This window comes from Paenibacillus sp. 453mf (assembly GCF_900116105.1).
Taxonomy (GTDB): domain Bacteria; phylum Bacillota; class Bacilli; order Paenibacillales; family Paenibacillaceae; genus Paenibacillus; species Paenibacillus provencensis.
Genome location: NZ_FPAC01000010.1, coordinates 1 through 56,060 on the forward strand (window position 1 = coordinate 1; position 56,060 = coordinate 56,060).

The following is a 56,060-nucleotide window of genomic DNA, read 5'->3' on the forward strand; positions in this document are numbered from 1 at the left end:
GTTTGGTGGCGATAGCGGAGGGGTTCCACACGTACCCATCCCGAACACGACCGTTAAGCCCTCCAGCGCCGATGGTACTTGGACCGCAGGGTCCTGGGAGAGTAGGACGCCGCCAAGCACACATAAGACACTATCGATTTTCATCGATAGTGTCTTTTTTATTTGCATGACCTCTTATATAGAGCTCTTCAGATTGACAATTAGATTTAGATCTGACACACTTTTGCTAGACTGAATCCCTATATTCACTTTCATAAATACATAGAGACTACAAATGTGCTAACTTACAAAATAATAAAAATAGTGAGGTGGGACCATGGAAATTCGGCAATTGAAAATGGAAGAGTTTGATGTAAGTACACAGTTATCTGAATATGCTTTTAGGTATAAGCTGACAGCCGATGAGAAGGAAAAGCGTAGGCAGCACTTCGTTCCTGAGCAGTACTGGGGCTTGTTTGATGATGAAGAGCTGCAAGCGAAGCTGACGCTATTGCCTTTTAAAGTATATGTAAATGGTAAAATATTTGATATGGGGGGCATTGCGGGGGTCGCCACTTGGCCGGAAAATCGTAGAAAGGGTCATGTCTCCCAATTGCTCAAGCATGCGCTGCAGGAAATGAAAAATCAAGGACAGAGCCTATCGTTCTTACACCCTTTTTTGGTGCCATTTTATCGTAAATACGGCTGGGAGGTCTTTGCGGAATACAAAAGGTACTTCATTCAAGCTCACCAGCTCCCCCCAAGAGTAGAATACGAGGGGAAGATTGTCCGTGATGTAACAGATATCGCTATACTTGATGGGTTGTATCAATCTTTTGTCAGTCGCTATAATGGTACCTTAGTCCGTGATGAAGCATGGTGGAAGCGCTCCGTGCTGAACGAGGATGGACATACGGCAGTGTACTATTCTCCTGAAGGAGAGGCGCAAGGATATGTGCTTTACGAGAATAAAGACAAAGAGCTTATATGTGATGAGTTTGTTTATCTGAATGAGAATGCACGCCGTGCGCTGCTGACTTATTTTGCAAACCACCCTAATGAGCAGTTTAAGATAAGCATGGTACCCGTAGACGACGAGCTGCCCTTCTTGCTGCCTGAACCGAGAGTGAAGCAGGAGCTTGTTCCTTATTTTATGGCACGTATTGTTGATTTGAGAGCTTTTATCGATCAGTATCCGTTTGAAGCGAAGCATAGCTTGAACCTGATCCTCCAAGTGGAGGATCCTGTCGCATCCTGGAATACGGGATTCTGGCAGCTGACCGTAAGCGAGGATGGACACGGCAATATAGAACCTCTTCCTTCTGATGATAAGTTATCTGCGGATGTATCTGGGGACATTCAGTCATTTACAGCGATGTTTATGGGCTACAAGCGGCCACGAGAACTTTATTTAATGGAACGATTAGCAGGGAACCCGCTTAGAGCAACCCAGCTTGATCATGTGATTCCTGCGGGTCGAACATTTTTTATGGACTTCTTCTAATTTAACTTTGTGGCAGCTCAGGCTTAGGTAAGATACTTGAAGTTTTAAACTCTCCTGAACAATTCAGGGGAGTTTTTTTCGTAAGGCGCATATTTTATGTCAAAATGAGAAAAATGAAAAAGGAACGCCTCTTGAGAATTCTACATAATGTGATATAATGAATACAAAGTCAAAGAAAGTCAAAGTCAACAGAGATCAAACAGATAAATGTATCAGGGGAATTCTAATGTGAGTTTTATATGCGAAAAAGATTCGCACTCCATCCGAGATGGGTAATTTCAAGGATGGGTAGTGATCTCAGTAGGGAGATTTTCCTTAGATACAGATGATCCGTGTTAATTTAATGTAATGATTTCGAGCTATTAAGGGGCTAATATATTGGGGGATGTAGAATGCGCAATATTTCTGATATTATCGAGCAATATCTGAAAAATATTTTGCAGGATAGCTCAGAAGGCATGATTGAGATCCAAAGAAACGATCTCGCTGATAAGTTCTCTTGTGTACCGTCTCAGATTAATTACGTCATCAGTACAAGGTTTACCCTTGAAAAAGGCTATCTGGTGGAAAGTAAACGTGGCGGGGGCGGATATATTCGCATTCAGCGTGTGGAGCTTCCTGCACAGTTTGCTCTAAACGGGCATTTCCATCAGCATATTGGGGATGAGATTAATCAGACGGCAGCAGAAGGGCTTATCTATCAGCTGGAAGAGGCCGGATTCCTCAACCGCAGAGAGGCTGCTTTGGTCAAGGCGGCTATATCGCGAGAAGTACTGCTTATTAAACTTCCCTATCGGGATCAGATTCGCGCTCGAATGCTAAAAGCAATGCTGATCTCGGTCTTGGGCAAATGAATAGGATTGTTCATATGATCAAGAAAGTGAAGCAAAGGAGGTAAGCGGTTATGATGTGTCAACAATGTAATGAACGCGCAGCAACGCTCCATTTTACAAAGATAGTAAACGGAGAGAAGACGGAATTCCATATTTGCGAGAACTGTGCTAAGGAAAAAGGTGACCATATCTCAGGTATCTCTAATGGTTTTTCCATTCATGGGCTCTTGTCTGGTCTTATGGACTTTGAATCAGGCAAATATAAAACGGCTGGAGCACCGTCTCCGGAGACACTTCGCTGTGAGCAATGCGGAATGACGTTTAGTCAGTTCAGTAAGCTGAACCGATTTGGCTGCAGCTCCTGCTACAATCATTTCTCCAGTCGCTTGGATCCGCTTCTGAAACGCGTGCATGGCAACACCACACATATCGGGAAAGTACCCGTACGCGCAGGGGAGAAAATCCACCTGAAACGAAGAGTGGATGAATTCAAGCGTGAAATGCAGGAGAAGATCAATCTTCAGGAATTTGAAGAGGCCGCTAAATTGCGTGACCAGATTCGTGAGCTTGAAAAAGAGATAACACAGGAGTAAAGTTTGGTAATAGAGTAAGGAGGTGTGCACCATGTCGGATATCCGGTTTACCGAAAAACCACTAAGTGATTGGATGCGGAATACCGCTGCTGACTCAGAGATTGTAATCAGTAGCCGGGTAAGAGTCGCTCGTAATGTGCAGAGCTTTCCGTTTCCAATGCTGGCAACAGAAGAACAGTCGAGAGAAGTGCGTCGCAACATTATTGATGTTCTTGGATTTAAGGAGATTCATAAGTTTGGTGAATTCCATGTACTGAATTTGAATGAACTGGATCAATTCGATAAAGAAGTTCTGGTCGAAAAACATTTGATCAGCCCCGATCTTGCGAACGAATCGAGAAACGGAGCTGTAATCCTCAGTGAAGATGAATCCATTAGCATCATGGTGAATGAAGAGGATCACTTGCGTATCCAATGTTTATTCCCAGGTTTCCAGGTGCAGGAGGCATGGAAGAGAGCATCAGCGATTGATGATGTGTTCGAAGCCCATATCAATTATTCATTTGATGACAGAAGGGGCTATCTAACAAGCTGTCCTACCAATGTAGGCACAGGTCTCCGAGCTTCCGTAATGATGCATTTACCGGCTCTGGTCATGACGAAGCAAATCAGCCGAGTGCTTACTGCCGTATCACAAGTCGGTCTCGCTGTTCGCGGAATTTATGGGGAAGGCAGCGAAGCGACAGGGAATCTGTTTCAAATATCGAATCAAATTACATTAGGACAGTCCGAAGCCGAGATTATTGAGAACTTATATAGTGTCGTTCTTCAGATCATTGGTCATGAGCGTAATGCACGCGAGAGACTGATGCGAGATTCGAAGCAGCGCATTATGGACCGGGTTATGCGCTCTTACGGGATTCTGTCCCATGCGGTGATTATGGATTCTAAGGAAGCTGCACAGCGCTTGTCGGATGTTCGATTGGGCATTGACCTTGGGTTGATTGAAGAGCCCTCTATTGTGCAAATGAATGAACTGAATGTCATGACTCAGCCCGGTTTTCTACAGAAAAAATTCGGTGAAGAAGTCTTGGATCCCAATGCGAGAGACATCTACCGCGCACAAATGATTCGAGATGTTCTTAAACATTAGCCCTGAGAAAGTATTTGGATTTACCGTTAGAGCGAATGCTTTACTTTCTTGGGGATATAACAGTAATAACCCTGTTGAGTGCTGTTCTTGTCATAGGTAATAGGCAGGATAAGTAATCAGCTTGGGATGATACCGACTATTGTCGGCCAGAGCTGTCCGTGACAGGGCAACCTGGATAGAGATAAAAGCAATTAAACTTGTGGAGGTGCAAGAACTATGATGTTTGGAAGATTTACAGAACGAGCGCAAAAAGTGCTGGCTTTAGCTCAAGAAGAAGCGGTTCGTTTAGGTCATAATAACATCGGTACCGAACATATTTTGCTCGGCCTGATTCGAGAAGGCGAGGGCATTGCTGCCAAAGCTCTGATCGGTCTGGGTCTAGGACTTGAGAAAATTCAAGATGAAGTAGAAACGCTCATTGGCCGCGGTCAAGAGCAGCCTACGAACATTGCATATACACCACGTGCCAAGAAAGTCATTGAACTTTCGATGGATGAAGCACGTAAACTGGGCCATACCTACGTTGGAACCGAACATATTTTGCTCGGGCTTATCCGTGAAGGTGAAGGGGTGGCGGCACGAGTGCTGAACAACCTGGGCATCAGCCTGAACAAAGCTCGTCAGCAAGTGCTTCAATTGCTTGGAAGCAGCGAAGCGGTGTCCAGTCATAACGGAACACAAGCTAACGTTAGCACACCAACACTGGACAGCCTTGCACGCGACCTTACTTCCATTGCGAAGGAAGGCAACCTGGATCCGGTGATCGGCCGGAGCAAAGAGATTGAGCGTGTTATTCAGGTGCTGAGCCGCCGTACAAAGAACAACCCGGTGCTAATTGGTGAGCCAGGGGTAGGTAAAACAGCGATCGCTGAAGGTCTAGCTCAGAAAATTATTGCGAACGAAATTCCTGAAACGCTGCGTGACAAACGTGTTATGACCCTTGATATGGGCTCCGTCGTTGCAGGAACGAAATACCGTGGTGAATTCGAAGACAGACTTAAGAAGATTATGGATGAGATCCGCCAAGCAGGAAATATTATTCTCTTCATTGATGAGCTGCATACGCTGATTGGAGCAGGGGGAGCAGAAGGAGCTATTGATGCATCGAACATCCTTAAGCCGGCTCTGGCCCGTGGAGAACTGCAATGTATTGGTGCGACTACCCTGGATGAGTATCGTAAATATATTGAAAAAGATGCTGCGCTTGAGCGCCGTTTCCAACCGATTAATGTCGATCAGCCTTCCGTGGATGAAGCGATTCAAATCCTGCACGGCCTGAGAGATCGTTATGAAGCGCATCACCGTGTGAAAATTACAGATGAAGCGATTGAACAGGCAGTTAAATTGTCTGATCGTTACATTACTGACCGGTTCCTCCCGGATAAAGCAATTGACCTGATTGACGAAGCGGGCTCCAAAGTAAGGCTCAACTCTTATACGGTACCGCCTAATCTTAAGCAGCTCGAGAACAGACTCGATGATATTCGCAAAGAAAAGGATTCAGCTGTTCAGAGCCAGGAATTCGAGAAGGCGGCCGCCCTGCGAGATACAGAGCAGAAGATTCGCGAAGAGCTGGACGTAACGAAGAATCAGTGGAAGGAAAAACAAGGACGTACTGACTCCGAGGTAACGCCTGAAGATATCGCACAGGTCGTAGCCAGCTGGACGGGGATTCCTGTCAATAAGCTGAAGCAGGAAGAAACTGATCGACTGTTGAACATGGAAGGTATTCTGCACGAGCGTGTTATCGGGCAGGATGAAGCCGTTAAAGCAGTCAGCCGTGCAATCCGCCGGGCACGTGCAGGTCTAAAAGACCCGAAACGTCCGATGGGCTCCTTCATCTTCCTGGGACCAACTGGGGTAGGTAAGACAGAGCTCGCTCGTGCTCTTGCCGAATCGATGTTTGGCGATGAGAATGCCGTAATCCGGATTGATATGTCCGAATACATGGAGAAGCACTCCACATCCAGACTGGTTGGAGCGCCTCCGGGATATGTTGGCTATGAAGAAGGCGGTCAGCTGACTGAAAAAGTACGCCGCAAGCCATACTCTGTTGTTCTCCTGGATGAGATTGAAAAAGCCCATCCGGAAGTATTCAACATCCTGCTTCAAGTGCTGGAAGACGGTCGTCTGACAGATTCGAAGGGCCGTGTAGTCGATTTCCGCAACACACTCATCATCTTAACGTCGAACGTGGGTGCAGATGCCATTAAGCGTAATTCTACGCTGGGCTTTACGGCCGTTGTAGACGCAGGTGCGAATTATGACAACATGAAGGGTAAGGTGATGGATGAGCTGAAGAAGAGCTTCCGTCCTGAATTCCTTAACCGGATTGATGAGATCATCGTATTCCATTCCCTTGAGGAAAAACATATCGGTGAGATTGTTACCCTGATGGCGGAGGAGCTGCGTAAACGTCTGCGTGAGTATGATGTCGACTTTGAGCTGACAGATCAAGCGAAGTCGTTCCTTGCCAAAGAAGGCTTTGATCCTGCTTATGGGGCTAGACCGCTCCGCAGAGCAATTCAGAAGCATATTGAAGACCGGCTCTCTGAAGAGCTGCTCACGGGTAATGTGATAAAGGGTGATTCCCTGCTTATTGATGTGGACGAAGGAAATTTGGTGGTCACCAAAAAAGATAGTGTATCTACACCTACAAGTTCTTCTTAAATTTGTTTGCATCTGGATAGAATGAACTTAAGATTTCATTGTTCAATGCCACACGTATAACTAAAAATGTTGGAAAGGGTTCTTGTCGCGTGAGCGATAAGGACCCTTTTTTTCAGGCAAGTGCATGATAGGCAGAAGTCATTTAAAAAGAACTGACTTGGAGAAAATACATCCTGTGTAAAGTTTGGTAATTATGCTTTACGTCAAAATGCATTCAATGTTAAACTTTTATTAAATCCTTTTTTAGTAAATTCGGCATTTGCACTTAAAGACGATTTTAATCGAATAGTGTAAAAATAAGGAGAAGTGAAGTGGCTAAAGTTAAAACGAAGTTTTATTGTACCGAATGCGGCTATGAAGCCCCTAAATGGTACGGTAAATGTCCGGGGTGTCAGTCCTGGAACTCCATGGTGGAGGAAACCGAAAGTATTGTTAAGACACAAGGGAGAGGTTCTTCCCTTTTTGATAGTAAAGAAAAGCCTCAGCCCATCATAAACATAGAGAGTGACCAGGAGCCCCGCATCCTTACAGGTATTAAGGAACTGAATCGAGTGCTCGGCGGCGGAGTCGTTCCGGGCTCTCTTGTTCTGGTCGGCGGAGATCCGGGTATCGGTAAATCTACGTTGCTCCTGCAAACCTCTCATGCTATGACTACAGCGGGACTGCGAGTGCTGTATATTTCCGGTGAGGAATCGGTAAGGCAGACGAAGCTGCGTGCAGATCGGCTGGAAGCTTTGTCTCCTGAGCTGTACGTGCTCAGCGAAACAAATATGGAACGGATTGAGGAAGCAGTCAAACAGGTGGAGCCGCATTTTTTGGTGATCGACTCCATTCAAACGGTGTATTTACCCGAAATTACGAGTGCGCCGGGCAGTGTGGCTCAGGTAAGGGAATGCACTTCAAGATTTATGCGAATTGCCAAAGGGCAGGGCATTGCGACCGTGCTTGTAGGGCATGTTACTAAGGAAGGGGCGATCGCAGGACCGCGAATGCTTGAGCATATGGTGGATTGTGTGCTCTATTTCGAAGGCGAAAGACATCATACGTATCGGCTGCTTCGTGCGGTGAAGAACCGTTTTGGCTCAACCAATGAGATGGGGATTTTTGAGATGGGTGAAATCGGGTTAACCGAGGTTGCCAATCCATCCGAGATGTTCTTGTCCGAACGACCGCTTGGGGTAGCAGGCTCCACTGTTGCTGCCAGCATGGAAGGGACCCGTCCAATGCTTGTTGAGCTTCAGGCACTGGTATCCGCAACCCAATTCCCTTCTCCAAGACGTATGGCTACCGGTGTTGATTACAATCGTATGGCACTCATCATCGCCGTGTTAGAAAAGCGTCAGGGCATGTTTTTACAGAACCAGGATGCTTATATAAACGTTGCCGGAGGGGTGAAGCTGGATGAGCCCGCTATTGATCTGGCGGTTGCCGTCAGTGTCGCATCTAGCTTCCGGGATATGCCGACCAAACCTTATGATGTTGTGTTTGGCGAGGTAGGCCTTACGGGTGAGGTTCGGGCCGTATCTCGTGCGGAGCAGAGAGCAAAAGAAGCGCAAAAGCTTGGATTCAAACGGGTGATTATGCCAGAGAAGAGCCTAAAAGGCTGGAAGCACCCGAAGGGAATAGAACTTATCGGTGTAAACACCGTCGGAGATGCACTAGCGGTTGCTTTAGATTAGGGGGCATTGAAAGATGAAAGAATCGAGCCAATTGGATAAAATGAATAATCTCTTAAGATTGGTTTCGCCCGGAACACCATTTCGAGAGGGACTGGAGAACGTGTTGCGTGCAAAAACGGGTGCGCTTATCGTTGTTGGTTACAGTCCTGAAGTAATGGAGGTTGTGGATGGCGGTTTTTCGATCAATTGTGATTTCTCTCCAAACTATCTATATGAGCTGGCCAAGATGGACGGAGCCATTATCTTAAGTGAGGATTTAAAACGAATTTTGTATGCGAATACGCAGTTGATTCCTGATTCTTCCATTTCTTCTTCTGAAACAGGAATTCGGCACAGAACCGCGGAGAGGGTTGCCAAGCAGACAGGCAAGCTCGTCGTATCGATATCACAAAGACGTAATATTATTACGCTCTACCAAGGTACACTGCGGTATGCATTGAAGGAAATTGGCGTAATCCTGACCAAAGCGAATCAGGCGATACAAACGCTTGAGAAATACAGAGCTGTGCTCAATCAATCCTTGACCAATCTCAGCGCGTCCGAATTTGAAGAGCTGGTGACCATACCTGAGGTTGTTAATGTCATTCAGCGTGTGGAAATGGTTCTTCGAATTAAGATGGAGATCAAGCGCTACATCAATGAGCTCGGGAATGAAGGGCGGCTTATCTCCATGCAGATGGAGGAGCTTGTCAGCAATACGGAAGAAGAAGCGATGCTTCTGTATAAGGACTATGCCAAGGATGACAGCGATGAGAAGATCAAAGAGATTGTGAGTGGTCTCAAACGTTCAACAGATGATGAACTGCTGGATACCCACCATATTGTCCGTTTGCTCGGCTATCCTGCATCAGCTGCGACCTCCGAAGAATCAGTTGCCCCAAGAGGGTACCGTGTTCTAAGTAAGATTCCTCGACTGCCAAATGTAATTATTCATAATTTGGTGGAGGAGTTTGAACACTTGCCGCACGTCATTATGGCAACAATTGAAGAATTGGACGAAGTCGACGGCATCGGAGAAGTACGTGCGCGTACGATCAAGGATGGACTGAAGCGACTACAGGAGCAAATGTTCATTGACAGACAAATATAAATAATTGAGAATTGATTATAATTTGTGTTTTTTATTGCCGCACATATGGGGTGACGTGATGATAACAAAATCAATTCCGAATTTATTTACCTTGGGTAATTTATCACTCGGAATGATTGCCATTTTGCTGGCCTCAGAGGATCAGTATACGACTGCTGCTTTTATGGTGGTCATAGCAATGCTCCTTGATGGTTTGGATGGCCGGATTGCAAGGGCGCTGAATGCTCAAAGCGAATTCGGTAAAGAACTGGATTCACTTTCTGATATTGTATCCTTTGGTGCCGCTCCTGCTTATCTGATGTATACCGTTTCTTTTCAGGAAGCTCCGGTAGCCATTGCTTGGATCGTAACCAGCGTATTTCCGATATGCGGTGCTCTGAGGTTAGCCCGATTTAATGTTAAACCCGGGATTCCCGGTTATTTTACAGGACTGCCTATACCGGCTGCAGGTGGAGTACTTGCATTGCTGTCCTTATTTAACAAAGATATTTCTGCACCGTTTATGATGGTTGCTACACTGCTATTATCCTTGCTCATGGTTAGTTCGCTGAAATATCCAAATTTCAAAAAAGTAGGCATCCCCAAAAAAGCGGTGTGGATCGCTCCATTGGTCGTTTTGTTTTCAATTGCACTTGCATTTTTGTTCTCTGAGCAATTATCTATGTTTGTATTTATTCCTTTAGTGTTGTATGCCGTATACGGCCTGTCCCATAGTGTACAACGATACATTCACCGCAGACGCAATCGGAATCGGAATAAGAACCAGGAAGATGAAACATCACATCGTTATTAGGGAAAAATAGGGCAGAGATGCTCATTCGAATAAAAAAGCATTTATTCTCTCGTATTGTACTGGAGAGGATAAATGCTTTTTTTATGGTGTGAATTGCATTCATTGTAGTACGAATTAGAAGTGTATAGAAGGTTGTGTATATTTAGCAGAACTGATCTAGAGTTACTTGAATTTGAATTTCGTTACGATAGGTTGAATATGCCTAGTGTGGAACACTTGTTGGCTTCATTCTCAAGGACGTCCTCGAGCTGAATATTGAGCAGATTGCAAAGCGCTGACATATAGAACAGATTGCGGCCAAGCTCTGAGCCGACAATCTCTTTGCAATGGTCACATAAATCTCCATGTACATGCGTCTCTACAGAAGATTTAGCGTCCTCCAAATTCCCGTTAGGTGTGTATGACTGCTTGGAAGCATGAAGTTCAATACATCCGCACTCCGTAATGGCCTTGGAAACTGCACGATTAACAGAAGCGTCGGCTTGTCCTAACTTTGACAAGACATCAATGAGACTACGGTGACGGAGCAACAATTCGGATACTTGGTCTTGAAAGGTTTGCAGGCTGGAAGTGCTCATTCCTTATATTCACCTCAGTGTTTTCAGTTGAATTTATTATATGCCACCCCACAAACCATTTTCAACCATGATTTACAGTTCGATACTTATCCGCAAGTCTCAGCAGCGTAAAATGCTTTATTTAGCCTACTTATGGATCGAGGGGAGATCCAAGAGATAATTTTCCTTAAATATCCTGAATTACAGGATTAGGACCAACTTAATTGGTTCATACTGGATAGGGAAATGGTCAAAGGAGGTGAAGGGACATGTGGAAAAAAGTCATCTTAACATTTACCGGGCTAATGGGAGCGTGGTCTGGTTATGCGTTATATCATTCGGTAGGACTAACAGTCCCTTGGTTAAGAGAACTGGCTGACAGGCTGGGAACGACAACAGCACTTGCGTTATGGATGCTAGCAGGGATTGCAGTCTTTACTTTACTATGCAGTACGCTGGGTTCTGTGGTGAATGTAAGGGTAGAAGAAGGAGTAACGAAGCTCGCTCGTGTTCCTATGAGTGAATTGGCAGCGGGGGCTTTGGGGCTAGGAATTGGATTATTGTTCTCTATACTTCTATATCCGTCATTGAACTGGCTTGGAAAGCCAGGAGAGCTGCTTCAAGTGGCGATGATGCTTGTCTTCAGTTACATGGGACTTCGGCTTGGTCTTGCGAAGAAAGAGGACCTAGGGACGTTCTGGACTTCAGGACGTTGGAATAACGGTGCTATAAGTGAAGACAGACGGATTGAAGAGCATAAAATACTGGATACGAGTGTCATTATTGATGGCCGGATTGCGGACATCTGCAAGACAGGCTTTATCGAAGGAACCATCGTTATCCCTGAATTCGTACTGGAGGAGCTTCAGCATATTGCGGATTCATCGGATCTGCTCAAGCGTAACCGCGGACGGCGCGGGCTCGATATCCTTAACAAGATTCAAAAGGAATTGGAGATTAAGGTACTGATCTATGAAGGCGATTTTGAAGAAATATCTGAGGTGGACAGCAAGCTGGTTAAGCTTGCCAAGGTACTTCAGGGCAAGGTTGTAACCAATGACTTTAATCTGAACAAGGTATGTGAGCTTCAAGGCGTATCTGTGCTGAACATTAATGATTTGGCTAATGCAGTCAAGCCGGTAGTTTTGCCAGGTGAGGAAATTATGGTCCAGATCATCAAGGACGGCAAGGAGCATGGTCAAGGCGTAGCCTACCTGGATGACGGCACCATGATTGTCGTCGAGGGTGGGAGAGAATACATCGGTACGATGATGGAGGTGCTTGTGACAAGCGTACTCCAAACCTCTGCAGGACGAATGATTTTTGCCAAGCCGAAACTGTTGGAAAAAGCTCAATAAAGCGGTATGATGGAGATTGAGTGTTCCGATAGCTGAATGCTTAAGCAGATGAACAAGGCAGGGGTTTAAGAGCATGGACAATTCATGGGGAGCCGTCATTGTGGCAGCAGGCAGAGGTACGCGTATGGGTTACGCGGAGAGCAAGCAGTTTCTGCTGCTGCAGGACAAGCCCATCTTTATACATACGCTTGAGGTGTTCAGCCGTGTGTCGCGAATTAAAGAGATGATCGTGGTAACAGGAGCTGCAGATGTTGCGCGCTGTGAAGAGTGGATCAAAAGGTTTGGCCTTGGGATTCAGGTTCGGGTTACTGCAGGAGGGTCTGAAAGGCAGGATTCCGTCTATGCAGGCTTGAAGGAGCTTACTTCCGATTATGTGCTTGTGCATGATGGAGTGCGGCCTTTCGTGACACCCGAGCTTATCGAGAACTGTATGGATGCTGCAATGGAGCATGGGGCTGCGCTGCTTGCAGTGCCTGTCAAGGATACGATCAAGCAAGTAAATGAAGAAGGCATTATTATGTCCACGCCGGATCGGCGAAGTCTGTGGAGTATCCAAACACCACAGGCTTTTCGTCTGTCTGCACTGCTTGAGGCTCATGAGCGGGCTAAGCAAGAGAAGTTTCTTGGAACAGATGACGCGATGCTGCTTGAACGGCTTGGGAAGCAGGTAAAGGTCGTAGAGGGCCGTTATACGAATATCAAAATTACGACGCCGGACGACCTGGATTATGCTGTATTTATGCAAAAAAGGGGAGAGTAGACTTATGATCCGTGTAGGACAAGGATTTGACGTTCATCAGCTAGTGGAGGGCAGACCATGCATTATTGGGGGAGTGACCATTCCCTATGAAAAAGGACTGCTGGGACATTCCGATGCGGACGTGCTTTTGCATGCGATAAGTGATGCCATTCTTGGTGCTCTGGGTCTTGGTGATATCGGCAAGCACTTTCCGGATACGGATCCGGTATTTAAAGACGCGGATAGTCTTAAGCTGCTGGAGCGAGTATGGGAGCTTGCTGTAGAGCGTGGATATCAGCTGGGTAATGTGGATTCGACGATCATTGCTCAAAAGCCGAAGATGGCGCCGTATATTCCGCAAATGGCAGAGATCATTGCCAAGGCGCTGGGTGCAGAGCTCTCTCAAGTTAATGTAAAAGCGACGACTACAGAGCAGCTTGGCTTTGCAGGACGGGGCGAGGGCATTGCTGCGCAATCGGTTGTATGCCTGATCCAACCTGTGCTATCATCTTGAAATAATGAATCGGAGGGGATATTATGAGCGCGGAAGTTCGCGTGCGTTATGCGCCGAGTCCGACAGGACATTTGCATATCGGAAATGCAAGAACGGCATTATTCAATTATTTATATGCGAGAAATCAAGGCGGGAAATTTATTATCCGCATAGAAGATACAGATACGAAGCGGAACATTGAAGGCGGAGAAGAGAGTCAGCTGACGTATTTGAAATGGCTCGGCATGGAATGGGATGAGAGTATTGATGTTGGGGGAGAATACGGCCCTTATCGTCAAACGGAGCGTCTCGATATCTACAAAAAATACTGGCAGGACTTGATTGACCGCGGACTCGCTTATTTCTGTTATTGTACGGAGGAAGAGCTTGAACAGGAACGCGAGGAGCAGATGTCCCGCGGGGAGACGCCGCGTTACTCCGGCAAGCATCGTAATCTGACTGAAGATGAACGCAAGGCTTATGAAGCCGAGGGCCGTGTGCCAAGTGTACGTTTCCGTGTTCCGGAAGAGAAAATTTACACCTTTAATGACATGGTTAAAGGGACGATTTCCTTTAATTCCAAAGAAACCGGAGACTTTGTTATTGTCAAAAAAGACGGCATACCTACTTACAATTTTGCTGTTGCCCTTGACGATCATTTGATGAAAATCACACATGTTCTGCGTGGGGAAGACCATATCTCCAATACACCTCGCCAGCTGATGATCTATGAAGCTTTTGACTGGGAACCGCCGGTATTCGGTCATATGACCCTCATTGTTAATGAGAATCATAAGAAGCTCAGCAAGCGCGACGAGTCGATTATTCAATTTATTGAGCAATATGACAAGCTAGGCTATTTGCCGGAAGCACTGTTTAACTATATCTCACTGCTCGGCTGGTCTCCGGAAGGGGAAGAGGAAATTTTCAGCAAGGATGAGCTGATCAAGATTTTTGATCCGTCACGGCTGTCCAAGTCTCCTGCGGTATTTGACACGAATAAGCTGGCTCATCTCAATAACTCTTATATCAAGAATGCGGAACCGAAGCGAATCGCGGATCTTGCTATTCCGCACTTGCAGCAAGCGGGACTGCTTCCAGGTGAGCTTGATGCAGACAAGCAGGCCTGGGCAGAAGAGCTGGTGGCGCTGTATCAGGAGCAGATGGTTGCTGCATCCGATATTGTGGAGCTGGCGTCCTTGTTCTTCAAGGATGAAGTGGAATTTGAAGATGAAGCTGAATCGGTTCTGAAGGAAGAGCAGGTTCCAGCAGTCCTGAGGGCATTTGCTGATAAAGTAGAGACATCCGCTGACTTTACTGCCTCCCACATGCAGGCTTTGATCAAAGAAGTGCAGAAAGAAACAGGCTTCAAGGGCAAACAGCTGTTCATGCCGATTCGTGTGGCACTGACAGGCCAAACCCATGGTCGGGATTTGAATGCAACGATTTATTTGTTAGGCCGGGATAAGGTATTAGGCCGATTGAGAGCCCAATTTTAAATTTGTATTGAAGCTAGTAAGGATAATCCTTGTCAGCCGAAGTTCTTTTCGCTAAGATATATAAAAAGCAGTACATCACGATAAGCAGGCTCTGTTTGTCCTAATGTGATTAAGAGTAACCTTATGGGGAAGACTGACTATATTGAACAGCTGTGAACAGGAGAAGTACACAGTCATGAACGTGGACCAGAGAAGATAACCGGGTAAGACTTTTAACAAGTCTTCAAGGCTGGAAGTTATCTCACGCTCTGCTGATCGAAAATGCGCCTGGGAGCTGCGCCTCCGAACCTGGACCTTTCCTTTGCTGGAAAGCTACTTCGGGTAGGTAGCGACGTTTCGTCCTCGTTAACGGACGTCCGAGATAGGATTGGTGTGTTATGCGAATCCTAAGCAGAGTGGAACCGCGATTTGATAGACGCCTCTGCAGCCCAATGTGGCTGCTGAGGCGTTTTTTTCATTCTATGCTCTAACAAGCAGGATCAAAGTTACGAAAGACGAACGGGTAAATGATGCGAAGAGGGGAACAGTTATGTTTAAGAAAATAAAATCAGATATTCAGGCAGTCTTTGATAACGACCCGGCTGCTAGAAGTCGGTTTGAAGTGATATTTACTTACTCAGGATTGCATGCCATCTGGGCCCATCGCTTGGCGCATCATTTTTACCGATGGGGATGGTACACAGTGGCTAGAATCATTTCTCAATTTAGCCGGTTTATGACGGGAATTGAGATTCACCCAGGGGCTACAATCGGGAATCGGCTCTTCATCGATCATGGTATGGGGATCGTCATTGGGGAAACATGCGAAATTGGTGATGATGTGGTGATTTATCAAGGTGTGACCTTAGGCGGAACGGGTAAAGAGAAGGGAAAGAGACATCCTACCATTGGTAATCATGTGGTGATATCCTCGGGTTCCAAAGTGTTGGGATCGTTCAAAGTAGGGGATTACAGCAATATTGGAGCAAATTCCGTGGTATTAAGAGAAGTTCCGCCCAATAGTACGGTCGTTGGAATACCGGGGCGCGTCGTTAAGCAGGATGGCCGGAGAGTGGATCGACTGAGCCAGCAGCTGCCAGATCCAGTGGTTGATTCCATGCGTGAGCTGCAGCAAGAGCTGGTTACGCTGCGGGAGGAGCTGGATCAGCTTAGATCAGCAGTTAACGAAGGGAGCCGTAAAGAGGCGGTCATACGTGGTAACAAATCGTAAACGTGGTACAATATAATGATTGAAATGTATTGAAAGGAACGTGAATCATGGCACTTCATATTTATAATACGCTCACAAGGAGCAAGGATGTATTTACTCCTCAGGAGCCGGGAAAAGTGAAAATGTACGTGTGCGGACCGACAGTATACGACTATATCCATATCGGAAATGCACGACCGATGATATTTTTCGACGTGGTTCGTAGCTACCTAGAGACTGTGGGTAATGATGTGAACTATGTCGTTAACTTTACGGATGTAGACGATAAATTGATAAAAAAAGCTGAACAGACAGGACTCACTGTGCCGCAGGTTGCAGATCGGTTCATTAAAGCATATTACGAAGACCTAGATGGACTGGGCATTCCGAGAGCAACCCATAATCCGAGAGTTACCGAGAATATGGATCTGATTATTGATTTTATTGATCAGCTGTTCAAGGAAGGGATTGCATATGAGAATGGCGGGGATGTGTATTATCGTACGCATAAATTCCCGGAGTATGGCAAGCTCTCTAAGCAAAATCTCGATGAGCTTCAGTTCGGTATACGAATCGGTGTAGATGAACGCAAAGAAAATCCGCAGGATTTTGTTCTATGGAAAGCAGCAAAGCCAGGTGAAATTTATTGGGAAAGCCCTTGGGGTCCGGGACGCCCAGGCTGGCATATCGAGTGCTCGGCCATGGCGCGCAAGCTGCTCGGTGACACCCTGGATATTCATGGAGGTGGTCAAGACCTGCAGTTCCCGCATCATGAATGTGAAGTGGCCCAATCTGAAGCATTGACAGGCAAGCCGCTGGCTAATTATTGGATGCATAACGGCTTCATTCGGATCGACAATGAGAAAATGTCGAAGTCTTTAGGGAACGGGATTTTGGTAAAAGATTTACGTAATCTCTATCGCCGTGAAGCCATTCGATATTTCATGCTTTCGACACATTATCGAAACCCACTCAATTTCAGTGAAGATATTATGCAACAGGCCGAGAATAGTGTGGATCGGATTGCCATTGCGGTTAACAATGTGAAGCATCGTCTTGGAACGGTAACCTTGGACCAGCCTGTATCCGAGGAGCTGAAATCCAGACTTTCCGAAATTTTGTCCAGCTTTCATGAAAAAATGCAGGATGATTTTAATACACCAGATGCTATTACTGCCGTGTTTGAATGGGTAAATGAGGTCAATAGCCTGCTTCAGGCCGAAGTGGCTAACCGTGCAGAGCTTGAGGCAGTATTGGCCGCGTTCGATGAGATGAACGGAGTGCTCCGTATATACACATCGGATGAAGATGATCTGCACGAGGATGTAGAGAAATTGATCGCAGAGCGTAACGAGGCTCGTAAATCGAAGAATTGGGCACGAGCAGACGAAATTCGTGATGAATTGACTGCTATGGGTATTGTTATCGAAGATACGGCTCAAGGCATAAGATGGCGGCGCAAATGAGTGAAACGGATATTAATCTCAGCGAACAGGGAGAGCAGGATTGGTTATTTCCTTACTCTCCTTCACGCAAGCCGGAACTGATTCCGCCCATTGCGCTGGCCTATATCGGGGATGCGGTATACGAGGTAGCAGTAAGGCAATATTTGTTGTCGAAACCCAATCTGCGTCCACATCACCTTCACCAGAAAGCGACCAGTTTCGTATCAGCCAAAGGACAGAGTCGAATATTGTCTCTAATTGAGTCGAAGCTGGATGACAAGGAAATGGACGTGGTTAGACAAGGGCGGAATGCCAAGTCAAGCGTGCCGAAAAATGCGGATGTACAGCAATATCGTCATGCGACAGCATTTGAATGTCTTGTCGGATATCTGTACCTAAGCAAGAGGGAAGCGCGGCTGCGTGAGCTGATAGATTTGGGGATTACACAGATGCAGCAGGAGAATAACAACTAACTGAAATGAAGGCGTCAGCCAGGAGGATAAAGGAATTATGGAAGAAGAATGGATTGCCGGCAAGCACTCGGTTATCGAGGCGCTCCGTTCCGGAAGAACGTTAAACAAAGTGTGGATTGCCGATCAAGCCCAGAAGCACTTGACGATGCCGATTATTGCAGAAGCCAAAAAAGCAGGAGTCATCATCCAGCAAGTCGATAAGCGTAAGTTGGACCAGATGGTGCCAGGTATCCAACATCAAGGGGTTGTGGCACAGGCGGCACCCTACGAATATGCTGAGGTTGAGGATATCCTTGCTTCCGCACAAGAGAAGGGAGAAGCTCCGTTCCTTGTGCTGCTTGATGAGATCGAAGATCCTCATAATCTAGGTTCGATTTTGCGAACAGCGGATTGCACAGGTGCGCATGGTGTCATTGTTCCAAAGAGACGATCGGCGCAAGTGACAGCTACAGTATCCAAAACCTCAGCTGGAGCAGCTGAATATGTGCCTGTAGCAAGAGTAAGCAATCTGGCACAGACGATTGAGGAGCTGAAGGAAGCTGGAGTGTGGGTTGTAGGCACCGATATAAGAGCGACGGAGTCTGTCTTCGGAAATGGAGTGTTTACCGGGCCTGTTGCTGTAGTGATTGGAAACGAAGGCAAGGGCATGGGCCGCCTGGTTCGTGAAAAATGCGACATCCTTCTTAAGCTGCCGATGGCAGGACAGATCAATTCATTGAACGCCTCTGTAGCTGCCGGTGTAGTCATGTACGAAGTGCTCCGATCCCGAGAGGCCTAGGGGCTGGCGGGACATGAAGGATCTCCGTGATGTGCTTCTCGTGGACGGCTACAACATGATCGGAGCGTGGAAGGAGCTCTTTGCGCTAGCTCAGACCGACCTGGATGGAGCTCGGGACAAGCTTCTGGCTAAGCTTGCTGAATATCAGGGCTTCTCGGGTCGACGAGTCATTGTCGTATTTGATGCATACCGAGTTCCCGGCCTGGGCAAATCTTTTACAGAGAGCAAAGTCCAGGTCTATTTTACAAAAGAAAAAGAAACGGCAGACGAGTGCATCGAGCGTCTAGTTGGCGAGCTCAGCTCCCGCAGACGTCAGATCTATGTGGCAACAAGCGATATGGTGGAACAGCATGTCATCTTTGGGCAAGGTGCACTCCGCTTGTCTGCGCGCGAACTTCTGATCGAGCTGGAACAGAATGAGAAGGAAGTCGGTAAACGCATCAAAGAAGATTTTCAAAAAAAATCGACAAAAAATACGATAGATTCAAAGCTCACACCGGAAATGCGTAAATTGTTCGAGCAGTGGAGAAGAGATTGACAAATGCTCTTCGAGTGTAAATAATTGGTATTATGTATCTCTTGACATTTATATCATTCTTTTCAATTTTAGGCGGTGTGTGGTTGACGATGGAAGGTTCGATCATTTATACTGATGCTATTATTTTGATAGGTGACGGGGTTCCTTGCGTTGCAGCCGGAGGGATTGTTAGTGAGTGTTGACCTCAAAGATATCATGTTGTCCGAGTTTGATTACCTAAGCGATGAGGATATTGTCCAAGCGGTTCATAACAACGATAGTGAGGCGCTGGAATACTTGATTAACAAGTATCGTAATTTTGTACGCGCCAAAGCAAGATCTTACTTTTTAATCGGTGCCGATAGGGAAGATATCATTCAAGAAGGAATGATCGGGCTTTACAAGGCGATACGTGATTTCAGAGGGGACAAGCTTGCTTCTTTCAAGGCATTTGCAGAGTTATGTATAACTAGACAGATTATCACAGCCATCAAGACTGCAACTCGTCAGAAGCATATTCCGCTGAATTCTTATGTTTCTTTGGACAAGCCGATTTATGATGAAGAGTCAGACCGTACGCTGCTGGATGTCATTTGTGGATCCCAGGTGAGTGATCCTGAAGAACTTATCATTAATCAGGAAGAGTTTGTCGGCTTGGAAGACAAGATGTCCGAGATTCTAAGTGATCTGGAACGCAAAGTATTGATGCTTTATTTAGACGGCAGATCCTATCAAGAAATAGCGGTTGATCTTGATCGTCACGTAAAGTCCATCGACAATGCACTGCAGAGAGTGAAGCGCAAGCTTGAGAAATATCTTGAAGTACGAGATAATTAGAATATTGCAACTTGAAGAAAGACTCGAATAAGAGTCTTTTTTTGCTTGCATGCAAAGACAGGACGTTTAAAAACAAAGGAATGTTTAATACTGTATAATATTGGCGTTTCTATCATTCACGTTCGTCCAATTTATCGTTCGCATAGGAGAGAGACGCTTTCTGAGAACAAATCGAGACCTGAAAGTTCGCCGACTACAGGTTATTTTAGCCAGTGAATAAGGCTTATTCTTGCATTGACATGAATATACCCTTGTGATAAAGTGTTTTAGGTAGGCCTAAATTCGCGCTTTTTTTTAGGATCAATTTAGAGACTTCTGATAATGCTTCGGATGTCTTCGGGAGGTGCACATCATGCGGGTAATTATTACTTTGGCTTGTACGAATTGCAAACAAAGAAATTACACAACGACAAAAAACAAGCGTAATCACCCTGACCGCATGGAGATGAAGAAATTTTGCAAGTTTTGTAACGAGCAGACTTCTCATCGCGAAACCAGATAGTTAATTTGGAGGTGTAGTCGGCGTGAAACGTAGTTTCAAGTCTCTGTTTTCCTTTTTCTCAGAAAGCTGGGCAGAGCTTAAAAAAGTTCGCTGGCCTAATCGTAAAGAGTTAACTAACTACACCCTGATTGTTCTGGGGACGGTTATAGTTATCACGCTTTATTTTTGGGTTCTTGACATCGGAATTTCCTATGTGATCGATGCGATAATTTAAGAAGGGTCCCAGGTGGCTTGATATGGAAAAAAGATGGTATGTCGTTCATACCTATTCAGGGTATGAGAACAAAGTCAAAGCCAATTTGGAAAAGCGCGTAGAGTCCATGGGCATGGAGGACAAGATATTCCGTGTTCTTGTTCCAATGGAAGAAGAAGTGGTGAATAAGGACGGAAAGAAAAAGACTGTCATGCGTAAGATTTACCCGGGATATGTCCTGGTCGAAATGATTCAAACGGATGATTCCTGGTATGTTGTTCGCAACACGCCTGGAGTGACTGGGTTTGTAGGATCGACAGGGTCAGGTTCAAAGCCAACACCATTGCTGCCAGATGAAGTTGAACAGATTCTGAAGCATATGGGAGTGGTGGAACCGAAACCGAAGATTGAATTCGACATTAAGGAATCTGTACGAATTAAGGTTGGTCCTTTTGCGAATTTTGTGGGCTCCGTGGAAGAAATATTGGCTGAGAAAAGCAAACTGAAAGTTCACGTCAACATGTTTGGACGGGAAACCCCGCTTGAGCTGGATTATACTCAAGTGGAGAAATTATAAAAGCTCTATCGAAGCTGACATTGGTTTCTTGTGGGAGGGCTTATGAAGCTCGTCGACCACTATTGATGCAAGGAGGTGTCTTACATGGCCAAAAAGGTAATCAAAATGGTAAAACTGCAGATCCCTGCAGGAAAAGCGAATCCTGCGCCTCCGGTAGGTCCGGCATTGGGTCAAGCGGGTGTCAACATCATGGCATTCTGTAAAGAATTCAACGCTCGTACAGCCGATCAAGCAGGTTTGATCATTCCAGTTGAAATTACGGTGTTTGAAGATCGTTCCTTTACTTTCATCACCAAAACTCCACCGGCTGCAGTTCTGCTTAAAGTAGCTGCTAAACTTGAAAAAGGATCCGGTGAGCCGAACAAGAACAAAGTCGCAACTATTAAACGCGATGCTGTTCGTCAAATCGCTGAGCAAAAAATGCCTGACCTGAACGCTGCGAACGTTGAGTCCGCAATGCGCATGGTAGAAGGTACTGCTCGCAGCATGGGTATCACCATCGAAGACTAATTGAAGTGTTCGTAACGCGGGCTACAATTTGTGTCCGCCATGTGGGAGGTATATCCGCTAAAACCACAAAGGAGGAATAGAAACATGGCTAAACATGGTAAGAAATATGTTGAAGCTGCTAAGCTGATTGACAGCGAAGCTAGCTACGAGCCTTTGGAAGCTGTTGAGCTTGTCAAAAAGGCGGCGACTGCTAAATTCGACGAAACAGTTGAAGCTGCAGTTCGTTTGGGTGTAGACCCACGTAAACAAGACCAAGCTGTGCGTGGTGTTGTTGTCTTGCCTCACGGTACAGGTAAAACACAACGCGTATTGGTATTTGCAAAAGGTGACAAAGCGAAAGAGGCGGAAGCAGCTGGAGCAGACTTTGTTGGAGATCAAGATATGATCAACAAAATCCAACAAGGTTGGTTCGAGTTCGATGTCTGCGTAGCTACACCTGATATGATGAGCGAAGTAGGTAAATTGGGCCGTCTGCTCGGCGGTAAAGGCCTGATGCCTAACCCTAAAGCCGGAACGGTTACTTTCGATGTTTCCAAGGCTGTTCAAGAAATTAAAGCCGGTAAAATCGAGTATCGTCTGGATCGTGCAGGTCAAATTCACGCGCCAATCGGTAAAGCATCTTTCACTGCTGAGCAGTTGAATGATAACCTTAAAGCACTGATCGATGCACTTAACCGTGCAAAACCAGCTGCAGCAAAAGGTGTTTACCTGAAAAACATCAGCCTGTCCTCAACGATGGGACCTGGTGCTCGTGTGAGTACAGCTTCTTACAGATAATAAATACCAGTTGACTTTGGTCTACTGAATCTGTTATTCTGTAAAAGTTGTTAAGTCTTAAGTGACTGACCCTTAAATTCGAATATGCTTACCGTAGACAGTAGGTGCTTTTTATAAGCTTAATTTCCTACCGAGGTGTGATGATAGAACGTATCAATTGAGTTTCTATGCTCAATGTGACTTTATCAAGCCTTCGTGATTCTACGGAGGCTTTTCTTATTGGATAAATGAAGCTGATATATTGGATCAAGCCTCACCTATCTTACGGGAAACTTCCGCTTCTGGCGGTTAACGAAGATGCGAGGTGCCATACGGTACTGAGCAAGGAATCTATCAGGAGGTGTACAATTTGGCAAACGCAAAAGTGATTCAAGCTAAACAAGAAGCGGTTGATGTGGTAACTGCGAAATTGCGTGAGAGCGCAACTACAGTAGTAGCTGACTACCGTGGTCTGAACGTTGCCCAAGTAACTGAGCTGCGTAAACAGCTTCGTGAAGCGGGTATCGAATTCCAAGTCCTGAAGAACACATTGCTTCGCCGTGCTACTGCAGCTGCAGAGCTGACTGAACTTGATGAAGTTCTGACAGGTCCTACTGCGATTGCATTCAGCGGTGAAGATGCTGTTGCTCCAGCTAAAATTTTGAACGACTTCGCTAAGAAGAACGATGCACTGAAATTGAAAGGTGCGGTAGTTGAAGGACGTGTTGTTGGTGTTGAAGAAGTTAAAGCACTGGCAGAACTTCCATCCCGCGAAGGACTTCTTTCCATGCTCCTCAGCGTGCTTCAAGCACCTGTACGCAACTTCGCCCTTGCGGTTAAAGCAGTTGGCGAACAAAAAGAAGAGCAAGGCGCTTAATTTTTTGAATTACCAAGCTATATAAAATACTAATTTAAATAATGGAGGTTCTACCATGAGTAAAGAGCAAATCTTGGAAGCAATTAAAGGTATGACTGTTTTGGAACTGAACGATCTTGTTAAAGCAATCGAAGAAGAATTCGGCGTAACTGCTGCAGCTCCTGTAGCTGTTATGGGCGGCGCTGCTGGCGGTGCTGAAGCTGCTGAGCAAACTGAGTTCGACGTAATCTTGACATCTGCTGGTGCTTCCAAGATCAACGTAATCAAAGCGGTTCGCGAAATCACAGGTCTTGGCTTGAAAGAAGCTAAAGAACTCGTTGACAACGCTCCAAAACCACTGAAAGAAAAAGTAAGCAAAGAAGAAGCAGAAACAGTTAAAGCTAAACTTGAAGAAGTTGGCGCTTCTATCGAAGTAAAATAATCTATTTCACTTAACTAGTGAACTGGAAATAAAACATACAAACCCCTTGATAGAGTCAAGGGGTTTGTTGTTATGAATGGCAGTAACTTTTATGTGAAGGTGATTTGGAGGTGTCCCATGTCTGATCATTATTATTCTAATAAGCCTGAAGCCGCTCACGATAGACAAACTCTTGAAACCGTGCTGAGAGGGAACAAGCTTAAACTAACCAGTGATGCAGGAGTGTTTTCAAAGAACGGTGTGGACTATGGCAGCAGGGTTCTTATTGGAGCGATGGATCTTCAGGGAGCCAAGTCGGTTTTGGATGTAGGATGTGGCTATGGTCCGATTGGGATTGTAGCAGCTAAGCTGTTGCCGGATGCAGTTGTTACGATGATTGATATCAACGAACGCGCCGTAGAACTAGCGAGGCATAATGCAATTCAAAACCAGGTAAGTGCAAATACCGTCATTAAACAGAGTGACCGGCTGGAAGCAGTGAGAGAAGATAAGTTCGATGTCATTCTTACAAATCCTCCAATTCGGGCTGGCAAGGATGTTGTGCACGCTATTTTTGAAGAGGCCTATGAGCAGCTTCATAAGGGTGGATCGCTGTGGATCGTTATACAGAAGAAACAAGGGGCACCGTCTGCGAAGGCTAAGCTGGAATCGATGTTTAGTGTGGTTGAAGAAGTGACAAAGGATAAAGGGTACCGGATATTCAGGGCAGAGAAATAATGCGAATATGTTGCGAGGTTAAGGGCTTGTCGTTAGACTGCACAATAATCGAGTTAGTATATAACAACTAAAAAATATCGCAATAGGACTATTGACTTGGTATCGCCAATGTGGTATTCTTAATAAATGTCAGCATTAAGATGCCCTACTTAGCTTTAGTTTGTTAAAATGTCAATCTTTTTTTTCGCATGGATCGCATATTAATATGCTGATCCGCGTATAATATGTACATTTTGGGCAGACTATGAGGTAAGTGGGTTTTTCTGGGATGAAGGAGAAATTCACTAATAAGTTGCTCTTTTTTCGAAAAAACATTCGAGTAAGGGCTTTTCTTTATTTGTGGATGCTCTCTCTCTGCTTGATTCATCTTATATGAGTTCCATTATAAGGTTACAAACAGAGGTTCGCAACGTAATTTTTAAAAGTGAGTAGACATTGAGGGGTGAGTTTAAGTTGGCAGGACATCTTGTTCAGTATGGTCGACGCACTCGGCGCAGTTATGCACGAATTAACGAGATACTCGAAATTCCGAACCTGATTGAAATCCAACAAAAATCTTACGAATGGTTTTTGGAGGAAGGATTGCGCGAAATGTTCCAGGATATCTCGCCAATTCAGGATTTTACAGGTAATCTCGTATTGGAATTTATCGACTACAGTCTCGGTGAACCGAAATATACGGTAGACGACGCGAAAGAACGCGACGTTACTTATGCCGCACCGCTTCGGGTAAAAGTCCGGCTCATTAATAAGGAAACGGGCGAAGTCAAAGAGCAGGAAGTGTTCATGGGTGATTTCCCGCTGATGACCGAAACAGGCACCTTTATTATCAACGGTGCGGAACGGGTTATTGTCAGCCAGTTGGTTCGCTCTCCTAGCGTCTATTTCAGTACCAAATTAGATAAGAACGCAAAGAAATCTTATACCGCAACAGTGATTCCGAATCGCGGAGCGTGGCTGGAGCTTGAGATGGATGCGAAGGATATTATTTATGTTCGTATCGATCGTACGCGTAAGATTCCGGTGACTGTACTGCTGAGAGCGCTTGGGTTCGGTACAGATGCTGAGATTCTGGATTTGCTGGGTAACGATGAATATATCCGGAACACACTGGATAAAGACAACACCGATTCGACAGAGAAAGCGCTGATCGAAATTTACGAACGTCTTCGTCCGGGCGAACCGCCGACTTTGGATAATGCGAAGAGCTTGCTTGTAGCGCGTTTCTTCGATCCAAAACGTTATGACCTTGCGAACGTAGGTCGTTACAAAATCAACAAAAAGCTTCACATCAAGAATCGTTTGTTCAACCAACGTCTTGCTGAATCCTTGATTGATATCTCTACTGGAGAGATCATTGCAGAGGCTGGACAAATTGTTGACCGCAGATTGCTTGATGAAATCATGCCTGCTCTTGAGAATGAGGAGGCTGTTGGACAACGTACTTATCATGTGGCGAACGGAGTTCTTGACGCTAATGATATTCCTGTTCAAACAATCGATGTATTCTCTCCGATTGAAGATGGTAAAGTTGTTAAACTGATTGCGAACAGCAACATTGATAAATCTGTGAAGCACATTACGCCAGCAGATATTATTTCTTCCATCAGTTACTTCTTGAACCTGCTTCATGGTATTGGTGATACAGACGATATTGACCACTTGGGTAACCGTCGTCTTCGTTCTGTTGGTGAGCTCTTGCAGAACCAGTTCCGTATCGGTCTTTCCCGTATGGAGCGTGTCGTTCGTGAGAGAATGTCCATTCAGGATGCAAATGTCATTACACCTCAGGCTTTGATCAACATTCGACCGGTAATTGCATCGATAAAAGAGTTCTTCGGAAGCTCGCAGCTGTCTCAGTTTATGGACCAAACGAACCCGCTGGGTGAACTTACGCATAAACGCCGTCTGTCCGCCCTAGGACCAGGTGGTTTGACTCGTGAGCGCGCAGGCTTTGAAGTCCGTGACGTCCATCCGTCCCATTATGGTCGTATGTGTCCGATCGAGACTCCGGAAGGACCGAACATTGGTTTGATCAACTCCCTGTCTACGTTTGCACGTGTCAATGAATATGGCTTTATCGAGGCTCCATATCGTTGGGTAGATCCGAAGACAGGTCAAGTTACTGATCAAGTTCGTTATGTAACTGCAGATGAAGAAGATAACTACGTTATCGCTCAGGCGAATGCCAAATTGAACGAAGATGGTTCCTTTGCTGAGGATATGGTCGTTGTTCGTTACAACAAGCAGTCTGACAACATCACAACGATGCCTAATGACCGCGTTGACTACATGGACGTATCTCCTAAGCAGGTAGTATCCGTTGCTACGGCGCTCATTCCGTTCCTTGAGAACGATGACTCCAACCGTGCACTCATGGGATCCAACATGCAGCGGCAGGCAGTTCCACTTCTCATCCCTAAAGCTCCGCTTGTAGGTACGGGTATGGAACACAAAGCCGCGAAAGACTCCGGTGTATGTATTGTATCCAAACATGACGGTATTATTGAGAGATCTTCTGCCAATGAAATTTGGGTTCGCAGAATTGAAGTCGTTGACGGCAAGGAAGTTAAGGGCGATATCGTTAAACATAAATTACACAAATTTATGCGTTCGAACCAAGGAACATGCATTAACCAACGTCCGATTGTAAAAATTGGCGATCACATTAAAAAAGGCGACATTTTGGCAGATGGACCATCTACTGAAATGGGTGAATTGGCACTGGGCCGCAACGTAGTCGTTGCCTTCATGACTTGGGAAGGTTACAACTACGAGGATGCGATTCTTCTTAGCGAAAAACTCGTTAAAGAGGACGTATACACCTCCATTCACATTGAGGAATATGAGTCTGAAGCGCGTGATACGAAGCTCGGACCTGAAGAAATTACTCGCGATATCCCTAACGTAGGTGAAGAAGCGCTTCGTAACCTTGACGAACGTGGAATTATCCGCATTGGTGCCGAAATTGCTGCCGGCGACATTCTTGTTGGTAAAGTTACACCTAAAGGGGTAACTGAGCTTACAGCTGAAGAGCGTCTCCTTCATGCTATTTTCGGTGAGAAGGCTCGTGAAGTACGTGATACTTCGCTCCGTGTACCTCATGGTACGGATGGTATCGTCGTAGATGTTAAAGTGTTCACACGTGAGAACGGTGATGAACTGCCTCCAGGTGTTAACCAGCTCGTACGTGTCTATATCGCTCAAAAACGGAAAATCTCCGAGGGTGACAAAATGGCCGGACGTCACGGTAACAAAGGGGTCGTGGCCCGTATTCTTCCAGAAGAAGATATGCCATTCCTTCCGGATGGAACGCCTGTGCAAGTCGTGCTTAACCCACTAGGGGTACCTTCCCGTATGAACATCGGACAGGTGCTTGAAGTTCACTTGGGTATGGCTGCAATGCAGCTTGGTATCCACGTGGCTACACCGGTATTTGACGGTGCAACCGAGCATGATGTATTTGACACGATGGAAGAAGCAGGAATGCAGCGTAATGGTAAGACTGTGCTCTTCGACGGACGTACGGGCGAGCGCTTCGAGCGTGAAGTTACCGTTGGTGTCATGCACATGATCAAACTTGCGCACATGGTTGACGATAAGATCCACGCCCGTTCGACAGGACCTTACTCTCTCGTTACGCAACAGCCGCTGGGTGGTAAAGCTCAGTTTGGCGGTCAGCGTTTCGGTGAGATGGAGGTTTGGGCGCTTGAAGCCTATGGTGCAGCATATACCCTGCAAGAGATTCTTACGGTTAAGTCCGATGATGTTGTTGGACGCGTGAAGACCTATGAATCCATTGTCAAAGGTGAGAATGTTCCAGAACCAGGTATCCCTGAGTCATTCAAGGTACTGATCAAAGAGCTGCAAAGCTTGGGTATGGACGTTAAAATGCTCACCAAAGACGAAGAAGAGATCGATCTGAAAGAATCGGATGACGATGATGACGCTGCAGGCGATAAACTGAGCCTTAACCTTGAAGGCACAGAAGTCGGTGTAGAGTAACATTATAGTCAACCGTAACAATACCGGAATTTTTCATCAGGCTCTGATCCCCTTTGAATCTTTTTGCTTCAGAGGGGGGAGAACCTAAAATTTAGGACTTGGTTAAGGAGGGTTGCTCCTTGTTGGACGTAAACAATTTCGAATATATGAAAATCGGGCTTGCATCCCCGGAAAAAATTCGCTCTTGGTCCCGCGGAGAAGTGAAAAAACCGGAAACGATTAACTATCGTACACTAAAACCGGAAAAAGAAGGTCTGTTCTGCGAGAAGATCTTCGGTCCTACAAAGGACTGGGAATGTCACTGTGGTAAATACAAACGCGTTCGTTATAAAGGCGTTGTTTGTGACCGTTGCGGCGTTGAAGTGACTCGTGCAAAAGTGCGCCGTGAACGTATGGGGCATATTGAACTGGCTGCTCCGGTATCTCATATCTGGTATTTCAAAGGCATTCCGAGCCGTATGGGTCTGGCTCTGGATATGTCTCCGAGATCTCTTGAAGAGATCATTTACTTTGCATCTTATGTTGTTACCGATCCAGGTGAAACTCCATTGGAGAAAAAACAACTGCTGTCTGAAAAAGAATACCGCAGCTATCGTGAGAAATACGGTTACGGTTTCCAAGCGGGCATGGGTGCAGAAGCGGTTAAAAAGCTGCTTCAAGACCTCGATGTTGATAAAGAGCTTGAATTCTTGAAAGAAGAGCTTCGCACAGCTCAAGGTCAGCGCCGCAACCGTGCGATTAAGCGCCTTGAGGTTATCGAAGCTTTCCGTAACTCCGGCAACAAACCGGATTGGATGATCATGGATGTACTTCCTGTCATTCCACCGGAACTTCGCCCGATGGTTCAGCTTGATGGCGGCCGCTTTGCGACTTCCGACTTGAACGATCTGTATCGTCGTGTAATTAACCGTAATAACCGTCTGAAACGCCTTCTTGATCTCGGTGCACCAGACATCATCGTTCAGAATGAGAAGCGTATGCTTCAAGAAGCAGTTGACGCTCTGATTGATAATGGTCGCCGTGGTCGTCCTGTTACAGGACCTGGTAACCGACCGCTCAAATCTCTCAGCCACATGCTGAAAGGTAAACAAGGTCGTTTCCGTCAGAACTTGCTCGGTAAACGTGTTGACTATTCCGGTCGTTCCGTTATCGTTGTAGGACCTTACCTTAAGATGTACCAATGCGGATTGCCTAAAGATATGGCGCTTGAGTTGTTCAAGCCTTTCGTTATGAAAGAGCTTGTGAACAAAGGTCTGGCTCATAACATTAAGAGTGCAAAACGTAAAGTAGAACGTGTTAGTCCTGAAGTATGGGATGTCCTTGAAGAAGTAATTAAGGAACACCCAGTACTCCTTAACCGTGCCCCTACGCTTCACCGTTTGGGTATTCAAGCATTTGAACCGATTCTAGTGGAAGGTAAAGCGATTCGTTTGCATCCGCTCGTATGTACGGCTTACAACGCCGACTTTGACGGTGACCAAATGGCCGTTCACGTACCTTTGTCCGCTGAAGCTCAAGCCGAAGCTCGTCTTCTTATGCTTGCGTCAGGTAATATCTTGAACCCTAAAGATGGTAAGCCGGTTGTTACTCCATCTCAGGATATGGTTCTTGGATCCTTCTATCTGACAATGGATAACAAAGAAGAAAAAGGCTCAGGTATGATTCTTCGTACAGTGAATGAAGCTGTATCTGCATACCAACGCGGAACTGCAGGTCTTCATGCACGTGTTGCGATCCCTGTTAAAGCTCTCAACAAAACAAGCTTTACGGATGAACAACAAAATGCGATGCTGATCACAACGGTCGGTAAGATTATCTTCAACGAAATCTTCCCAAGTAGCTTCCCATACATTAATGATGCAACTCGCGCTAACCTCTTCCAAGGTACGCCGGAGCATTCCTTTGTGTATGAGAAAGGTGCTGATCTTAGAGAAGCGATCATGAATGCACCTCAAGCGGGTGGAGTCGGCAAAGACTATCTTGGTCATATCATTGCACGCTGCTTCGAGGTATACCATACAACACAAACATCTATGATCCTGGATAAGGTCAAACAGCTTGGATTCACGTATTCCACTCGCGCTGGGGTTACCGTTGGTGTATCCGACGTTATTGTCCCTGATGAGAAGAATGAGATTCTACGTGTGTCAGATGAGAAGGTTGCTGTCGTTACGAATCAGTACCGTCGTGGTTTGATTACGAACGAAGAGCGTTATGACCGCGTAATTGATATCTGGTCCAAAGCAAAAGATGATATCACGGAAGTCCTTATGAAATCGATGGATCGCTTCAATTCCATCATGCTCATGGTTGACTCTAAAGCCCGTGGTAACAAATCGCAGATTACACAGTTGGGTGGTATGCGGGGTCTGATGGCCAACCCATCCGGTCGCATTATCGAACTCCCAATCAAATCGAACTTCCGTGAAGGTCTGACGGTACTCGAGTACTTCCTGTCCACGCACGGTGCGCGTAAAGGTCTTGCCGATACAGCACTGCGTACAGCTGACTCTGGTTACCTGACTCGTCGTCTCGTTGATGTAGCGCAAGACGTAATTGTTCGTGAAGATGATTGCGGAACAGATAAAGGCTTTACCGTAAGTCGTATTCAAGACGGTAAAGAGGTTATCGAAGATCTGTACGATCGTATTGAAGGCCGCTATTGCTTCCAAACCGTTCGTCATCCTGAGACAGGTGAAATCATTGCACATCGTAATGAACTCATCGACTCTGACAAAGCAGAAGCAATCGTTGCAGCAGGTGTAAACAAACTGCAAATTCGCTCTGTACTTAGCTGCCGTGCGCGTCATGGTGTCTGCAAGAAGTGTTATGGACGTAACCTGGCAACAGGTAAACACGTGGAGATCGGGGAAGCAGTTGGTATCATCGCTGCACAATCCATCGGTGAGCCAGGAACACAGCTTACAATGCGTACGTTCCACACTGGTGGTGTCGCAGGAGACGATATCACGCAAGGTCTTCCGCGTATCCAGGAGCTTTTCGAAGCGCGTAATCCGAAAGGTCAAGCAACCATCAGTGAAATTGATGGTGTCATCAAAGAAATCCGTGAAGCAAAAGATCGTCGTGAAATTGAAGTCCAAGGTGAAGCTGAGACAAAAGTCTATGCAGTTACCTATGGCTCCCGTCTGCGCGTAAGCGAGGGTATGGAGATTGAAGCGGGTGATGAGCTTACGGATGGTTCGATTGACCCGAAAGAAATGCTGCGCATCAAAGGTGTACGTGGCGTTCAGAACTACATCCTGCAAGAGGTACAGCGTGTATATCGTAACCAAGGTGTAGAAATCAACGACAAGCACGTTGAAGTTATGATTCGTCAAATGCTGCGCAAGATTCGTATCGTGGATGCAGGAGATACAACGCTGCTTCCTGGCTCATTTGTCGATACTCATGAATATGAAACAGCGAACAAGACAGCAATTCTTAGTGACAAGGAGCCTGCAGTGGCTAAGCCAGTCCTTCTGGGTATCACGAAGGCATCCCTTGAAACAGATTCCTTCTTGTCAGCAGCTTCCTTCCAGGAAACGACTCGTGTCCTGACTGATGCAGCAATCAAAGGTAAGGTCGATCAGCTTCTTGGATTGAAGGAGAATGTAATTATCGGTAAACTGATCCCTGCAGGTACCGGTATGAACCGTTACCGCAGTGTGAAGTTTGCTAATCCGGAAGACGGCGAATCTCAACTAGAAGAGCTTGAACCGGTATCTGTAGACTGATGAATAGCTCGAATTTGTCTGTATAAGGCGAATTCGATCGGTAAACACACCCGATTGTATATCAGGAGAGAAGCATCATGCTTCCTCCTGATAATGCAATCTTAATGTTTAGAGTTTGATTGAATCTCTTGACAAAGAATGTGTTGTAATGCTAATATAGCAAAGGTGCGTGAGTAGCCGCATATTATCATGTCTTTTCGGAGGTATTGATAAATGTCGAATGACAACTTTTTGCAGGATGCTCATGTCAAGATCGGTACCAAGCAAACCATGAAGATGGTTGAATCAGGACTGGCTGCTGAGGTTTATGTAGCACAGGATGCTGATATGCGAATAACTTCAAAGATCAAGTCGCTATGTGAGAAGCATCAAGTGAAGCTGAATGTAGTCGACACGATGGAGCAGCTCGGCAAGGCTTGCGGAATTGAAGTGGGAGCGGCTATGGTGGCTGTATTGAAACAATAGGTATAAGAAGATGTTTTTGTCTGGAATGCAAGAGCTTCCTAACGGCAAAAACTTTTCATTTGTTCTTTTATGAACCGCCTGGGTCTGTGGACTTAAGAATTGAGGTTTATAAATAGAATGACGAATCTAGGAAGGGGGTGGCAACATGCCAACTATTAATCAGCTCGTTCGTAAAGGACGTCAAGCAAAGATCTACAAATCCAAATCTCCAGCGTTGCAAAAAGGCTTCAATGCCCTGAAACGTGAGTCTACTGATATCAGTGCTCCGCAAAAACGTGGTGTTTGTACTCGTGTAGGTACGATGACTCCGAAGAAACCGAACTCCGCGCTTCGTAAATATGCCCGTGTACGTTTGACTAACCGTATTGAGGTTACTGCTTACATCCCAGGTATCGGACACAACTTGCAAGAGCACAGTGTCGTTCTGATCCGCGGTGGTCGGGTTAAAGACCTTCCGGGTGTACGTTACCATATCGTTCGTGGTGCGCTTGATACTGCAGGTGTTAACAACCGTATGCAAGCTCGCTCCAAGTATGGTGCGAAACGCCCTAAAGCTAAAAAAGCGTAAGATCAATGCATTGATTTTACAGTCAGTAAGCCGTTTGCGAATAAGCGCTTCGGTTACAGAACAACAACAACAAATTAAGAATATTAAACATGCAAGAAAGGGGGATATCCATGCCACGCAAAGGTCCAGTTACCAAAAGAGACGTGTTGCCTGATCCGGTGTACAATAGCAAACTTGTTACTCGTCTGATCAACCGCATCATGCTTGATGGAAAACGTGGTGTTGCTCAAAGCATTCTTTACAATGCGTTCAACTTGATTCAAGAACGTACGGGTAAAGATCCTATGGAAGTTTTTGAAGCAGCTATCAAAAATATTATGCCGGTTCTGGAAGTTAAAGCTCGTCGTGTCGGCGGTGCTAACTACCAAGTACCTATCGAGGTTAAACCGGAAAGACGTACTTCCCTTGGTCTACGTTGGCTCGTAAACTACTCCCGCAGCCGCGGTGAGAAAACAATGGAAGAGCGTTTGGCAGCTGAGATTATCGACGCTTCCAACAACACTGGTGCTTCCGTTAAGAAACGTGAAGACACACACAAAATGGCTGAAGCGAACAAAGCGTTTGCTCACTACCGTTGGTAGGATTTATCAGTCTTTAAAATATAACTTCATTTTGAAGGGAGACCCATGTCATGGCAAGAGAGTTCTCCTTGAAAAATACACGTAACATCGGGATCATGGCGCATATTGACGCCGGTAAAACTACTACCACTGAGCGGATCTTGTTCTACACAGGCCGTACGCACAAAATCGGGGAAGTTCACGAGGGTGCTGCGACTATGGACTGGATGGAGCAGGAACAGGAGCGCGGGATCACGATTACTTCCGCTGCTACGACCGCTCAATGGAAAGGTCACCGCGTTAATATCATTGATACCCCGGGACACGTTGACTTCACAGTAGAAGTTGAACGTTCCCTTCGTGTATTGGACGGAGCAGTAGGTGTTTTCAGTGCGAAAGAAGGCGTTGAGCCTCAGTCTGAAACTGTATGGAGACAGGCTGACCGTTATGGCGTACCTCGTATCGCATATGTAAACAAAATGGATATCATCGGTGCAGATTACCTTAACGTTGTAAAGGATATGCGCGAGCGTCTTCAAGCAAATGCTGTTGCTATTCAGCTTCCAATCGGTGCTGAGAATGATTTCATTGGTATCATTGATATCGTTGAGCAAAAAGCATATATGTATAAAGACGATCTTGGTAAAGACATCGAAGAAACTGCAATTCCTGCAGAATATGCAGATCAAGTTGAAGAGCTTCGTATGGAACTGATCGAGAAAGTAGCAGAGCTTGATGAAGATCTGACTATGAAATACCTAGAAGGCGAAGAACTCACTGTTGATGAGATCAAATTCGCTCTTCGTAAAGGGGTAGTAGAAGTTAAAATCTTCCCAGTTATCTGTGGATCTTCATACCGTAACAAAGGTGTTCAGCTGATGCTGGATGCGGTTCTAGACTATCTGCCAGCTCCAATTGATGTTCCTGACATCAAAGGTCATCTGGAAGATGGGACAGAAGCGATTCGTAAATCTTCTGACGAAGAGCCGTTCTCGGCACTTGCGTTCAAGATTATGACGGATCCTTATGTAGGTAAACTGACATTCTTCCGCGTATACTCCGGTGTTCTTACATCTGGATCCTACGTATTGAATGCAACTAAAGGAAAACGCGAACGTATCGGCCGTATCCTTCAAATGCACGCGAACAGCCGTCAAGAAATCACTGAAGTATATGCTGGTGATATCGCATCTGCTGTAGGTTTGAAAGATACAGGTACAGGTGATACACTATGTGATGAGAAGAATCCGGTAATTCTGGAGTCTATGAACTTCCCTGATCCGGTTATTCAAATCGCGGTTGAACCAAAAACCAAAGCTGACCAAGACAAAATGTCTGTTGCTCTCGGTAAGTTGACTGAAGAGGATCCAACTCTTCGTGCACATACTGATGAAGAAACAGGTCAAACTATTTTGGCTGGTATGGGTGAGCTTCACCTTGATATCATCATCGACCGTATGCGTCGTGAGTTCAAAGTGGACACAAACATTGGTCAACCACAGGTTGCTTACCGTGAAACATTCCGTCAAGCAGCGCGCGTTGAAGGTAAATTCGTACGTCAGTCCGGTGGCCGCGGTCAGTATGGACACGTATGGGTTGAATTCGAGCCGCTTGAAGCGGGTAGCGGTAACCAATTCGACAGCAAAATTGTGGGTGGATCTGTACCACGTGAATACGTTGGTCCTGCTCAACAAGGTATTGAAGAAGCTATGAAAAATGGTGTCCTTGCAGGATTCCCACTTGTAGACGTTAAAGCTACAATCGTAGACGGTTCATACCATGATGTCGATTCCAACGAGATGGCGTTTAAAATTGCCGGATCGATGGCGCTTAAAGCAGCTAAAGACAAGTGTAAAGCTGTCCTGCTTGAGCCAATCATGAAAGTGGAAGTTACTGTTCCAGAAGAGTACATGGGTGACGTAATGGGTATGCTGAACTCCCGTCGCGGTAGAATCGAAGGTATGGATTCCCGTGGTGGTACGCAAATCATTCGTGCTAAAGTACCTCTCTCTGAAATGTTTGGATACTCCACAACTCTCCGTTCTGGTACACAAGGACGCGGAGTGTTCTCCATGGAACTTTCTCACTACGAAGAAGTACCAAGAACAATCTCCGAGGAAATCGTGTCCAAAGTTAAGGGAGAATAAGTTTTACTCACTGATGTACACAGCGTCATAAGGTTTACTTATGGTGCTGTAGACACAGTGCCAACATATAATATAAACCACTTTAAGGAGGCCACGTTCAAATGGCAAAGGCTAAATTCGAACGTAATAAACCACACGTTAACATTGGTACTATTGGTCACGTTGACCATGGTAAAACTACTTTGACTGCAGCAATCACTACTGTATTGTCCAAAACTTACGGCGGTGCAGCAGTTGCATTCGATCAAATCGACAAAGCTCCAGAAGAGCGCGAACGCGGTATCACAATCTCTACTGCACACGTAGAGTACGAAACTGATGCACGTCACTATGCACACGTTGACTGCCCAGGTCACGCCGACTATGTTAAAAACATGATCACTGGTGCTGCACAAATGGACGGAGCGATCCTGGTTGTATCCGCAGCTGACGGTCCTATGCCGCAAACTCGTGAGCACATCCTTCTGTCCCGCCAAGTAGGCGTACCTTACATCGTAGTATTCTTGAACAAATGCGACATGGTAGAAGACGAAGAACTTCTTGAACTGGTTGAAATGGAAGTTCGCGACCTTCTTAGCGAATACGACTTCCCAGGTGATGACACTCCAATCACTCGTGGATCTGCTCGTGAAGCTCTTCAAAACCCAGATGGCGAGTGGGCTCAAAAAATCATTGAGATGTTCAAAGAGATCGACACTTACATCCCAACTCCTGAGCGCGACACTGACAAGCCTTTCTTGATGCCTGTCGAGGACGTATTCTCCATCACTGGTCGTGGTACAGTTGCTACAGGCCGTGTAGAGCGTGGTACTGTTAAAGTCGGCGATGAAATCGAAATCGTTGGTATCGCTGAAGAGTCCAAAAAATCCGTAGTAACGGGCGTTGAAATGTTCCGTAAACTTCTGGATTCCGCTCAAGCGGGTGACAACATCGGAGCATTGCTTCGTGGTGTAGACCGTGCTCAAATCGAGCGTGGACAAGTGCTTTCCAAACCAGGTTCAGTTAAACCTCATACTGAGTTCACTGCTCAAGTATACGTTCTGACTAAAGAAGAAGGTGGCCGTCATAAGCCTTTCTTCACTGGATACCGTCCTCAGTTCTACTTCCGTACAACTGACGTAACGGGAATCATCAACCTGCCAGAAGGTACTGAAATGGTTATGCCTGGCGACAACATCGAAGTAACAGTATCCCTGATCGCTCCAATCGCTATCGAAGAAGGAACTAAGTTCTCTATTCGTGAAGGTGGACGTACAGTAGGCGCTGGTGCGGTAGCAACAATCATTAAATAATTTGGCTGCAAGCCGAATCATATAAAGTAACAGTGTACTGTAACGAGCAACAGTGTATCGGAACGAACAAAAGGATCTTGGCGTTAATCGCCAAGATCCTTTTTCTATATAAGAAATTCATTTTCATAAATTACCTTTGGCTTTTTAGAGCTCTATCATATATAATAGTTCGAGTTGCGATTCGGGAAGTGCATTCGAGAAAATAGAAAACTGAAGTCGATTCAGAATTTTATTTATCTTTTTTATATAAAAGCTTGCATTGCGCCTAAGTTTTCTATATAATAATGAATGTTGTTCTGTGACGTTGCGATGATGTGAGAGGTTACTGACACACCCGGCCCCTTTGCCATGGGAGAGTGGGTCAGAAAATTTTCACGGAGTATGTCCGATATTAAATTGGGCGATAGAAGGAGGGACTAAAATGGCAAAGCAAAAAATTCGTATTCGTTTGAAAGCTTACGACCACAGAATTCTTGATCAATCCGCTGAGAAAATTGTTGAAACGGCAAAACGTTCGGGTGCAGGTGTATCCGGTCCGATTCCGCTTCCAACTGAGAAACAAATTATTACTATTCTCCGTGCGGTACACAAGTACAAGGATTCCCGGGAGCAATTCGAAATGCGCACACATAAGCGTTTGATCGATATTGTTAACCCAACTCCACAAACTGTGGATGCCTTGATGCGCTTGGATCTGCCGTCCGGTGTAGATATCGAAATTAAATTGTAATCTAGTAATGTATTAATGGAAGGAAAAGAGGTGTCAACATGAAAGGTATCTTAGGTAAAAAACTAGGCATGACGCAAGTGTTTACTCCAGAAGGTAACGTAATCCCTGTTACAGTTATTGAAGCAGGTCCATCTGTTGTCTTGCAAAAGAAAGACCTTGAGAACGACGGCTATGAAGCGGTTCAACTAGGTTATGCCGATAAGAAAGAAAAAAGTGCTAACAAACCTGAAACAGGACATGCGAAAAAAGCTAATACAGCTCCTAAGCGCTACGTTCGCGAACTCCGCGGTGTTGATCTTGCGGGATTCGAGGTTGGCCAAGAAATTAAAGCAGACATCTTCGCTGAAGGCGAATTTGTTGACGTAACAGGAATCTCTAAAGGTAAAGGTTTTGCCGGCGTTATCAAACGTTGGGGACAAAGCACTGGGCCTATGTCTCACGGTTCCCGTTATCATAGAGGTCCTGGTTCCATGGGTTCCATCCAAGCGAACCGTGTTCCTAAAGGTAAACACCTTCCAGGACATATGGGTCATGAGACAATCACAATTCAACGTCTTGAAGTTATCAAAGTAGACGCTGAGCGTAACGTATTGCTTGTTAAAGGTTCTATTCCTGGACCGAAAAACAGCTTCGTTAAAATTAGAGAATCGGTGAAGAAATAATCACCTAAAGAAAGGAGGAACACAAAATGCCAAAAGTAGCACTTTTTAATGTCAGTGGTAGCCAAGTAGGAGAAGTTGAACTGAACGATGCAGTATTCGGAATTGAGCCGAACACTCATGTACTTCACGATGCTGTTGTTATGCAACGCGCTTCCCTGCGTCAAGGTACACACAAAGTAAAAGGACGTTCTGAAGTACGCGGCGGTGGACGTAAGCCTTGGAAACAAAAAGGTACTGGACGCGCTCGTCAAGGTTCGATCCGTGCACCACAATGGGTAGGCGGCGGTACTGTGTTTGGTCCAACACCACGCAGCTATGCGTTCAAACTGCCTAAGAAAGTTCGTCGTCTGGCGATTAAATCCGCTTTGTCTTCCAAAGTGATTGATAACGAAATTATCGTTCTGGATGCTCTTGCTCTGAATGCACCGAAAACTAAAGAGTTTGCAGCTATTTTGAATAACCTCAAAGTAGATCGCAAAGCTTTGATCGTTGCTCCGGGCTATGATGATAATGTTGCTCTTTCCGCAAGAAATATTCCTGGTGTGAAATTTGTAGCGGCTGACGGCATTAATGTTCTTGACGTACTTACGTACGACAAACTGATCATTACGAAAGAAGCAGTTCAGAAGGTAGAGGAGGTGCTCGCGTAATGAAGAATCCTCGTGACATTATTAAACGTCCGGTGATTACTGAACGTACAGCTGATATGATGGCCGACTTGAAATATGTATTTGAAGTCGATATCCGTGCGAACAAAACCGAAATCAAAGCTGCTGTTGAAGAAATCTTCAACGTTAAAGTGAAAAACGTGAACACTCTTCGCGTACCTGGTAAGTTGAAACGCTACGGACGTTACTCTGGATACACTCCTGAGTGGAAAAAAGCATTCGTAACTTTGACTCCAGACAGCAAAGCTCTTGAGTTCTTTGAATCGGTATAATAAGAAACTTGAAGTAAGGAGGGAAAATCAGTGCCAATCAAAAAGTACAAACCGACGTCTCCGGCTAGACGTAACATGTCTGTGTCTACTTTTGAAGAGATCACAACAAATCAGCCAGAGAAATCGCTGCTTGCTCCACTGAGCAAAACAGCTGGCCGTAACAACCAAGGTAAAATTACGGTTCGTCATCATGGCGGCGGACACAAACGTAAATATCGTATTATTGATTTTAAACGTACTAAAGATGGAATACCGGGCCGCGTTGCTACAATCGAGTATGACCCGAACCGTACTTCCAACATCGCTCTGATCCATTATGCAGATGGTGAGAAACGTTACATCATCGCTCCTAAAGGACTTAAAGTAGGGGATCAAATCGAATCCGGACCTAGCTCCGACATCAAAACAGGTAACGCATTGCCACTTGAGAACATTCCAGTAGGTACCGTTATCCACAACATCGAACTTCAACCAGGTAAAGGTGGACAATTGGTTCGCGCAGCTGGTACTGAAGCTCAACTTCTTGGTAAAGAAGAAAAATATGTAACAGTTCGTCTTTCTTCCGGTGAAGTACGCCGCATCCTTAAAACTTGCCGCGCTACAATCGGATCTGTTGGTAACGAAGATCACGAACTTATTAAAATCGGTAAAGCAGGCCGTAGCCGCTGGCTCGGACAACGTCCTGAAGTTCGCGGGGTAGTAATGAACCCTAACGATCACCCTCACGGTGGTGGTGAAGGACGCGCTCCAATCGGACGTAAATCGCCAATGTCTCCATGGGGTAAACCAACTCTTGGTTACAAAACGCGTAAGAAAAACAAAGCTTCTGACAAATACATCGTTCGCCGCCGCACGAAGTAATACACAGTCTATCTGTGCATAACTTCGCGCGAGCGATCGTGAATGAACGAGAACATTGGATGAAGGGAGGATTTACACATGAGTCGCAGTCTTAAAAAAGGGCCATTCGTAGATGGCTACCTGTTGAAAAAAGTAGAAGACATGAACGAGTCTGGCAAAAAGCTGGTGATCAAAACTTGGTCCCGTCGTTCTACAATTTTCCCACAATTCATTGGACATACGTTTGGTGTGTATGACGGCCGTAAACACGTTCCTGTATATGTAACGGAAGATATGGTTGGACACAAGCTGGGTGAGTTCGCTCCTACGCGTACTTATAAAGGCCATGCAGCAGACGATAAGAAGACTAGAAGATAAATGATCATCAAGCGCTAATGTTTGAGAGGAGGTTAAACAATGGAAGCAAAAGCACATGCCAAGTTTATTCGGATTGCTCCTCGTAAAGTTCAACTCGTTGTTGACTTGATTCGCGGCAAGCAAGTGGGCGAGGCGATCGCGATTCTGCGCCACACTCCAAAATCCGCTTCTCCAGTAGTTGAGAAGTTGCTGAACTCTGCTATCGCAAACGCGGAGCACAACTACTCCCTGGATGTTAACAAACTGGTTATCTCGCAAGCTTACGTAAACCAAGGTCCGACAATGAAACGTTTCCGCCCTCGTGCAATGGGACGTGCAAGCCGGATCAACAAACGCACTAGCCACATTACTTTGGTGGTATCTGAAAAATAAGGAGGGAAAACGTGTGGGACAAAAGGTAAATCCCGTTGGACTCCGTATTGGTGTCATTCGTGACTGGGAATCCAAATGGTACGCAGGCAAAGATTTCGGTGATCTCTTGCTGGAAGACGTTAAAATTCGTGAATACCTGAAAAATAAATTGAAAGATTCCGCAGTATCTCGTATTGAAATCGAGAGAGCGGCTAACCGTGTCAACGTAACGATCCACACTGCTAAACCAGGAATGGTTATCGGTAAAGGTGGTTCTGAAGTTGAAATTCTCCGTGGTCAGATCACGAAGATTGCTGGCGGTAAGAAAGTTCATATCAACATCTCTGAAATCAAACAACCAGACCTTGACGCAATTCTCGTTGCTGAAAGCATTGCACAACAATTGGAACGCCGTGTTTCTTTCCGTCGTGCTCTGAAACAAGCAATTCAAAGAACTATGCGTGCAGGTGCTAAAGGTATCAAAACACAAGTAGGCGGACGTCTTGGCGGTGCTGAGATCGCACGTTCTGAAGGCTACAGTGAAGGAACTGTTCCACTGCACACGCTTCGTGCCGACATCGACTATGGTACAGCAGAAGCTCATACAACTTACGGCCGTCTTGGCGTGAAAGTATGGATCTATCGTGGAGAGGTTCTTCCTACGGCTAAGAAACAAGCTGCTAAGGAAGGAGGCAACTAATCATGTTGGTGCCAAAACGCGTAAAACACCGCAAGCAACAACGCGGTCACATGAAAGGTCAAGCTAAAGGCGGAACTACACTGAACTTTGGTGAGTACGGTCTGCAAGCAACTGAACCATCTTGGATTACGAACCGTCAGATCGAGGCTGCTCGTATCGCGATGACTCGTTACATCAAACGTGGTGGTAAAGTTTGGATTAAAATCTTCCCAGACAAACCTATTACTCAAAAGCCTCTCGAAGTACGTATGGGTAGTGGTAAAGGTAATGTTGAGAAATGGGTTGCTGTTGTAAAACCAGGTAAGATCATGTTCGAGCTTTCTGGTGTATCTGAAGAAGTTGCTCGCGAAGCAATGCGTCTGGCTGCTCACAAGCTGCCAATCAAGACGAAGTTCGTGAAACGTGAAGAATTGGGTGGTGAAGTAAATGAAGGCTAGTGAATTCCGCAACCTAACCACTGCTGAAATTGAGCAAAAGATTGCCGGATTTAAAGAAGAACTCTTTAACCTCCGCTTTCAACTCGCTACCGGTCAGCTTGATAACCCGACACGTATTCGTGACGTACGTAAAGAAATTGCACGTGCTAAAACGATCATCCGTGAAAGAGAACTTGGGATTAGCTAATAAATAGTACCGGATGGAACATCCGTCTGTAATTGAGGAAGGAGGCCAACAATGAGCGAAGAACGTAACGCACGTCGAGTGCAAATCGGTAAAGTGGTTAGCGACAAAATGGACAAAACAATCGTGGTTGCTGTAGAAACCTACAAAAAGCATGACTTGTACCATAAACGCATCAAATACACGAAAAAGTTCAAAGCACATGATGAAAATAACACTGCGAAAATCGGTGATACTGTTAAAATCATGGAAACTCGTCCTTTGTCGAAAGACAAAAACTGGAGACTTGTTGAAGTCGTAGAAAAAGCGGTTATCATTTAATGGTATTCAGCTTTGCTGAAAGGAGGAAAACAAGATGATTCAACCATTTACACGTTTGGCTGTAGCTGACAACTCTGGTGCGAAGGAACTGATGTGTATCCGCGTACTGGGTGGTACGGGACGTAGTCGTACAGCACAAATCGGAGACCTGATCGTTTGTTCAGTCAAACAAGCAACACCAGGCGGCGTTGTCAAAAAAGGTGATGTAGTAAGAGCGGTAGTTGTTCGTACGAAACGTTCTGTTCGTCGTAAAGACGGATCTTACATTGCATTTGATGAGAATGCAGCAGTTGTTGTTAAGGAAGACAGAAGCCCACGCGGAACTCGTATTTTCGGACCAGTTGCTCGCGAACTTCGCGAGAAAGACTACATGAAGATCGTTTCCTTGGCTCCAGAAGTTATCTAATGAACGTATATTGATCCTTGTATAAAGGATTCGATTCATACTTGTTCACGCAAGTCATAGGAGGTGTACGAAATGGCAAAAGTGAAAAAAGTCCTGGAATCTCATAACAACAAGTTGCACGTCAAAAAAGACGACACTGTTATGGTGATCAGCGGTAAAGACAAAGGCAAAAAAGGCCGTGTCATCGCAGCTTATCCTCGTGAGAATCGCGTTCTTGTTGAAGGTGTTAACCTCGTGAAGAAACACCAAAAGCCTAACCAGCTGAATCCACAAGGCGGCATCATCGAGAAAGAAGCTCCAATCCATGTATCGAACGTGATGCACATTGATCCGAAGAGCGGAAATGTAACTCGTATTGGTTACAAAGTTTTAGACAACGGCAATAAAGTACGCGTTGCTAAACGTTCCGGAGAATCGATCGACTAATGTAATCGAATGAGAAAGGAGGTCCATAATTCATGGCAAGAATGAAAGAACGTTTTCTGAATGAAGTAACTCCTGCTTTGATGCAGAAGTTTGAATACAGCACAGTAATGCAAGTTCCTAAAATCGAGAAAGTGGTAATCAACATGGGTGTGGGCGACGCTGTCCAAAACTCCAAAGTACTTGATTCCGCTGTGAACGATATGCAGCTGATCTCTGGTCAAAAACCAGTAATCACTAAAGCTAAAAAATCGATCGCCGGTTTTAAACTTCGTGAGAACATGCCAATCGGGGTTAAAGTAACACTGCGCGGAGAGCGTATGTACCACTTCCTTGATAAACTGTTCAACATCACTCTACCTCGTGTACGTGACTTCCAAGGCGTATCGAACAAAGCGTTCGATGGTCGCGGTAACTACACACTTGGACTTAAAGAACAACTCATCTTCCCAGAGATTGAGTATGATAAAGTCGACAAAGTGCGCGGTATGGATATCGTAATCGTAACTACAGCTAAAACGGACGAAGAGTCCCGCGAATTGCTTACTCAACTTGGTATGCCATTCGCAAAGTAAGAAATAACAGTATCCGGGAATCCAGCTAGGGTCCCGAATTCTCCGAAATTATTTAGGAGGTGTCAGGCTAAGTGGCAAAAACTTCAATGAAAGTTAAACAACAACGCACACCGAAGTACAAAGTTCGTGCTTATACACGTTGTGAACGTTGCGGTCGTCCACATTCTGTATTGCAGAAGTTTAAAATTTGCAGAATTTGTTTCCGTGAATTAGCTTATAAAGGCCAGATCCCTGGCGTGAAAAAAGCAAGCTGGTAAAAAGTCCTGAACGGGAAGGAGGTTTACACACAATGACTATGTCTGATCCAATTGCAGATATGCTTACTCGCATTCGTAATGCGAACACAGTTCGTCACGAAACGGTAGAAATGCCTGCTTCGACGATGAAAAAACAAATCGCTGAAATCCTGAAGCGCGAAGGTTTCATCCGTGATGCAGAATATGTGGATGATAACAAACAAGGCATCATCCGTATCTTCTTGAAATACGGTCAAAACAACGAGCGTGTTATTACTGGTCTGAAAAGAATCAGTAAACCAGGTCTTCGCGTTTACACGAAAAGCAATGAAGTACCTCGCGTACTTGGTGGTCTCGGAATCGCGATCATCTCTACTTCCAAAGGTATAATGACAGATAAAGAAGCTCGTCAAGCTAAATCTGGCGGCGAAGTTGTCTGCTACGTTTGGTAATATAAAGTCACAGAACAAGGAGGTGCAACAACATGTCCCGTATTGGTCGTAAACCAATTACAGTACCAAGTGGCGTAGAAGTCACTCTGGACAACACCGCGATCACGGTTAAAGGTCCTAAAGGTACACTTACACGCGAACTTCATAAAGAAATGAAGGTTGCCGTTGAAAATAATGAAATTACTGTAACACGTCCTTCTGATAACAAAACACATCGTTCTTTGCACGGTACTACTCGTTCCGTAGTAAATAACATGGTGCTTGGCGTAACTGAAGGATTCTCCAAATCTCTGGAACTGGTTGGGGTCGGATATCGTGCAAGCAAATCCGGAGATAAAATCGTGCTGAACGTAGGTTACTCCCATCCGGTAGAAATCACACCGGAACCGGGTATTGAGTTCGAAGTTCCTTCGAACACTAAAATCATCGTTCGTGGAATCAACAAAGAGCGCGTAGGTGCTTATGCAGCTGAAATCCGCTCTGTGCGCGAACCTGAGCCTTATAAAGGTAAAGGGATTAAATATGAAGGCGAACGCATCATCCGTAAGGAAGGTAAAGCCGGTAAGAAGAAATAAGATTTCTTACCGACTTTGTGCCGTCCCCTGGCTTTTCAGGAGATGCTCGTGTTTCTAATATACCCTGTGCGTCTTAATGTGAAGCTACTCAAGGCTAACTGAAGGGAGGAAACGTGAAATGATTACTAAACAAGATAAGAACAAAGTGCGTCTGAAAAGACATATCCGTGTTCGTGGTAAAATTTCTGGTACGGCTGAGCGTCCACGTTTGAACGTATTCCGTTCCGATAAACATATCTATGCTCAACTGATCGATGATGTAGCAGGTGTAACGATTGTATCTGCATCGACTGTAGACAAAGAAATCAGCGGCGAAATCACAAACGGTGGTAACGTTGAGGCAGCTAAGAAAGTTGGCGCTCTCGTTGCTAAACGTGCGAAAGAAAAAGGATACACTAACATCGTTTTCGATCGTGGTGGCTACCTTTATCATGGACGTATTCAAGCTTTGGCTGATGCTGCTCGTGAAGCAGGGCTTGAATTCTAAGATATTTTTTAAAAGGAGGTTAACGACTTGCGTGTAGATCCTAACACTTTAGAACTCACTGAAAGAGTTGTAAATATTAATCGCGTTGCTAAAGTAGTAAAAGGCGGACGTCGTTTCAGCTTCAGCGCTCTGGTAGTTGTCGGTGATGGCAACGGCTGGGTTGGAGCTGGTATCGGTAAAGCAGGCGAAGTACCTGATGCAATCCGCAAAGGTATTGAAGATGCTAAGAAAAATCTAATCCACGTACCACTCGTAGGAACAACAATTCCTCACTTGATCACTGGTAAATTCGGAGCTGGCCGTGTTCTTTTGAAACCAGCTTCTGAAGGTACTGGGGTTATCGCTGGTGGTCCAGTTCGTGCCGTTCTGGAACTTGCTGGTGTGGGTGACATTTTGACAAAATCACTGGGTTCTTCGAATTCCATGAACATGGTCAATGCGACCTTGGAAGGTTTGTCCCGCTTGAAACGCGCTGAAGATGTAGCGAAATTGCGTGGAAAAACTGTCGAAGAGCTTCGGGGCTAAGGAGGGAATCTCATGGCTAAACTGGAAATTACCCTCGTTCGCAGTTTGATCGGACGTCCTGAGACACAAAGAACGACTGTTAACACACTCGGTCTTCGTAAACTCAACCAAACTGTGGTTCATAACGACAATGCTGCGATCCGCGGTATGGTGAATAAAGTAAGTCACTTGGTTTCTGTTAAAGAAATCGAGGCATAAGGAATAGCATTATAGGGCTTGTTCCCACAAATCATTAAGGAGGTGCAACGATCGATGAAGTTACATGAGCTTTCTCCAGCTCCTGGATCCCGTAAAGAACGCAAACGCGTTGGTCGCGGTCCAAGTAGCGGTATGGGTAAAACTTCAGGTCGCGGTCACAAAGGTCAAAACGCTCGTTCTGGCGGTGGTGTTCGCCCAGGCTTCGAGGGTGGTCAAAACCCACTGTATCGTCGTCTGCCAAAACGCGGTTTCGTAAACCCTACCCGCAAAGAATATGCGGTTGTGAACATTGAAGATCTGAATAGTTTTGAAGCAGGTACAGAAGTAACTCCAGAAGTTTTGGTTGAAACAGGTATTGTGAAAAACACAAAATCTGGCATCAAAATTCTTGGCAATGGCGAAGTTACTGTGAAACTTACAGTAAAAGCGAATAAGTTCTCTCAATCTGCGGTAGAGAAAATCGAAGCTGCCGGCGGTAAAACCGAGGTGATCTAATGCTCACATCCCTAAAGAATATATGGCGAGTCGAAGATCTTCGTAAACGAATTTTGTTCACTCTCTTTGTTCTAATTATTTACCGTATCGGCTCTTTTGTTCCTGTTCCAGGAGTTAACAAAGAAGTCTTCGAAGCGGTAGATTCGCAAGGCAGAGAATTGTTTGGTCTTATGAACACATTCTCGGGCGGAGCGTTGTTCCAGTTCTCGATCTTTGCGCTAGGGATTATGCCATATATTACTGCATCCATCATTACACAATTGTTATCGATGGATGTTATTCCAAAACTTGCGGAATGGGCCAAACAAGGTGAGCATGGTAAGAAAAAATTAGCCCAGCTCACTCGGTATGGTACAGTGGTGTTGGGATTAATCCAAGCATTTGGTACATCGATCGGATTTAACCGGTTGTATGGACAGGAAATGGTGCCTAATGCAACAATGATTGACTTTATAGTCATCGCCATTGTACTGACAGCAGGTACATCATTCCTCATGTGGCTTGGTGAGCAGATCACGGAAAAAGGTATAGGTAACGGGATTTCAATCATTATCTTTGCCGGTATCGTATCTACCATTCCGAATGTCATCCGTACAACAGTAGAATCAGAATTCATTCAGGCAGAACAGGTGTTCATGAACATCCTTAAGGTTGTTATCGTGGCACTGGTTCTTCTCCTGACGATTGTAGGGGTTATCTACATCCAGCAGGCGATCCGGAAGATTCCGGTTCAATATGCTAAGCGCGTTGTAGGTAACAAAATGTATGGTGGACAAAACACCCATATTCCGCTGAAAATTAATGCGGCGGGCGTTATCCCTGTCATTTTCGCTATATCACTTCTTCAATTTCCTACTATTATCGCTTCTTTCTGGGCAAATAGTACTTGGGCTGATTGGATTATCAACAATTTGTCTTATGACAAACCGTTGGGTATGGTGCTCTATGTTATCATGATTATTGGTTTCACGTTCTTCTACACTTTCGTGCAGATGAACCCGCAGCAAATGGCTGATAACATGAAGAAGAACGGCGGTTATATCCCAGGCATTCGTCCGGGTAAAGCAACTGAGAAATACTTGTCCCGTGTCTTGACTCGTTTGACGATGACCGGAGCTTTGTTCTTGGCTGTCATTTCCGTTCTACCTGTATTCTTGGGCTCACTTTCCGGTTTGCCTCAAGTTGCACAGCTTGCTGGTACTTCCATGCTGATCGTAATTGGTGTAGCATTGGATACGACTAAGCAAATTGAAAGTCAATTGATCAAACGCCATTACAAAGGTTTCATCAATAAATAGCCATAGGTTCCGGTAGAATGCAATAGTTCGCCCTTGCTGGTGAGTTGCTAAGACCGGCACCTATTGTGCTGTTTCTTGTTGAAGGGATAGTCTTGGAGGGAGTGACATAACGTGAACATCTTATTCATGGGCCCTCCTGGGGCAGGAAAAGGGACACAAGCAGAAGCGATTGTTAATGAATTCGGCATTCCTCACATTTCGACAGGCGATGCATTTCGTTTGGCGATAAAGCAAGGAACTCCTATTGGGATTAAAGCTAAAGAATACATGGATCAGGGTAAGCTTGTACCAGACGATGTTACCATCGGTATTGTTGAAGAACGTCTTCAGCAGCCTGATTGTGAGAAAGGATTCCTGTTGGATGGATTTCCACGGACCATTTCACAAGCAGAAGCGCTGGACGGTATTCTGGAACGTTTAAATACTGGTCTGGATCATGTCATCAACTTGAAGGTTGACCGCAACAAATTGCTGGCTCGACTTACAGGTCGCCGTTTGTGCAAAAATTGCGGTTCTACGTATCATGTTGTTTTTAATCCGCCTAAACAGGAAGGTATTTGTGATAAATGCGGCGGCGAGTTGTATCAGCGTTCTGACGACAACGAAGAGAGCGTAGGTACTCGTCTTGACGAATATATCAACAAAACAGCACCACTCCTCACGTTTTATGAGAACAAAGGTCTTCTGCGTCAAATCGACGGGGAACAGGAAATTCATGCGGTATCGCAAGAGATCGTATCCTTACTGCGGGGTTAATGGTAATGATCATTTGTAAGTCCGATGCAGAACTGGGTTGGAAGAGTGAGGAACGGTTATCCAGTACGCAAGTACAGGAAGATCAGACGGTTCACAATTCATCTCGGGTTTTGACCGGAGAACTTCACCAAATGACTGATCAATATCATCGCAGTCAAGGGGCTGTGTCGTCTTTCACAGGTTATCACGGTTTTCCTGCCAGTATTTGTACTTCAGTCGATGAACCGAAAGTGCATGGGATACCCAGCTATATTCGATTGTTTGCAATGTCGTATGACGGTCGATCTGTACTCCATTTTTGCGAAGGCGAGATGCGTAGGTGATGAGAAGATGAATGAAGAAATCCCACAAATCGGTCAAATCGTAAAAATCCTTCGAGGCAGGGATGCTGGCCAGTTTGCAGTAGTCATCGCTGTTGAGGACAACAGATATGTATATATTGCTGACGGGGACAAACGTAAGTTTGATGGAGCTAAGAAGAAGAACCTTCTTCATCTTGATCCCCAGCCGATGATCAGCAGCGAGGTTGTAAACAGTATTAACGAAATTGGACGGGTTACGAACGGGAAACTGCGTTATGCAGTCCAACAGTTCATAAATGCAAGCGAAGTTCAAAGCTGAAGAAGAAAGGAGACTATCTGTGGCCAAAGAAGATGTCATTGAAGTGGAAGGAACGGTTATAGAGCCGCTTCCTAACGCAACGTTCAAAGTAGAGCTTGAAAATGGTCATCAAATTCTAGCTCACGTATCCGGCAAACTGCGGATGCATTTTATCCGCATTCTGACAGGAGATAAAGTGGTTGTTCAGTTATCGCCTTATGATCTAACCAAAGGGCGTATAACTTATCGTAAATAGTAAGGTGCATTTTCTGAAATAACGAATGAGAGTTACAACAGTTTTGCATGTAAATGCAATCTTGGTGTACCCTATGTACATGAGACTGCTTCCATGAAGCTGTGGAATGCTTTCGAAGTCAGTTTTACTCATCGTAAAACTTTGAGGAGGTAATCAACATGAAGGTAAGACCTTCTGTAAAACCTATTTGCGAGAAATGCAAAGTCATTCGCCGCAAAGGTAATGTAATGGTCATCTGCGAAAATCCGAAACACAAACAAAAACAAGGTTAATAGAAGGGGGTGTAGCGTAAAATGGCTCGTATAGCTGGTGTGGATTTGCCACGTGACAAACGCGTTGAGATCGCCTTGACTTACATTTTCGGAATCGGTAAAACGACTTCCCAGAAAATTCTGAGCGAAACAGGCATTAGTCCAAATACTCGTGTCCGTGATCTAACGGAAGATGAAGTGAGCAAATTACGTGATGGTATCGACAAATTGGTTAAAGTAGAAGGTGACCTTCGTCGAGAAATTTCTTTAAATATTAAACGTCTGACTGAGATTGGCTGCTACCGCGGTATTCGTCACCGTCGTGGGCTTCCAGTTCGTGGACAACGTACTAAAACAAATGCTCGTACGCGTAAAGGTCCTCGTCGTACTGTAGCAAACAAAAAGAAATAAGAAGGGAGGATAATCTACAATGGCTAAACCGAAAAAAGTCGTACGTACTAAACGTCGTGACCGTAAAAATATTGAGTCTGGCGTGGCACACATCCGTTCCACGTTCAACAACACAATTGTTACCATTACGGATCCACACGGTAACGCTATTTCCTGGGCAAGCTCCGGCGGTCTTGGATTTAGAGGTTCCCGTAAGTCGACTCCGTTCGCAGCTCAAATGGCAGCAGAAACTGCAGCTAAAGCAGCAATGGAACACGGCATGAAAGTAGTTGAAGTTATGGTTAAAGGACCAGGTGCTGGCCGCGAAGCAGCTATCCGCTCTTTGCAAGCTGCAGGTCTGGAAGTTAACCTGATCAAAGACGTAACTCCTGTGCCACATAACGGATGCCGTCCTCCAAAACGTCGTCGTGTCTAATGAGATTTGCCCCCTTAGTGTGGTATAATCCGGCACAATCTGTTAATAATGGTTGTTTAGGCATACTACATGGCTACACTAGATAAGGTAAATGTTTCATATAGGACCGACGTTTTGAAGGAGGGGTATTGCAGTGATAGAAATCGAAAAGCCGAAAATTGAGACGGTAGACGTCAATGATGATGGCACTTACGGCAAATTTGTGGTGGAACCGTTGGAACGTGGATATGGTACGACGCTGGGCAACTCGCTTCGCCGTATCTTGCTTTCCTCGCTTCCAGGTGCAGCAGTATCATCGGTACAAATCGATGGTGTGTTGCATGAATTTGCTACAGTTCCTGGCGTAATGGAAGACGTAACGGAAATCATTTTGAACCTGAAAGCTTTGTCTTTGAAAATTCATTCGGATGAAGAGAAAGTTCTTGAGATTGATGCTGAAGGTGAAGGGGCTGTAACAGCCGGAGATATTCGTGCGGATAGTGATGTGGAAATCCTTAACCCGGATCTTCATATTGCAACAATTGGTCCAGGTTCGAGACTACACATGCGTATTTTTGCCAATCGCGGTCGTGGCTACGTCCAAGCGGATCGGAATAAACGCGATGACCAACCGATCGGCGTCATCCCTGTGGATTCCATCTATACCCCGATTGCACGTGTCAACTACGGTGTTGAGAATACGCGTGTTGGTCAAGTAACGAACTATGACAAGCTGACGCTTGAAATTTGGACTGATGGAAGCATTCGTCCAGAAGAAGCGGTTAGTCTTGGCGCCAAAATTTTAACCGAGCACCTGTTCTTGTTCGTTGGTCTGACTGACGAAGCTAAAGATGCAGAGATCATGGTTGAAAAAGAAGAAGACAAAAAAGAAAAAGTACTCGAAATGACGATCGAAGAGCTCGATCTATCTGTTCGATCCTATAACTGCTTGAAGCGTGCTGGTATCAACACGGTTCAGGAATTGACCACTAAGACTGAAGAAGACATGATGAAGGTGCGTAACCTTGGTCGCAAATCTTTGGAAGAAGTGCAAGAGAAGCTCGAAGAGCTTGGTTTGGGACTTCGTACAGAAGAATAGCAAGCGATCGTTTGAAGTGAAGGAGGGGAAAACATGGCATACCAAAAGTTGGGTCGTAACTCCAGTGCTCGTAAAGCATTGTTCCGTGACCTCGTAACGGATCTATTCTTGTATGAGCGTATTCAAACGACTGAAGCAAAAGCGAAAGAAGTTCGTTCTATCGCTGAAAAGCTGATCACCAAAGCGAAGCAAGGGGATCTTCATGCACGTCGTCAAGTGGCTGCTTATGTACGTCGCGAGACGATTGATGGTGAACAGGATGCAATTCAAAAACTGTTTGGCGAAATCGCACCTCGTTACGCTGAGCGTCCAGGTGGATACACTCGTATCATGAAACTAGGACCTCGTCGCGGTGACGCTGCGCCTATGGTTTACTTGGAACTGGTAGACCGCGCGTAAATAGTGGCATAAAGAGAGGGAAGGGTGACAGGATATACATTCTGAACATGCCCTTTTTTTCCTTGCCTCATTGAAGCAACGGTTTGGGGAGGAGCTCCGATAGGAGCTCTTTTTCATTATGATGAAGATTGGGTGCTGTATGTTTTGACTTAAAAGGCTGTGTGCTTAGTATGGGATAAAGGTGTGAATTCGATGCGGAACATATGTATGAAAGTGAATTATGATGGTACGGATTATTTCGGTTTCCAAACCCAGCCGATCGGGAACACCATTCAGGATCGAATTGAAGAAGCGATCAAATCACTTACAGGTGAGGTGGTCAAAATACATGCATCAGGTCGTACAGACGCTGGGGTGCATGCTATTGGACAGGTTTTTCATTTTCATACTGAATCTCTAATTCCGATCGATCGTTGGTGTATGGCGCTGAATGGCAGATTGCCTCACGACATCATACTCACAGATGCTTTTGAAGTCCCGCTTGAGTTTCATTCCAGACGTTCCGCCAAAAGAAAAACATATCGTTACTCCATTAATGCCAATCAGTTTCTCGATCTATTTAATAGACGGACGCAGCTGCATCATCCAGGTAAGCTTGATATTCAAGCGATGCAGGAGAGTCTTCCATACTTGCTCGGGACTCATGACTTTACTTCTTTCGCTTCCCGGCATTCGACCAAACAATCTCATATCAGGACACTGTATGAGGCGAAGCTAACTGTCGATACTTCCATGTGCCGCAAAGGTCATCCGCGAGATCAAGGTGTTATACATCTGTTTATTACCGGAAACGGCTTCTTGCAGCATATGGTTCGTATTATTGTGGGCACGATGCTGGAGGTCGGCGAGGGGAAGCGTAAGCCTGAAGATATGAAGATAATCTTGGAGGCAGAGGATCGCTCTGCAGCAGGTCCTACAGCAGTCAGCAAAGGGCTGATGCTGTGGAACGTAGAGTATGAAGATTTCTAAAAAAACCTCGGATAAATGCCTTGCGAACTTGGCTGCAATCGTGTAATATATAAGTTGTGTTTTCTTAATGGCTTTCCCACAGCCCCAATTAAGTGAACCACCAAATGCAACATCAATCCATCAATCAAACAGTTGAACTTAACGAATATAAACGACTAACATTTATGCGTATTATGAAACGCGAACATTTGAAGGAGGAACTTTTCATGCGTACCACTTATATGGCGAAGCCTAATGAAGTTGAGCGTAATTGGCACATCATTGATGCTGAAGGCAAAACGCTCGGCCGTCTGGCAAGCGAAGCTGCGGCTTTGATCCGCGGTAAACACAAGCCACAATTTACTCCACATGTTGACACTGGCGATTTCGTTGTTGTCATCAATGCAGAGAAAATCGTTCTTACTGGTAAGAAAATGGAGAACAAAAACTATTACCGTCACTCTATGCACCCAGGTGGTCTGAAAGTCACTCCTGCCAAAGAAATGGTTAAAAACAAACCTGAACGTATGATCGAACTCGCTGTACACGGCATGCTTCCTAAGACTCGTATGGGTAACCAAATGAAGCTTAGACTAAAAGCATACGCTGGCGCTGAACATCCACATGCAGCACAAAAACCTGAAGTTTACGAACTTCGCGGATAATTAAAAGGAGGACAGTTTCATGGCACAAGTACAATACTATGGGACAGGTCGTCGTAAACATTCGGTAGCACGTGTTCGCCTTGTACCGGGTGAAGGACGCATTGTCATTAACAAACGCGACATCAACGATTATTTTGGCGGTTTGGAAACACTCAAACTGATCGTTAAACAACCACTTGAACTGACTGAAACTTTGGGCAACTACGATATTCTCGTTATCGCTCATGGTGGTGGTATCACTGGTCAAGCAGGCGCAATCCGTCACGGTATCTCCCGTGCACTTCTGAAAGCTGACCCAGAATACCGTCCAGGTCTGAAAAAAGCAGGCTTCCTGACTCGTGACCCACGTATGAAAGAACGTAAAAAATACGGTCTCAAAGCCGCTCGTCGTGCACCACAATTCTCGAAACGTTAATATTTATCTTGGATTTCCAAGATTACAGCCTCTGGCCATCAGGTCAGAGGTTTTTTATTTACGTTATATTGACTATGTGAAGTGCGTCATTATTACAGATATGTATATTTCTCTGTTCAAGATTATATCTGTATATTATTTAATCTCCCTTTAGTCACATCTTGCAATATGTTCATACTCCTTCGGTTTATAGAGAATATTGCACTTATCAGCTACATACCCAGCCTCTGCTGCAACCTTGTTAGAGATATCATCGTTTAGAGTACGAAAAGGAGTTCTATTCTTTAAGCGGAAGGCAGGTTAAAGCGATGCGACGAATGAAAACAATTGTTACTGGGCTCATGACGGTTTCTTTAGCTTTTACAGCAGGTGCGGCTTTAACGTATGCAGATGCCGGTTTCTCCGATGTTCGAAGTATACATGGAGAGGCTGAGATTCTTTCCTTGCAGGAAAGAAATATCGTAAGAGGGACAGGCAACAGGGAGTTTAAGCCTGAATTCTCCTTATCGACCGCGGAGGCTGTTCAGCTGATTGCGCGATGTCTTGAGTCGATCCCTTATGTAAAGCAGATTCCTGCCGATAAACAGGGGGCACTGAAGGTGATGGGAGAGGCATATGGATCATACAGTGAGGAATGGCTTGAAGGCTGGTATGCAGACGCAGTCCAAGAAGTCAGCAACAATGGTTTAATGGTTCCGGCTGAGCTGACGCCATCAACGTCGATTACCAAGGAGCAATATACAGCGCTATTGGTAGAAATGATTGAAAATTACGCAGGTTTGCCGCTGATCAACATCAAGCCTGTAGAAATCTCCGATGCGGATTCCATCACTCCATCTTACCAAGGGGCAATTCAGCGCTCATTAATTTGGGACATTACAAGTCTGGATGATAAGCTTAGCTTCTCTCCGAGGTCAGAGATTACGCGGGCGGAGGCTTCGGTTATGCTCTTCAATGCACTGGAGTTTCTGAACAAGCATCCTTATAGGCAATAAATGCAACAGTAAATCACAGAATTATCTACTTAATGGATCTAATCATAAGAAGTGTAAAAGCCTTGTTCTCTTTTTAAAGTAAGCCAAGCAGGAATGCGTCGGGTCATCTTAGGTGGTGCCCGTTTCTCATTCCGAATGGAACTTTACGCATGGAGAACAGGCTTTTTTGCATACTTTTTATCAAATACAGATAAAGTTTTTGAAAAACCTTAAAT

Annotated in this window: 69 protein-coding genes, 1 rRNA gene and 1 other annotated feature; of the genes, 69 read left to right on the forward strand and 1 reads right to left on the reverse strand. The window is 45.3% G+C overall.

The features are described 5' to 3' along the window. The first annotated feature begins 1 nt into the window (after position 1). From rrf to pssA, 9 genes are all read left to right on the forward strand, one after another. Positions 2-118 (forward strand): 5S ribosomal RNA (gene rrf, locus BM415_RS22695). A gap of 198 nt (positions 119-316) precedes the next feature. Next, entirely contained in the window at positions 317-1,483 is a 1,167-nt protein-coding gene (locus BM415_RS22700) for a GNAT family N-acetyltransferase (protein WP_091161555.1), read from the forward strand. 392 nt (positions 1,484-1,875) lie between these two features. Beyond that, positions 1,876-2,337, forward strand: a complete 462-nt coding sequence (locus BM415_RS22705) for a CtsR family transcriptional regulator (RefSeq protein ID WP_091161556.1) — start codon at positions 1,876-1,878, stop codon at positions 2,335-2,337. Between the two features lie 50 nt (positions 2,338-2,387). Continuing rightward, the gene (locus tag BM415_RS22710; RefSeq protein ID WP_091161558.1) at positions 2,388-2,909 is read left to right on the forward strand and encodes a protein-arginine kinase activator protein McsA; all 522 of its coding nucleotides are present in this window, start codon (positions 2,388-2,390) and stop codon (positions 2,907-2,909) included. 31 nt (positions 2,910-2,940) lie between these two features. After that, positions 2,941-4,002 (forward strand): protein-arginine kinase McsB, encoded by a 1,062-nt coding sequence (locus tag BM415_RS22715; protein WP_091161559.1) that lies wholly within the window; start codon positions 2,941-2,943, stop codon positions 4,000-4,002. Positions 4,003-4,218: 216 nt separating this feature from the next. After that, positions 4,219-6,672, forward strand: coding sequence for an ATP-dependent protease ATP-binding subunit ClpC (clpC, locus tag BM415_RS22720; protein WP_091161561.1), 2,454 nt, complete (start codon positions 4,219-4,221; stop codon positions 6,670-6,672). 311 nt (positions 6,673-6,983) lie between these two features. After that, positions 6,984-8,351: a DNA repair protein RadA gene (gene radA / locus BM415_RS22725; RefSeq protein WP_090727878.1), complete on the forward strand. Its 1,368-nt coding sequence runs from the start codon at positions 6,984-6,986 to the stop codon at positions 8,349-8,351. A gap of 13 nt (positions 8,352-8,364) precedes the next feature. Continuing rightward, on the forward strand, positions 8,365-9,441 hold the full coding sequence (disA, locus tag BM415_RS22730) for a DNA integrity scanning diadenylate cyclase DisA (RefSeq protein ID WP_091161563.1): 1,077 nt from the start codon (positions 8,365-8,367) through the stop codon (positions 9,439-9,441). A gap of 58 nt (positions 9,442-9,499) precedes the next feature. Further along, positions 9,500-10,234 carry a CDP-diacylglycerol--serine O-phosphatidyltransferase gene (gene pssA, locus BM415_RS22735; RefSeq protein ID WP_091161565.1) on the forward strand — a complete coding sequence of 245 codons (735 nt, stop codon included), beginning with the start codon at positions 9,500-9,502 and terminating at the stop codon, positions 10,232-10,234. A gap of 182 nt (positions 10,235-10,416) precedes the next feature. Here the strand turns inward: pssA and BM415_RS22740 are convergent, their stop codons facing one another. Then, positions 10,417-10,812 carry a nucleoside triphosphate pyrophosphohydrolase family protein gene (locus BM415_RS22740; protein WP_091161566.1) on the reverse strand — a complete coding sequence of 132 codons (396 nt, stop codon included), beginning with the start codon at positions 10,810-10,812 and terminating at the stop codon, positions 10,417-10,419. A 248-nt stretch (positions 10,813-11,060) separates the two neighbouring features. Here BM415_RS22740 and BM415_RS22745 point away from each other — a divergent pair, with 248 nt between their 5' ends. The 60 genes from BM415_RS22745 (at position 11,061) to BM415_RS23035 (ending at position 55,845) form a co-directional block, all read left to right on the forward strand. Further along, positions 11,061-12,149 (forward strand): PIN/TRAM domain-containing protein, encoded by a 1,089-nt coding sequence (locus tag BM415_RS22745; RefSeq protein ID WP_091161568.1) that lies wholly within the window; start codon positions 11,061-11,063, stop codon positions 12,147-12,149. 73 nt (positions 12,150-12,222) lie between these two features. Next, a complete protein-coding gene (ispD, locus tag BM415_RS22750; RefSeq protein ID WP_091161570.1) occupies positions 12,223-12,909 on the forward strand; it encodes a 2-C-methyl-D-erythritol 4-phosphate cytidylyltransferase in 687 nt (228 codons plus the stop codon). A 4-nt stretch (positions 12,910-12,913) separates the two neighbouring features. Then, positions 12,914-13,402 carry a 2-C-methyl-D-erythritol 2,4-cyclodiphosphate synthase gene (gene ispF, locus BM415_RS22755; RefSeq protein ID WP_047914111.1) on the forward strand — a complete coding sequence of 163 codons (489 nt, stop codon included), beginning with the start codon at positions 12,914-12,916 and terminating at the stop codon, positions 13,400-13,402. Between the two features lie 23 nt (positions 13,403-13,425). After that, a complete protein-coding gene (gene gltX / locus BM415_RS22760; protein WP_091161571.1) occupies positions 13,426-14,880 on the forward strand; it encodes a glutamate--tRNA ligase in 1,455 nt (484 codons plus the stop codon). 529 nt (positions 14,881-15,409) lie between these two features. Beyond that, positions 15,410-16,090 (forward strand): serine O-acetyltransferase, encoded by a 681-nt coding sequence (gene cysE, locus BM415_RS22765; RefSeq protein ID WP_091161573.1) that lies wholly within the window; start codon positions 15,410-15,412, stop codon positions 16,088-16,090. A 47-nt stretch (positions 16,091-16,137) separates the two neighbouring features. Continuing rightward, the gene (gene cysS, locus BM415_RS22770; RefSeq protein ID WP_091161575.1) at positions 16,138-17,535 is read left to right on the forward strand and encodes a cysteine--tRNA ligase; all 1,398 of its coding nucleotides are present in this window, start codon (positions 16,138-16,140) and stop codon (positions 17,533-17,535) included. Beyond that, positions 17,532-17,987, forward strand: coding sequence for a Mini-ribonuclease 3 (locus BM415_RS22775; RefSeq protein ID WP_091161577.1), 456 nt, complete (start codon positions 17,532-17,534; stop codon positions 17,985-17,987). The genes cysS and BM415_RS22775 overlap by 4 nt, the downstream gene beginning before the upstream one ends. Before the next feature lie 37 nt (positions 17,988-18,024). Further along, complete coding sequence (rlmB, locus tag BM415_RS22780) at positions 18,025-18,765, forward strand: 23S rRNA (guanosine(2251)-2'-O)-methyltransferase RlmB (RefSeq protein ID WP_091161579.1); 741 nt, start codon at positions 18,025-18,027, stop codon at positions 18,763-18,765. Between the two features lie 13 nt (positions 18,766-18,778). After that, a complete protein-coding gene (locus BM415_RS22785) occupies positions 18,779-19,303 on the forward strand; it encodes an NYN domain-containing protein (RefSeq protein WP_091161581.1) in 525 nt (174 codons plus the stop codon). Positions 19,304-19,474: 171 nt separating this feature from the next. After that, a complete protein-coding gene (gene sigH / locus BM415_RS22790; RefSeq protein ID WP_047914105.1) occupies positions 19,475-20,119 on the forward strand; it encodes an RNA polymerase sporulation sigma factor SigH in 645 nt (214 codons plus the stop codon). Positions 20,120-20,471: 352 nt separating this feature from the next. Continuing rightward, positions 20,472-20,621: a 50S ribosomal protein L33 gene (rpmG, locus tag BM415_RS22795; protein WP_072735843.1), complete on the forward strand. Its 150-nt coding sequence runs from the start codon at positions 20,472-20,474 to the stop codon at positions 20,619-20,621. A gap of 22 nt (positions 20,622-20,643) precedes the next feature. Beyond that, a complete protein-coding gene (secE, locus tag BM415_RS22800) occupies positions 20,644-20,835 on the forward strand; it encodes a preprotein translocase subunit SecE (protein ID WP_047914104.1) in 192 nt (63 codons plus the stop codon). 22 nt (positions 20,836-20,857) lie between these two features. Next, complete coding sequence (gene nusG, locus BM415_RS22805; protein ID WP_047914103.1) at positions 20,858-21,391, forward strand: transcription termination/antitermination protein NusG; 534 nt, start codon at positions 20,858-20,860, stop codon at positions 21,389-21,391. An 84-nt stretch (positions 21,392-21,475) separates the two neighbouring features. Then, the gene (gene rplK, locus BM415_RS22810) at positions 21,476-21,901 is read left to right on the forward strand and encodes a 50S ribosomal protein L11 (protein WP_091161582.1); all 426 of its coding nucleotides are present in this window, start codon (positions 21,476-21,478) and stop codon (positions 21,899-21,901) included. A gap of 84 nt (positions 21,902-21,985) precedes the next feature. After that, positions 21,986-22,678, forward strand: coding sequence for a 50S ribosomal protein L1 (gene rplA / locus BM415_RS22815; RefSeq protein WP_091161584.1), 693 nt, complete (start codon positions 21,986-21,988; stop codon positions 22,676-22,678). A 73-nt stretch (positions 22,679-22,751) separates the two neighbouring features. Then, positions 22,752-22,904, forward strand: a sequence feature (ribosomal protein L10 leader region). Positions 22,905-23,027: 123 nt separating this feature from the next. Then, positions 23,028-23,534, forward strand: coding sequence for a 50S ribosomal protein L10 (gene rplJ / locus BM415_RS22820; protein ID WP_076315693.1), 507 nt, complete (start codon positions 23,028-23,030; stop codon positions 23,532-23,534). Positions 23,535-23,589: 55 nt separating this feature from the next. Beyond that, on the forward strand, positions 23,590-23,955 hold the full coding sequence (gene rplL, locus BM415_RS22825) for a 50S ribosomal protein L7/L12 (protein ID WP_047914099.1): 366 nt from the start codon (positions 23,590-23,592) through the stop codon (positions 23,953-23,955). A 117-nt stretch (positions 23,956-24,072) separates the two neighbouring features. Beyond that, the gene (locus BM415_RS22830; RefSeq protein ID WP_091161586.1) at positions 24,073-24,672 is read left to right on the forward strand and encodes a class I SAM-dependent methyltransferase; all 600 of its coding nucleotides are present in this window, start codon (positions 24,073-24,075) and stop codon (positions 24,670-24,672) included. 453 nt (positions 24,673-25,125) lie between these two features. Next, positions 25,126-28,677, forward strand: a complete 3,552-nt coding sequence (rpoB, locus tag BM415_RS22835) for a DNA-directed RNA polymerase subunit beta (RefSeq protein WP_091161587.1) — start codon at positions 25,126-25,128, stop codon at positions 28,675-28,677. A gap of 119 nt (positions 28,678-28,796) precedes the next feature. After that, entirely contained in the window at positions 28,797-32,411 is a 3,615-nt protein-coding gene (gene rpoC / locus BM415_RS22840; protein WP_091161589.1) for a DNA-directed RNA polymerase subunit beta', read from the forward strand. Between the two features lie 213 nt (positions 32,412-32,624). After that, the gene (locus tag BM415_RS22845) at positions 32,625-32,876 is read left to right on the forward strand and encodes a ribosomal L7Ae/L30e/S12e/Gadd45 family protein (RefSeq protein WP_091161591.1); all 252 of its coding nucleotides are present in this window, start codon (positions 32,625-32,627) and stop codon (positions 32,874-32,876) included. Positions 32,877-33,021: 145 nt separating this feature from the next. Next, the gene (gene rpsL, locus BM415_RS22850; protein ID WP_047914094.1) at positions 33,022-33,444 is read left to right on the forward strand and encodes a 30S ribosomal protein S12; all 423 of its coding nucleotides are present in this window, start codon (positions 33,022-33,024) and stop codon (positions 33,442-33,444) included. Positions 33,445-33,554: 110 nt separating this feature from the next. Then, positions 33,555-34,025 (forward strand): 30S ribosomal protein S7, encoded by a 471-nt coding sequence (rpsG, locus tag BM415_RS22855; protein WP_047914093.1) that lies wholly within the window; start codon positions 33,555-33,557, stop codon positions 34,023-34,025. Between the two features lie 50 nt (positions 34,026-34,075). Beyond that, on the forward strand, positions 34,076-36,151 hold the full coding sequence (gene fusA, locus BM415_RS22860) for an elongation factor G (RefSeq protein ID WP_091161592.1): 2,076 nt from the start codon (positions 34,076-34,078) through the stop codon (positions 36,149-36,151). Between the two features lie 101 nt (positions 36,152-36,252). Next, the gene (gene tuf / locus BM415_RS22865) at positions 36,253-37,443 is read left to right on the forward strand and encodes an elongation factor Tu (protein ID WP_091161594.1); all 1,191 of its coding nucleotides are present in this window, start codon (positions 36,253-36,255) and stop codon (positions 37,441-37,443) included. 421 nt (positions 37,444-37,864) lie between these two features. Further along, positions 37,865-38,173, forward strand: coding sequence for a 30S ribosomal protein S10 (gene rpsJ / locus BM415_RS22870; RefSeq protein WP_005544556.1), 309 nt, complete (start codon positions 37,865-37,867; stop codon positions 38,171-38,173). A gap of 38 nt (positions 38,174-38,211) precedes the next feature. After that, positions 38,212-38,835, forward strand: coding sequence for a 50S ribosomal protein L3 (gene rplC, locus BM415_RS22875; RefSeq protein ID WP_091161595.1), 624 nt, complete (start codon positions 38,212-38,214; stop codon positions 38,833-38,835). Between the two features lie 26 nt (positions 38,836-38,861). Next, positions 38,862-39,485 (forward strand): 50S ribosomal protein L4, encoded by a 624-nt coding sequence (gene rplD / locus BM415_RS22880; protein WP_047914089.1) that lies wholly within the window; start codon positions 38,862-38,864, stop codon positions 39,483-39,485. After that, a complete protein-coding gene (gene rplW, locus BM415_RS22885; protein WP_091161597.1) occupies positions 39,485-39,775 on the forward strand; it encodes a 50S ribosomal protein L23 in 291 nt (96 codons plus the stop codon). The genes rplD and rplW overlap by 1 nt, the downstream gene beginning before the upstream one ends. 30 nt (positions 39,776-39,805) lie before the next feature. Next, the gene (gene rplB, locus BM415_RS22890) at positions 39,806-40,636 is read left to right on the forward strand and encodes a 50S ribosomal protein L2 (RefSeq protein ID WP_091161598.1); all 831 of its coding nucleotides are present in this window, start codon (positions 39,806-39,808) and stop codon (positions 40,634-40,636) included. Between the two features lie 78 nt (positions 40,637-40,714). Further along, positions 40,715-40,993, forward strand: coding sequence for a 30S ribosomal protein S19 (rpsS, locus tag BM415_RS22895; protein WP_076315702.1), 279 nt, complete (start codon positions 40,715-40,717; stop codon positions 40,991-40,993). Positions 40,994-41,032: 39 nt separating this feature from the next. Beyond that, entirely contained in the window at positions 41,033-41,365 is a 333-nt protein-coding gene (gene rplV, locus BM415_RS22900; RefSeq protein ID WP_047914085.1) for a 50S ribosomal protein L22, read from the forward strand. Between the two features lie 13 nt (positions 41,366-41,378). Continuing rightward, complete coding sequence (gene rpsC / locus BM415_RS22905; protein ID WP_076315703.1) at positions 41,379-42,044, forward strand: 30S ribosomal protein S3; 666 nt, start codon at positions 41,379-41,381, stop codon at positions 42,042-42,044. 2 nt (positions 42,045-42,046) lie between these two features. After that, a complete protein-coding gene (rplP, locus tag BM415_RS22910) occupies positions 42,047-42,481 on the forward strand; it encodes a 50S ribosomal protein L16 (protein WP_047914083.1) in 435 nt (144 codons plus the stop codon). Next, the gene (gene rpmC / locus BM415_RS22915; RefSeq protein ID WP_047914082.1) at positions 42,471-42,668 is read left to right on the forward strand and encodes a 50S ribosomal protein L29; all 198 of its coding nucleotides are present in this window, start codon (positions 42,471-42,473) and stop codon (positions 42,666-42,668) included. Before rplP ends, rpmC begins: the two co-directional genes overlap by 11 nt. Positions 42,669-42,719: 51 nt before the next feature. Further along, positions 42,720-42,986: a 30S ribosomal protein S17 gene (rpsQ, locus tag BM415_RS22920; protein ID WP_076315704.1), complete on the forward strand. Its 267-nt coding sequence runs from the start codon at positions 42,720-42,722 to the stop codon at positions 42,984-42,986. A 34-nt stretch (positions 42,987-43,020) separates the two neighbouring features. Further along, the gene (gene rplN, locus BM415_RS22925; RefSeq protein ID WP_076315705.1) at positions 43,021-43,392 is read left to right on the forward strand and encodes a 50S ribosomal protein L14; all 372 of its coding nucleotides are present in this window, start codon (positions 43,021-43,023) and stop codon (positions 43,390-43,392) included. A gap of 72 nt (positions 43,393-43,464) precedes the next feature. After that, a complete protein-coding gene (rplX, locus tag BM415_RS22930; RefSeq protein WP_091161600.1) occupies positions 43,465-43,818 on the forward strand; it encodes a 50S ribosomal protein L24 in 354 nt (117 codons plus the stop codon). A 32-nt stretch (positions 43,819-43,850) separates the two neighbouring features. Continuing rightward, on the forward strand, positions 43,851-44,390 hold the full coding sequence (rplE, locus tag BM415_RS22935) for a 50S ribosomal protein L5 (protein ID WP_091161602.1): 540 nt from the start codon (positions 43,851-43,853) through the stop codon (positions 44,388-44,390). Positions 44,391-44,461: 71 nt separating this feature from the next. Next, positions 44,462-44,647 carry a type Z 30S ribosomal protein S14 gene (locus BM415_RS22940; protein WP_074961883.1) on the forward strand — a complete coding sequence of 62 codons (186 nt, stop codon included), beginning with the start codon at positions 44,462-44,464 and terminating at the stop codon, positions 44,645-44,647. Between the two features lie 32 nt (positions 44,648-44,679). Then, positions 44,680-45,078, forward strand: coding sequence for a 30S ribosomal protein S8 (gene rpsH, locus BM415_RS22945; protein ID WP_091161604.1), 399 nt, complete (start codon positions 44,680-44,682; stop codon positions 45,076-45,078). A gap of 32 nt (positions 45,079-45,110) precedes the next feature. Then, positions 45,111-45,653 carry a 50S ribosomal protein L6 gene (gene rplF / locus BM415_RS22950; protein ID WP_091161606.1) on the forward strand — a complete coding sequence of 181 codons (543 nt, stop codon included), beginning with the start codon at positions 45,111-45,113 and terminating at the stop codon, positions 45,651-45,653. Between the two features lie 118 nt (positions 45,654-45,771). Further along, positions 45,772-46,140 carry a 50S ribosomal protein L18 gene (gene rplR / locus BM415_RS22955; protein ID WP_091161607.1) on the forward strand — a complete coding sequence of 123 codons (369 nt, stop codon included), beginning with the start codon at positions 45,772-45,774 and terminating at the stop codon, positions 46,138-46,140. 27 nt (positions 46,141-46,167) lie between these two features. Next, the gene (gene rpsE / locus BM415_RS22960) at positions 46,168-46,665 is read left to right on the forward strand and encodes a 30S ribosomal protein S5 (protein WP_091161609.1); all 498 of its coding nucleotides are present in this window, start codon (positions 46,168-46,170) and stop codon (positions 46,663-46,665) included. Positions 46,666-46,677: 12 nt separating this feature from the next. Beyond that, on the forward strand, positions 46,678-46,863 hold the full coding sequence (rpmD, locus tag BM415_RS22965; protein ID WP_091161611.1) for a 50S ribosomal protein L30: 186 nt from the start codon (positions 46,678-46,680) through the stop codon (positions 46,861-46,863). A gap of 54 nt (positions 46,864-46,917) precedes the next feature. Continuing rightward, positions 46,918-47,358, forward strand: a complete 441-nt coding sequence (rplO, locus tag BM415_RS22970) for a 50S ribosomal protein L15 (RefSeq protein ID WP_091161612.1) — start codon at positions 46,918-46,920, stop codon at positions 47,356-47,358. Continuing rightward, positions 47,358-48,656, forward strand: a complete 1,299-nt coding sequence (gene secY / locus BM415_RS22975; RefSeq protein WP_091161614.1) for a preprotein translocase subunit SecY — start codon at positions 47,358-47,360, stop codon at positions 48,654-48,656. Before rplO ends, secY begins: the two co-directional genes overlap by 1 nt. A gap of 111 nt (positions 48,657-48,767) precedes the next feature. Then, positions 48,768-49,412: an adenylate kinase gene (locus BM415_RS22980; protein WP_047914071.1), complete on the forward strand. Its 645-nt coding sequence runs from the start codon at positions 48,768-48,770 to the stop codon at positions 49,410-49,412. A 5-nt stretch (positions 49,413-49,417) separates the two neighbouring features. Beyond that, positions 49,418-49,735: a hypothetical protein gene (locus BM415_RS24855; RefSeq protein WP_139237053.1), complete on the forward strand. Its 318-nt coding sequence runs from the start codon at positions 49,418-49,420 to the stop codon at positions 49,733-49,735. Between the two features lie 7 nt (positions 49,736-49,742). Further along, the gene (locus BM415_RS22985) at positions 49,743-50,033 is read left to right on the forward strand and encodes a KOW domain-containing RNA-binding protein (RefSeq protein WP_047914070.1); all 291 of its coding nucleotides are present in this window, start codon (positions 49,743-49,745) and stop codon (positions 50,031-50,033) included. A 19-nt stretch (positions 50,034-50,052) separates the two neighbouring features. Beyond that, entirely contained in the window at positions 50,053-50,268 is a 216-nt protein-coding gene (gene infA, locus BM415_RS22990; protein ID WP_006212898.1) for a translation initiation factor IF-1, read from the forward strand. Between the two features lie 158 nt (positions 50,269-50,426). Next, positions 50,427-50,540 (forward strand): 50S ribosomal protein L36, encoded by a 114-nt coding sequence (rpmJ, locus tag BM415_RS22995; protein WP_003333770.1) that lies wholly within the window; start codon positions 50,427-50,429, stop codon positions 50,538-50,540. 21 nt (positions 50,541-50,561) lie between these two features. Then, positions 50,562-50,930, forward strand: coding sequence for a 30S ribosomal protein S13 (gene rpsM, locus BM415_RS23000; RefSeq protein WP_091161615.1), 369 nt, complete (start codon positions 50,562-50,564; stop codon positions 50,928-50,930). 19 nt (positions 50,931-50,949) lie between these two features. Continuing rightward, positions 50,950-51,345, forward strand: a complete 396-nt coding sequence (gene rpsK / locus BM415_RS23005; protein WP_091161617.1) for a 30S ribosomal protein S11 — start codon at positions 50,950-50,952, stop codon at positions 51,343-51,345. A 133-nt stretch (positions 51,346-51,478) separates the two neighbouring features. Beyond that, positions 51,479-52,423, forward strand: a complete 945-nt coding sequence (locus tag BM415_RS23010) for a DNA-directed RNA polymerase subunit alpha (protein WP_091161618.1) — start codon at positions 51,479-51,481, stop codon at positions 52,421-52,423. 33 nt (positions 52,424-52,456) lie between these two features. Next, entirely contained in the window at positions 52,457-52,822 is a 366-nt protein-coding gene (gene rplQ / locus BM415_RS23015; RefSeq protein ID WP_047914067.1) for a 50S ribosomal protein L17, read from the forward strand. A gap of 192 nt (positions 52,823-53,014) precedes the next feature. Then, a complete protein-coding gene (gene truA / locus BM415_RS23020; RefSeq protein ID WP_091161620.1) occupies positions 53,015-53,791 on the forward strand; it encodes a tRNA pseudouridine(38-40) synthase TruA in 777 nt (258 codons plus the stop codon). Between the two features lie 206 nt (positions 53,792-53,997). Continuing rightward, entirely contained in the window at positions 53,998-54,435 is a 438-nt protein-coding gene (rplM, locus tag BM415_RS23025; protein ID WP_076315714.1) for a 50S ribosomal protein L13, read from the forward strand. Positions 54,436-54,454: 19 nt separating this feature from the next. Continuing rightward, positions 54,455-54,850 (forward strand): 30S ribosomal protein S9, encoded by a 396-nt coding sequence (gene rpsI / locus BM415_RS23030; RefSeq protein ID WP_091161622.1) that lies wholly within the window; start codon positions 54,455-54,457, stop codon positions 54,848-54,850. A 308-nt stretch (positions 54,851-55,158) separates the two neighbouring features. Beyond that, on the forward strand, positions 55,159-55,845 hold the full coding sequence (locus BM415_RS23035) for an S-layer homology domain-containing protein (protein ID WP_091161623.1): 687 nt from the start codon (positions 55,159-55,161) through the stop codon (positions 55,843-55,845). Positions 55,846-56,060: the final 215 nt, after the last annotated feature.

What these genes read in the sequence shown, in the direction of transcription:
- rplE (WP_091161602.1), top strand. Translation starts at nt 43,851, where the DNA reads ATGGCAAGAATGAAAGAACGTTTTCTGAATGAAGTAACTCCTGCTTTG.
- secY (WP_091161614.1), top strand. Translation starts at nt 47,358, where the DNA reads ATGCTCACATCCCTAAAGAATATATGGCGAGTCGAAGATCTTCGTAAA.
- rlmB (WP_091161579.1), top strand. Translation starts at nt 18,025, where the DNA reads ATGGAAGAAGAATGGATTGCCGGCAAGCACTCGGTTATCGAGGCGCTC.
- rplW (WP_091161597.1), top strand. Translation starts at nt 39,485, where the DNA reads ATGAAGAATCCTCGTGACATTATTAAACGTCCGGTGATTACTGAACGT.
- rpsL (WP_047914094.1), top strand. Translation starts at nt 33,022, where the DNA reads ATGCCAACTATTAATCAGCTCGTTCGTAAAGGACGTCAAGCAAAGATC.
- BM415_RS22830 (WP_091161586.1), top strand. Translation starts at nt 24,073, where the DNA reads ATGTCTGATCATTATTATTCTAATAAGCCTGAAGCCGCTCACGATAGA.
- BM415_RS22700 (WP_091161555.1), top strand. Translation starts at nt 317, where the DNA reads ATGGAAATTCGGCAATTGAAAATGGAAGAGTTTGATGTAAGTACACAG.
- rplA (WP_091161584.1), top strand. Translation starts at nt 21,986, where the DNA reads ATGGCTAAACATGGTAAGAAATATGTTGAAGCTGCTAAGCTGATTGAC.
- BM415_RS22710 (WP_091161558.1), top strand. Translation starts at nt 2,388, where the DNA reads ATGATGTGTCAACAATGTAATGAACGCGCAGCAACGCTCCATTTTACA.
- rplR (WP_091161607.1), top strand. Translation starts at nt 45,772, where the DNA reads ATGATTACTAAACAAGATAAGAACAAAGTGCGTCTGAAAAGACATATC.
- rpsG (WP_047914093.1), top strand. Translation starts at nt 33,555, where the DNA reads ATGCCACGCAAAGGTCCAGTTACCAAAAGAGACGTGTTGCCTGATCCG.
- ispD (WP_091161570.1), top strand. Translation starts at nt 12,223, where the DNA reads ATGGACAATTCATGGGGAGCCGTCATTGTGGCAGCAGGCAGAGGTACG.
- truA (WP_091161620.1), top strand. Translation starts at nt 53,015, where the DNA reads ATGCGGAACATATGTATGAAAGTGAATTATGATGGTACGGATTATTTC.
- rplL (WP_047914099.1), top strand. Translation starts at nt 23,590, where the DNA reads ATGAGTAAAGAGCAAATCTTGGAAGCAATTAAAGGTATGACTGTTTTG.
- BM415_RS24855 (WP_139237053.1), top strand. Translation starts at nt 49,418, where the DNA reads ATGATCATTTGTAAGTCCGATGCAGAACTGGGTTGGAAGAGTGAGGAA.
- disA (WP_091161563.1), top strand. Translation starts at nt 8,365, where the DNA reads ATGAAAGAATCGAGCCAATTGGATAAAATGAATAATCTCTTAAGATTG.
- rplF (WP_091161606.1), top strand. Translation starts at nt 45,111, where the DNA reads ATGTCCCGTATTGGTCGTAAACCAATTACAGTACCAAGTGGCGTAGAA.
- rplK (WP_091161582.1), top strand. Translation starts at nt 21,476, where the DNA reads ATGGCCAAAAAGGTAATCAAAATGGTAAAACTGCAGATCCCTGCAGGA.
- pssA (WP_091161565.1), top strand. Translation starts at nt 9,500, where the DNA reads ATGATAACAAAATCAATTCCGAATTTATTTACCTTGGGTAATTTATCA.
- rpmJ (WP_003333770.1), top strand. Translation starts at nt 50,427, where the DNA reads ATGAAGGTAAGACCTTCTGTAAAACCTATTTGCGAGAAATGCAAAGTC.
- ispF (WP_047914111.1), top strand. Translation starts at nt 12,914, where the DNA reads ATGATCCGTGTAGGACAAGGATTTGACGTTCATCAGCTAGTGGAGGGC.
- tuf (WP_091161594.1), top strand. Translation starts at nt 36,253, where the DNA reads ATGGCAAAGGCTAAATTCGAACGTAATAAACCACACGTTAACATTGGT.
- BM415_RS23035 (WP_091161623.1), top strand. Translation starts at nt 55,159, where the DNA reads ATGCGACGAATGAAAACAATTGTTACTGGGCTCATGACGGTTTCTTTA.
- rpmC (WP_047914082.1), top strand. Translation starts at nt 42,471, where the DNA reads ATGAAGGCTAGTGAATTCCGCAACCTAACCACTGCTGAAATTGAGCAA.
- cysS (WP_091161575.1), top strand. Translation starts at nt 16,138, where the DNA reads ATGGCACTTCATATTTATAATACGCTCACAAGGAGCAAGGATGTATTT.
- BM415_RS22705 (WP_091161556.1), top strand. Translation starts at nt 1,876, where the DNA reads ATGCGCAATATTTCTGATATTATCGAGCAATATCTGAAAAATATTTTG.
- BM415_RS22740 (WP_091161566.1), bottom strand. Translation starts at nt 10,812, where the DNA reads ATGAGCACTTCCAGCCTGCAAACCTTTCAAGACCAAGTATCCGAATTG.
- rpsK (WP_091161617.1), top strand. Translation starts at nt 50,950, where the DNA reads ATGGCTAAACCGAAAAAAGTCGTACGTACTAAACGTCGTGACCGTAAA.
- rpsJ (WP_005544556.1), top strand. Translation starts at nt 37,865, where the DNA reads ATGGCAAAGCAAAAAATTCGTATTCGTTTGAAAGCTTACGACCACAGA.
- gltX (WP_091161571.1), top strand. Translation starts at nt 13,426, where the DNA reads ATGAGCGCGGAAGTTCGCGTGCGTTATGCGCCGAGTCCGACAGGACAT.
- rpsS (WP_076315702.1), top strand. Translation starts at nt 40,715, where the DNA reads ATGAGTCGCAGTCTTAAAAAAGGGCCATTCGTAGATGGCTACCTGTTG.
- rpmG (WP_072735843.1), top strand. Translation starts at nt 20,472, where the DNA reads ATGCGGGTAATTATTACTTTGGCTTGTACGAATTGCAAACAAAGAAAT.
- rplC (WP_091161595.1), top strand. Translation starts at nt 38,212, where the DNA reads ATGAAAGGTATCTTAGGTAAAAAACTAGGCATGACGCAAGTGTTTACT.
- BM415_RS22785 (WP_091161581.1), top strand. Translation starts at nt 18,779, where the DNA reads ATGAAGGATCTCCGTGATGTGCTTCTCGTGGACGGCTACAACATGATC.
- cysE (WP_091161573.1), top strand. Translation starts at nt 15,410, where the DNA reads ATGTTTAAGAAAATAAAATCAGATATTCAGGCAGTCTTTGATAACGAC.
- BM415_RS22775 (WP_091161577.1), top strand. Translation starts at nt 17,532, where the DNA reads ATGAGTGAAACGGATATTAATCTCAGCGAACAGGGAGAGCAGGATTGG.
- BM415_RS22845 (WP_091161591.1), top strand. Translation starts at nt 32,625, where the DNA reads ATGTCGAATGACAACTTTTTGCAGGATGCTCATGTCAAGATCGGTACC.
- rplV (WP_047914085.1), top strand. Translation starts at nt 41,033, where the DNA reads ATGGAAGCAAAAGCACATGCCAAGTTTATTCGGATTGCTCCTCGTAAA.
- rplO (WP_091161612.1), top strand. Translation starts at nt 46,918, where the DNA reads ATGAAGTTACATGAGCTTTCTCCAGCTCCTGGATCCCGTAAAGAACGC.
- BM415_RS22985 (WP_047914070.1), top strand. Translation starts at nt 49,743, where the DNA reads ATGAATGAAGAAATCCCACAAATCGGTCAAATCGTAAAAATCCTTCGA.
- rpsQ (WP_076315704.1), top strand. Translation starts at nt 42,720, where the DNA reads ATGAGCGAAGAACGTAACGCACGTCGAGTGCAAATCGGTAAAGTGGTT.
- rplP (WP_047914083.1), top strand. Translation starts at nt 42,047, where the DNA reads ATGTTGGTGCCAAAACGCGTAAAACACCGCAAGCAACAACGCGGTCAC.
- rplD (WP_047914089.1), top strand. Translation starts at nt 38,862, where the DNA reads ATGCCAAAAGTAGCACTTTTTAATGTCAGTGGTAGCCAAGTAGGAGAA.
- rplQ (WP_047914067.1), top strand. Translation starts at nt 52,457, where the DNA reads ATGGCATACCAAAAGTTGGGTCGTAACTCCAGTGCTCGTAAAGCATTG.
- rpsH (WP_091161604.1), top strand. Translation starts at nt 44,680, where the DNA reads ATGACTATGTCTGATCCAATTGCAGATATGCTTACTCGCATTCGTAAT.
- rpsI (WP_091161622.1), top strand. Translation starts at nt 54,455, where the DNA reads ATGGCACAAGTACAATACTATGGGACAGGTCGTCGTAAACATTCGGTA.
- rplN (WP_076315705.1), top strand. Translation starts at nt 43,021, where the DNA reads ATGATTCAACCATTTACACGTTTGGCTGTAGCTGACAACTCTGGTGCG.
- rplM (WP_076315714.1), top strand. Translation starts at nt 53,998, where the DNA reads ATGCGTACCACTTATATGGCGAAGCCTAATGAAGTTGAGCGTAATTGG.
- BM415_RS22745 (WP_091161568.1), top strand. Translation starts at nt 11,061, where the DNA reads ATGTGGAAAAAAGTCATCTTAACATTTACCGGGCTAATGGGAGCGTGG.
- fusA (WP_091161592.1), top strand. Translation starts at nt 34,076, where the DNA reads ATGGCAAGAGAGTTCTCCTTGAAAAATACACGTAACATCGGGATCATG.
- rplX (WP_091161600.1), top strand. Translation starts at nt 43,465, where the DNA reads ATGGCAAAAGTGAAAAAAGTCCTGGAATCTCATAACAACAAGTTGCAC.
- rpmD (WP_091161611.1), top strand. Translation starts at nt 46,678, where the DNA reads ATGGCTAAACTGGAAATTACCCTCGTTCGCAGTTTGATCGGACGTCCT.
- clpC (WP_091161561.1), top strand. Translation starts at nt 4,219, where the DNA reads ATGATGTTTGGAAGATTTACAGAACGAGCGCAAAAAGTGCTGGCTTTA.
- nusG (WP_047914103.1), top strand. Translation starts at nt 20,858, where the DNA reads ATGGAAAAAAGATGGTATGTCGTTCATACCTATTCAGGGTATGAGAAC.
- rpsM (WP_091161615.1), top strand. Translation starts at nt 50,562, where the DNA reads ATGGCTCGTATAGCTGGTGTGGATTTGCCACGTGACAAACGCGTTGAG.
- BM415_RS22715 (WP_091161559.1), top strand. Translation starts at nt 2,941, where the DNA reads ATGTCGGATATCCGGTTTACCGAAAAACCACTAAGTGATTGGATGCGG.